General features: G+C 36.7%; 61 protein-coding genes (1 of these 61 running past the window's edge). 7 read left to right on the top strand and 54 right to left on the bottom strand.

The genetic code is table 11. The features are described from left to right. From secY to iscR, 29 genes are all read right to left on the bottom strand, one after another. A protein-coding gene (gene secY / locus GQ594_RS09140; RefSeq protein ID WP_160412368.1) for a preprotein translocase subunit SecY crosses the window boundary here: on the bottom strand, nt 1-293 show its beginning. The gene continues 1,048 nt to the left of window position 1, outside the view; the window shows 293 of its 1,341 coding nt (coding positions 1-293); its start codon is at nt 291-293; its stop codon lies beyond the left edge, outside the window. An 8-nt stretch (nt 294-301) separates the two neighbouring features. Further along, complete coding sequence (gene rplO / locus GQ594_RS09135; protein ID WP_039127711.1) at nt 302-736, bottom strand: 50S ribosomal protein L15; 435 nt, start codon at nt 734-736, stop codon at nt 302-304. 5 nt (nt 737-741) lie between these two features. Next, nucleotides 742-921 (bottom strand): 50S ribosomal protein L30, encoded by a 180-nt coding sequence (rpmD, locus tag GQ594_RS09130; RefSeq protein WP_025314400.1) that lies wholly within the window; start codon nt 919-921, stop codon nt 742-744. Between the two features lie 6 nt (nt 922-927). Continuing rightward, a complete protein-coding gene (gene rpsE / locus GQ594_RS09125; protein WP_025314399.1) occupies nt 928-1,428 on the bottom strand; it encodes a 30S ribosomal protein S5 in 501 nt (166 codons plus the stop codon). Between the two features lie 14 nt (nt 1,429-1,442). Next, nucleotides 1,443-1,796 carry a 50S ribosomal protein L18 gene (rplR, locus tag GQ594_RS09120; RefSeq protein ID WP_025314398.1) on the bottom strand — a complete coding sequence of 118 codons (354 nt, stop codon included), beginning with the start codon at nt 1,794-1,796 and terminating at the stop codon, nt 1,443-1,445. 9 nt (nt 1,797-1,805) lie between these two features. Next, on the bottom strand, nt 1,806-2,339 hold the full coding sequence (gene rplF, locus GQ594_RS09115) for a 50S ribosomal protein L6 (protein ID WP_065638311.1): 534 nt from the start codon (nt 2,337-2,339) through the stop codon (nt 1,806-1,808). An 11-nt stretch (nt 2,340-2,350) separates the two neighbouring features. Continuing rightward, a complete protein-coding gene (gene rpsH, locus GQ594_RS09110; RefSeq protein ID WP_065567155.1) occupies nt 2,351-2,743 on the bottom strand; it encodes a 30S ribosomal protein S8 in 393 nt (130 codons plus the stop codon). A 17-nt stretch (nt 2,744-2,760) separates the two neighbouring features. Further along, complete coding sequence (rpsN, locus tag GQ594_RS09105) at nt 2,761-3,066, bottom strand: 30S ribosomal protein S14 (RefSeq protein ID WP_025314395.1); 306 nt, start codon at nt 3,064-3,066, stop codon at nt 2,761-2,763. An 11-nt stretch (nt 3,067-3,077) separates the two neighbouring features. Further along, entirely contained in the window at nt 3,078-3,617 is a 540-nt protein-coding gene (rplE, locus tag GQ594_RS09100; protein WP_025314394.1) for a 50S ribosomal protein L5, read from the bottom strand. Nucleotides 3,618-3,634: 17 nt separating this feature from the next. Then, the gene (rplX, locus tag GQ594_RS09095) at nt 3,635-3,949 is read right to left on the bottom strand and encodes a 50S ribosomal protein L24 (RefSeq protein ID WP_065558583.1); all 315 of its coding nucleotides are present in this window, start codon (nt 3,947-3,949) and stop codon (nt 3,635-3,637) included. A gap of 10 nt (nt 3,950-3,959) precedes the next feature. Continuing rightward, nucleotides 3,960-4,331, bottom strand: a complete 372-nt coding sequence (gene rplN / locus GQ594_RS09090) for a 50S ribosomal protein L14 (protein WP_025314392.1) — start codon at nt 4,329-4,331, stop codon at nt 3,960-3,962. Between the two features lie 195 nt (nt 4,332-4,526). Continuing rightward, nucleotides 4,527-4,787 carry a 30S ribosomal protein S17 gene (gene rpsQ, locus GQ594_RS09085; protein ID WP_160401456.1) on the bottom strand — a complete coding sequence of 87 codons (261 nt, stop codon included), beginning with the start codon at nt 4,785-4,787 and terminating at the stop codon, nt 4,527-4,529. Between the two features lies 1 nt (nt 4,788). Next, nucleotides 4,789-4,980, bottom strand: coding sequence for a 50S ribosomal protein L29 (gene rpmC / locus GQ594_RS09080; RefSeq protein WP_034902373.1), 192 nt, complete (start codon nt 4,978-4,980; stop codon nt 4,789-4,791). After that, nucleotides 4,981-5,391, bottom strand: coding sequence for a 50S ribosomal protein L16 (rplP, locus tag GQ594_RS09075; protein ID WP_034911153.1), 411 nt, complete (start codon nt 5,389-5,391; stop codon nt 4,981-4,983). A 12-nt stretch (nt 5,392-5,403) separates the two neighbouring features. Continuing rightward, on the bottom strand, nt 5,404-6,141 hold the full coding sequence (gene rpsC / locus GQ594_RS09070; protein WP_025314388.1) for a 30S ribosomal protein S3: 738 nt from the start codon (nt 6,139-6,141) through the stop codon (nt 5,404-5,406). Between the two features lie 14 nt (nt 6,142-6,155). After that, complete coding sequence (gene rplV, locus GQ594_RS09065; RefSeq protein ID WP_160401458.1) at nt 6,156-6,488, bottom strand: 50S ribosomal protein L22; 333 nt, start codon at nt 6,486-6,488, stop codon at nt 6,156-6,158. A 13-nt stretch (nt 6,489-6,501) separates the two neighbouring features. Beyond that, nucleotides 6,502-6,780 (bottom strand): 30S ribosomal protein S19, encoded by a 279-nt coding sequence (gene rpsS / locus GQ594_RS09060; protein WP_024496505.1) that lies wholly within the window; start codon nt 6,778-6,780, stop codon nt 6,502-6,504. A gap of 19 nt (nt 6,781-6,799) precedes the next feature. Next, the gene (gene rplB, locus GQ594_RS09055; RefSeq protein WP_160401459.1) at nt 6,800-7,624 is read right to left on the bottom strand and encodes a 50S ribosomal protein L2; all 825 of its coding nucleotides are present in this window, start codon (nt 7,622-7,624) and stop codon (nt 6,800-6,802) included. Between the two features lie 18 nt (nt 7,625-7,642). After that, nucleotides 7,643-7,945 (bottom strand): 50S ribosomal protein L23, encoded by a 303-nt coding sequence (rplW, locus tag GQ594_RS09050; protein WP_034885052.1) that lies wholly within the window; start codon nt 7,943-7,945, stop codon nt 7,643-7,645. Further along, on the bottom strand, nt 7,942-8,544 hold the full coding sequence (rplD, locus tag GQ594_RS09045; protein ID WP_160401461.1) for a 50S ribosomal protein L4: 603 nt from the start codon (nt 8,542-8,544) through the stop codon (nt 7,942-7,944). Before rplD ends, rplW begins: the two co-directional genes overlap by 4 nt. Before the next feature lie 16 nt (nt 8,545-8,560). Then, nucleotides 8,561-9,187, bottom strand: a complete 627-nt coding sequence (gene rplC / locus GQ594_RS09040; RefSeq protein ID WP_065558577.1) for a 50S ribosomal protein L3 — start codon at nt 9,185-9,187, stop codon at nt 8,561-8,563. Between the two features lie 31 nt (nt 9,188-9,218). Next, on the bottom strand, nt 9,219-9,530 hold the full coding sequence (gene rpsJ, locus GQ594_RS09035) for a 30S ribosomal protein S10 (protein ID WP_006120582.1): 312 nt from the start codon (nt 9,528-9,530) through the stop codon (nt 9,219-9,221). A gap of 370 nt (nt 9,531-9,900) precedes the next feature. Next, complete coding sequence (gene fdx, locus GQ594_RS09030; RefSeq protein WP_160401463.1) at nt 9,901-10,239, bottom strand: ISC system 2Fe-2S type ferredoxin; 339 nt, start codon at nt 10,237-10,239, stop codon at nt 9,901-9,903. 14 nt (nt 10,240-10,253) lie between these two features. Beyond that, on the bottom strand, nt 10,254-12,113 hold the full coding sequence (gene hscA, locus GQ594_RS09025) for a Fe-S protein assembly chaperone HscA (RefSeq protein WP_160412365.1): 1,860 nt from the start codon (nt 12,111-12,113) through the stop codon (nt 10,254-10,256). 36 nt (nt 12,114-12,149) lie between these two features. Beyond that, nucleotides 12,150-12,668 (bottom strand): Fe-S protein assembly co-chaperone HscB, encoded by a 519-nt coding sequence (gene hscB, locus GQ594_RS09020; protein WP_160412364.1) that lies wholly within the window; start codon nt 12,666-12,668, stop codon nt 12,150-12,152. 15 nt (nt 12,669-12,683) lie between these two features. After that, a complete protein-coding gene (gene iscA, locus GQ594_RS09015; protein ID WP_160401468.1) occupies nt 12,684-13,007 on the bottom strand; it encodes an iron-sulfur cluster assembly protein IscA in 324 nt (107 codons plus the stop codon). Then, nucleotides 13,007-13,393 carry a Fe-S cluster assembly scaffold IscU gene (iscU, locus tag GQ594_RS09010; RefSeq protein ID WP_160412362.1) on the bottom strand — a complete coding sequence of 129 codons (387 nt, stop codon included), beginning with the start codon at nt 13,391-13,393 and terminating at the stop codon, nt 13,007-13,009. The genes iscA and iscU overlap by 1 nt, the downstream gene beginning before the upstream one ends. Nucleotides 13,394-13,408: 15 nt before the next feature. Beyond that, nucleotides 13,409-14,623 (bottom strand): IscS subfamily cysteine desulfurase, encoded by a 1,215-nt coding sequence (locus GQ594_RS09005; protein ID WP_160401471.1) that lies wholly within the window; start codon nt 14,621-14,623, stop codon nt 13,409-13,411. Nucleotides 14,624-14,661: 38 nt separating this feature from the next. Next, complete coding sequence (iscR, locus tag GQ594_RS09000) at nt 14,662-15,117, bottom strand: Fe-S cluster assembly transcriptional regulator IscR (protein WP_160401473.1); 456 nt, start codon at nt 15,115-15,117, stop codon at nt 14,662-14,664. A 162-nt stretch (nt 15,118-15,279) separates the two neighbouring features. Between iscR and sltY the strand changes: the two genes are divergently transcribed. Continuing rightward, entirely contained in the window at nt 15,280-17,220 is a 1,941-nt protein-coding gene (gene sltY, locus GQ594_RS08995) for a murein transglycosylase (RefSeq protein ID WP_160412360.1), read from the top strand. 11 nt (nt 17,221-17,231) lie between these two features. Then, nucleotides 17,232-17,522 carry a trp operon repressor gene (trpR, locus tag GQ594_RS08990; RefSeq protein ID WP_160401475.1) on the top strand — a complete coding sequence of 97 codons (291 nt, stop codon included), beginning with the start codon at nt 17,232-17,234 and terminating at the stop codon, nt 17,520-17,522. A gap of 40 nt (nt 17,523-17,562) precedes the next feature. On the opposite strand, the gene robA is transcribed toward trpR, so the two are convergent. The 3 genes from robA to GQ594_RS08975 all read right to left on the bottom strand — a co-directional run bounded on the left by robA (nt 17,563) and on the right by GQ594_RS08975 (nt 19,910). Further along, complete coding sequence (gene robA, locus GQ594_RS08985; protein WP_160401476.1) at nt 17,563-18,486, bottom strand: MDR efflux pump AcrAB transcriptional activator RobA; 924 nt, start codon at nt 18,484-18,486, stop codon at nt 17,563-17,565. Nucleotides 18,487-18,572: 86 nt separating this feature from the next. Further along, entirely contained in the window at nt 18,573-19,148 is a 576-nt protein-coding gene (gene nfuA / locus GQ594_RS08980) for a Fe-S biogenesis protein NfuA (protein WP_160401497.1), read from the bottom strand. Nucleotides 19,149-19,259: 111 nt separating this feature from the next. Beyond that, complete coding sequence (locus GQ594_RS08975; RefSeq protein WP_160412358.1) at nt 19,260-19,910, bottom strand: phosphoribosyltransferase family protein; 651 nt, start codon at nt 19,908-19,910, stop codon at nt 19,260-19,262. A 305-nt stretch (nt 19,911-20,215) separates the two neighbouring features. Between GQ594_RS08975 and GQ594_RS08970 the strand changes: the two genes are divergently transcribed. Continuing rightward, complete coding sequence (locus GQ594_RS08970; RefSeq protein ID WP_160401480.1) at nt 20,216-20,779, top strand: peptidylprolyl isomerase; 564 nt, start codon at nt 20,216-20,218, stop codon at nt 20,777-20,779. A gap of 141 nt (nt 20,780-20,920) precedes the next feature. Here GQ594_RS08970 and pepB read toward each other — a convergent pair whose 3' ends face one another. Continuing rightward, a complete protein-coding gene (pepB, locus tag GQ594_RS08965; protein ID WP_160412356.1) occupies nt 20,921-22,201 on the bottom strand; it encodes an aminopeptidase PepB in 1,281 nt (426 codons plus the stop codon). A 101-nt stretch (nt 22,202-22,302) separates the two neighbouring features. Here pepB and GQ594_RS08960 point away from each other — a divergent pair, with 101 nt between their 5' ends. Further along, nucleotides 22,303-23,076: a tyrosine-protein phosphatase gene (locus GQ594_RS08960; RefSeq protein ID WP_160412354.1), complete on the top strand. Its 774-nt coding sequence runs from the start codon at nt 22,303-22,305 to the stop codon at nt 23,074-23,076. 35 nt (nt 23,077-23,111) lie between these two features. Here the strand turns inward: GQ594_RS08960 and GQ594_RS08955 are convergent, their stop codons facing one another. Further along, the gene (locus GQ594_RS08955) at nt 23,112-23,732 is read right to left on the bottom strand and encodes a 4'-phosphopantetheinyl transferase family protein (RefSeq protein WP_160401485.1); all 621 of its coding nucleotides are present in this window, start codon (nt 23,730-23,732) and stop codon (nt 23,112-23,114) included. A gap of 96 nt (nt 23,733-23,828) precedes the next feature. Here GQ594_RS08955 and metC point away from each other — a divergent pair, with 96 nt between their 5' ends. The 3 genes from metC to GQ594_RS08940 all read left to right on the top strand — a co-directional run bounded on the left by metC (nt 23,829) and on the right by GQ594_RS08940 (nt 27,927). Then, entirely contained in the window at nt 23,829-25,046 is a 1,218-nt protein-coding gene (gene metC / locus GQ594_RS08950; RefSeq protein WP_160401487.1) for a cystathionine beta-lyase, read from the top strand. A gap of 32 nt (nt 25,047-25,078) precedes the next feature. After that, nucleotides 25,079-26,365 carry a tRNA lysidine(34) synthetase TilS gene (gene tilS / locus GQ594_RS08945; RefSeq protein ID WP_442903534.1) on the top strand — a complete coding sequence of 429 codons (1,287 nt, stop codon included), beginning with the start codon at nt 25,079-25,081 and terminating at the stop codon, nt 26,363-26,365. A 155-nt stretch (nt 26,366-26,520) separates the two neighbouring features. Beyond that, nucleotides 26,521-27,927, top strand: a complete 1,407-nt coding sequence (locus GQ594_RS08940; protein ID WP_160412350.1) for an FAD-binding oxidoreductase — start codon at nt 26,521-26,523, stop codon at nt 27,925-27,927. Nucleotides 27,928-28,011: 84 nt separating this feature from the next. Here GQ594_RS08940 and GQ594_RS08935 read toward each other — a convergent pair whose 3' ends face one another. The 20 genes from GQ594_RS08935 to tssB form a co-directional block, all read right to left on the bottom strand. Next, the gene (locus GQ594_RS08935; RefSeq protein ID WP_160412348.1) at nt 28,012-30,198 is read right to left on the bottom strand and encodes a heavy metal translocating P-type ATPase; all 2,187 of its coding nucleotides are present in this window, start codon (nt 30,196-30,198) and stop codon (nt 28,012-28,014) included. Nucleotides 30,199-30,331: 133 nt separating this feature from the next. Then, entirely contained in the window at nt 30,332-31,135 is an 804-nt protein-coding gene (gene suhB / locus GQ594_RS08930; protein ID WP_160401493.1) for an inositol-1-monophosphatase, read from the bottom strand. Nucleotides 31,136-31,281: 146 nt separating this feature from the next. Beyond that, nucleotides 31,282-31,707, bottom strand: coding sequence for a type VI secretion system baseplate subunit TssE (gene tssE, locus GQ594_RS08925; protein WP_160412346.1), 426 nt, complete (start codon nt 31,705-31,707; stop codon nt 31,282-31,284). Further along, complete coding sequence (gene tssJ / locus GQ594_RS08920; RefSeq protein ID WP_160412344.1) at nt 31,704-32,222, bottom strand: type VI secretion system lipoprotein TssJ; 519 nt, start codon at nt 32,220-32,222, stop codon at nt 31,704-31,706. Before tssJ ends, tssE begins: the two co-directional genes overlap by 4 nt. 16 nt (nt 32,223-32,238) lie before the next feature. Beyond that, entirely contained in the window at nt 32,239-33,285 is a 1,047-nt protein-coding gene (gene tssG, locus GQ594_RS08915; RefSeq protein WP_160412343.1) for a type VI secretion system baseplate subunit TssG, read from the bottom strand. Then, the gene (gene tssF / locus GQ594_RS08910; protein WP_160412341.1) at nt 33,249-35,012 is read right to left on the bottom strand and encodes a type VI secretion system baseplate subunit TssF; all 1,764 of its coding nucleotides are present in this window, start codon (nt 35,010-35,012) and stop codon (nt 33,249-33,251) included. The genes tssG and tssF overlap by 37 nt, the downstream gene beginning before the upstream one ends. A gap of 45 nt (nt 35,013-35,057) precedes the next feature. Continuing rightward, entirely contained in the window at nt 35,058-36,668 is a 1,611-nt protein-coding gene (tssA, locus tag GQ594_RS08905; RefSeq protein WP_160412339.1) for a type VI secretion system protein TssA, read from the bottom strand. A 30-nt stretch (nt 36,669-36,698) separates the two neighbouring features. After that, a complete protein-coding gene (locus GQ594_RS08900; RefSeq protein ID WP_160412338.1) occupies nt 36,699-40,037 on the bottom strand; it encodes an ImcF-related family protein in 3,339 nt (1,112 codons plus the stop codon). Between the two features lie 3 nt (nt 40,038-40,040). Further along, nucleotides 40,041-41,171, bottom strand: a complete 1,131-nt coding sequence (locus GQ594_RS08895; protein ID WP_160412337.1) for a hypothetical protein — start codon at nt 41,169-41,171, stop codon at nt 40,041-40,043. 4 nt (nt 41,172-41,175) lie between these two features. Then, nucleotides 41,176-41,442, bottom strand: a complete 267-nt coding sequence (locus GQ594_RS08890; RefSeq protein ID WP_160412335.1) for a PAAR domain-containing protein — start codon at nt 41,440-41,442, stop codon at nt 41,176-41,178. A 501-nt stretch (nt 41,443-41,943) separates the two neighbouring features. Next, a complete protein-coding gene (locus GQ594_RS08885; RefSeq protein WP_160412333.1) occupies nt 41,944-43,200 on the bottom strand; it encodes a type VI immunity family protein in 1,257 nt (418 codons plus the stop codon). Between the two features lie 45 nt (nt 43,201-43,245). Continuing rightward, the gene (locus GQ594_RS08880) at nt 43,246-44,808 is read right to left on the bottom strand and encodes a hypothetical protein (protein WP_160412331.1); all 1,563 of its coding nucleotides are present in this window, start codon (nt 44,806-44,808) and stop codon (nt 43,246-43,248) included. Nucleotides 44,809-44,818: 10 nt separating this feature from the next. Beyond that, nucleotides 44,819-47,548, bottom strand: coding sequence for a type VI secretion system Vgr family protein (locus tag GQ594_RS08875; protein WP_160412330.1), 2,730 nt, complete (start codon nt 47,546-47,548; stop codon nt 44,819-44,821). A 63-nt stretch (nt 47,549-47,611) separates the two neighbouring features. Further along, nucleotides 47,612-50,371, bottom strand: a complete 2,760-nt coding sequence (gene tssH / locus GQ594_RS08870) for a type VI secretion system ATPase TssH (protein ID WP_160412328.1) — start codon at nt 50,369-50,371, stop codon at nt 47,612-47,614. Between the two features lie 78 nt (nt 50,372-50,449). After that, the gene (locus GQ594_RS08865) at nt 50,450-50,938 is read right to left on the bottom strand and encodes an Hcp family type VI secretion system effector (protein WP_065590676.1); all 489 of its coding nucleotides are present in this window, start codon (nt 50,936-50,938) and stop codon (nt 50,450-50,452) included. 32 nt (nt 50,939-50,970) lie between these two features. After that, complete coding sequence (locus GQ594_RS08860) at nt 50,971-52,731, bottom strand: OmpA family protein (RefSeq protein ID WP_160412326.1); 1,761 nt, start codon at nt 52,729-52,731, stop codon at nt 50,971-50,973. Between the two features lie 10 nt (nt 52,732-52,741). Then, complete coding sequence (locus GQ594_RS08855; protein ID WP_160412324.1) at nt 52,742-53,407, bottom strand: DotU/TssL family secretion system protein; 666 nt, start codon at nt 53,405-53,407, stop codon at nt 52,742-52,744. A gap of 10 nt (nt 53,408-53,417) precedes the next feature. After that, nucleotides 53,418-54,770 carry a type VI secretion system baseplate subunit TssK gene (gene tssK / locus GQ594_RS08850; protein WP_160412322.1) on the bottom strand — a complete coding sequence of 451 codons (1,353 nt, stop codon included), beginning with the start codon at nt 54,768-54,770 and terminating at the stop codon, nt 53,418-53,420. Between the two features lie 27 nt (nt 54,771-54,797). Beyond that, nucleotides 54,798-56,330, bottom strand: a complete 1,533-nt coding sequence (gene tssC / locus GQ594_RS08845) for a type VI secretion system contractile sheath large subunit (protein ID WP_160412320.1) — start codon at nt 56,328-56,330, stop codon at nt 54,798-54,800. A gap of 70 nt (nt 56,331-56,400) precedes the next feature. Beyond that, on the bottom strand, nt 56,401-56,901 hold the full coding sequence (gene tssB, locus GQ594_RS08840; protein WP_160412318.1) for a type VI secretion system contractile sheath small subunit: 501 nt from the start codon (nt 56,899-56,901) through the stop codon (nt 56,401-56,403). Nucleotides 56,902-57,671 lie beyond the last annotated feature (770 nt).

Genomic DNA, 57,671 nt, shown 5'->3' with positions numbered 1-57,671 from the left:
GACGTTAATAACTGCACAATAATTGACGCAGAAATATAAGGCATTATTCCCAATGCAAAAATTGAAGCACGGCTCAAAGCACCACCAGAGAACATATTGAACATATCTACAATGCCATTTGATGATGCTTTTGCTAGCATGTCCGATAACGCTTTAGTATCAATACCAGGAACGGGAACATAAGAACCAAGACGAAAAACAATAAGCGCTAAAAGCACAAACATTAAGCGTCTTTTAAGCTCACCACTGCCGCCTCGTGTACTTTGAAAATCTAATCCTGGTTGCTTTGCCATCTTTCTACTTATTCCTCAATTTTTCCGCCAGCAGCTTCAATTGCAGCTTTAGCACCTTTAGTCACACGAATACCGCGAACAGTTACTGGTTTAGTTACTTCGCCAGATAACATGATTTTTGCATATTCAATTTGTGAGTTGATCACATTTGCAACTTTTAAGCTATTTAGGTCAACAATATCGCCTTCAACTTTCATTAAATCAGAAAGACGAACTTGAGCTGTAACTTGAGCTTTACGTGAGGTAAAACCAAATTTTGGCAAACGACGATATAAAGGCATTTGACCACCTTCAAAGCCGCGACGAACGCCACCACCTGAACGAGATTTTTGACCTTTGATACCACGAGTACCAGTTTTACCTAAACCAGAACCGATTCCTCGGCCTACACGTTTTGGTGCATGCTTTGAACCTTCAGCAGGAGATAAAGTATTTAAACGCATTACTATTACTCCTCTACTTTAACCATGTAATAAACTTGGTTTACCATACCGCGAATCGCAGGAGTATCCTCACGCTCAACAGTATGACCAATACGACGTAATCCAAGACCAACTAACGTCGCTTTATGCTTCGGTAGACGACCAATAGAACTACGAGTTTGTGTAATTTTAATTGTTTTTGCCATGGCTAATTACCCCAAAATTTCTTCGACGGTTTTACCACGCTTAGCAGCAACCATTTCAGGTGATTTCATGTTTTCTAAGCCATCAATTGTTGCACGAACCACGTTAATTGGGTTAGTAGAACCATATGCTTTAGCTAGAACGTTACGAACACCTGCAACTTCTAAAACGGCACGCATCGCACCACCGGCGATAATACCAGTACCTTCTGATGCTGGTTGCATATAAACACGAGAACCTGTGTGAGCACCTTTAACCGGATGCTGTAAAGTATCGTTATTTAAAGCAACATTAATCATATTGCGACGTGCTTTTTCCATTGCTTTTTGAATTGCTGCTGGCACTTCACGTGCTTTACCATATCCAAAACCTACACGGCCATTACCGTCACCAACAACTGTTAGTGCAGAAAAACTAAAAATACGACCACCTTTTACGGTTTTAGAAACTCGGTTAACTGCGATTAGTTTTTCCTGCAGTTCACCAGCTTGTTTTTCGATGTTTGACATCTTTAACTCCTACCTTAGAACTGTAGGCCAGCTTCGCGAGCAGCATCTGCTAGCGCCTGAACTCGACCATGATATTGGAAACCTGAACGATCAAATGAAACTTCTTTGATATCTTTCGCTAATGCACGTTCAGCAATTGCTTTACCAACCGCTGCTGCTGCATCTTTGTTTCCGGTGTATTTTAAACTTTCACTGATAGCTTTTTCTAATGTAGAAGCTGCTGCCAGTACTTCTGATCCGTTTGGTGCGATAATCTGCGCATAAATATGACGCGGAGTACGGTGAACCACTAAGCGAGTTGCAAGTAGTTCATGCATCTTGCGACGCGCTTTAGTTGCACGACGGATACGAGCTGATTTCTTATCCATAGTGTTACCTTACTTTTTCTTAGCTTCTTTAGTACGCACAACTTCATCTGCGTAACGAACACCTTTACCTTTATAAGGCTCAGGACGACGATAAGCACGGATATCAGCAGCTACTTGTCCAATTAACTGTTTATCAGCACTTTTTAGTACGATTTCAGTTTGAGAAGGACATTCAGCTGTCACACCTGCAGGTAATTGATGTTCTATTGGATGAGAATATCCAAGAGATAAACCAATTGCATTACCTTTCACTTGTGCACGATAACCGACACCAACTAGCTGAAGTTTTTTAGTAAAACCTTCAGTAACACCAATAACCATTGCATTAATCAACGCACGAGCAGTACCTGCTTGAGCCCAAGCATCAGCAAAACCATCACGAGGAGCAAATTTAATTTGACCTTCTTCTTGATTAATAACAACAGCGTTGTTTATTGTGCGAGATAACTCGCCATTTTTACCTTTAATCGTAATTACCTGACCATTGAGTTTTACCTCTACGCCAGCAGGAACAACGACAGGTGCTTTTGCAACACGAGACATTTTTTTCTCCCTTACGCTACGTAGCAGATAATTTCACCACCAAGACCTGCTTGGCGTGCTGCACGATCAGTCATAACACCTTTAGAAGTAGAAACAACTGCGATACCTAGTCCAGCCATTACTTTTGGCAATTCGTCTTTACGTTTATAAATACGTAGACCTGGACGGCTAACACGTTTGATGCTTTCTACAACAGCTTTACCTTGGAAATATTTTAAAGTAATTTCCAATTCTGGCTTAGTGTCACCAACAACTTTATAGTCCCCAATATAACCTTCTTCTTTTAGCACATTGGCAATTGCCACTTTTAGCTTAGAGGAAGGCATGGTGACTGCAACTTTATTCGCAGATTGACCGTTACGAATACGGGTCAACATATCTGCAATAGGATCTTGCATGCTCATCTATAACACTCCCCTGATTACCAACTTGCCTTTTTAAGACCAGGAATCTCACCACGCATGGCTGATTCACGAACCTTAATACGGCTTAAACCAAACTTACGAAGGACGCCATGAGGACGACCAGTTTGACGACAACGACGACGTTGACGTGATGGACTAGAATCACGAGGAAGCGTTTGCAATTTAAGCACTGCATTCCAACGATCTTCATCTGATGCATTAAGATCAGAGATAATCGCTTTTAATTCTTGACGCTTTGCAAAATATTTTTCTGCTAGCTTTACGCGTTTCTTATCGCGTTCAATCATTGATTGTTTAGCCATTATGCCCTACCTTACTTACGAAATGGGAAGTTAAAGGCAGATAATAAAGCTCGGCCTTCTTCATCTGATTGTGCAGTTGTCGTGATAGTGATATCTAAACCACGAACACGATCAACTTTATCATAATCGATTTCAGGGAAAACGATTTGCTCACGAACACCCATGCTATAGTTACCACGACCATCAAAAGATTTTGCGCTTAAACCACGAAAATCTCGAGTACGAGGAAGAGCAATATAAACTAGACGTTCAAAAAATTCCCACATACGTTCGCCACGTAAAGTCACTTTACAACCAATAGGATACCCTTGACGGATTTTAAAACCAGCAACTGATTTGCGTGCTTTTGTGACAAGTGGTTTTTGACCACTGATTGCAGCTAAATCTGCAACCGCATTATCTAATAATTTCTTATCAGTAATTGCTTCACCCACACCCATATTCAAGGTGATCTTTTCGATCCGAGGGACTTGCATGACAGATTTGTAGCCAAACTGTTCTTGCAGTTTATTTACTACCTGTGCTTTGTAGTAATCATGCAGTTTCGCCATCGTACACTCCAAATTACTTAATTGATTAATTCATTAGTAGACTTATAAAAACGGACTTTTTTACCGTTCTCAATACGAAAGCCTACGCGATCTGCTTTGCCTGTAGCCGGGTTAAAAATTGCGACATTAGAAACATTAATAGCTGCTTCCTTCTCAACAATTCCACCTTCTTGATTTAATGCTGGTACTGGTTTTTGGTGTTTTTTAACCAAATTAATACCTTCAACAATCACTTTGCCTGTAGACAAAACGCTTTTTACTTTACCGCGTTTACCTTTATCTTTACCAGTTAACACGATAACTTCATCTTCTCGACGGATTTTCGCTGCCATTACCCGCTCCTTACAGTACTTCTGGTGCTAATGAAATGATCTTCATAAACTTCTCAGAACGAAGTTCACGAGTGACCGGTCCAAAAATACGCGTACCAATCGGTTGCTCACTGTTATTATTTAAAATAACACAAGCATTACGATCGAAACGAATGACAGATCCATCAGGGCGACGAACACCTTTTCTTGTGCGCACAACAACAGCCTTAAGTACATCACCTTTTTTAACTTTACCACGTGGAATTGCTTCTTTAATGGTAACTTTGATGATATCACCAACCGCTGCATAACGACGGTGTGATCCACCGAGAACTTTGATACACATTACACTACGTGCGCCAGAGTTATCGGCAACATCTAGCCTTGTCTGTTCTTGGATCATTTTAATGCTCCGTATAAATAAATTATTGTCTAATCTACCTTCATCCACCTCAACTACCATGGATAAGAATAGACAACCAAAAACCCACTTACGTGAGGGCGAATAGTATAACACCACTCAAATAAAATGGATAGCATAAAATAAACGGCCGTTGAGCCGTTTATTATATTATGTACAGTTTTTAATCAAAAAAGATTAGATAACTGCTTTTTCAACGATTCGAACAAGAGTCCAAGATTTGGTTTTTGATAATGGACGACACTCTTTAATTTCTACAGTATCACCAATACCACACTCGTTGTTTTCATCATGTACATGCAATTTAGTCGTACGTTTAATGAACTTACCATATAACGGATGCTTCACTTTACGTTCAATAGCAACAGTAACAGATTTATCCATTTTGTCGCTAATAACACGACCTTGCTGAGTACGAATTTTTACTTCAGTAGTCATATTACGCACCCGCCTTTTCAGTTAATAACGTTTTAACACGTGCAATATTACGACGCACTTGTTTTAACATATGAGTTTGTGTTAACTGACCTCCAGCTAATTGCATACGTAAGTTAAATTGCTCACGTAATAAATTAAGAAGTTCAGTATTTAACTCTTCAACGCTTTTTTCGCGTAGCTCTTTTGCTTTCATTTACATCACCGTCTTAATCACAAAGGTGGTTTTAATTGGCAGTTTTGCAGCTGCCAACGCAAATGCTTCACGAGCAACTTCTTCCGGTACACCGTCCATTTCATAAAGGACTTTACCTGGTTGAATCTGTGCAACCCAGTATTCAACGTTACCCTTACCTTTACCCATACGCACTGCAAGCGGTTTTTCAGTAATTGGTTTATCAGGGAAAACTCGAATCCAGATTTTACCTTGACGCTTAACTGCACGAGTCATTGCACGACGTGCCGCTTCGATCTGGCGCGCAGTCAAACGACCACGACCCACAGCCTTAAGACCGAATGTACCGAAACTAACGTCAGTACTTACAGCAAGACCACGATTGCGGCCCTTGTGCACTTTACGGAATTTTGTACGCTTTGGTTGTAACATCAGCGACGCTCCTTATTGTTTTCGGCCTTTGCGCTGCTTTTTCGGTTGAGCAGCAGGTTGTTTTTCTGCTTGTTCAACGGCAGCCATACCACCAAGGATCTCACCTTTGAAGATCCACACTTTAACACCAATAATACCGTAGGTAGTTAATGCTTCAGACAAACCATAGTCGATATCAGCTCGTAATGTATGTAAAGGTACGCGACCTTCACGATACCACTCGCTACGAGCAATTTCAGCGCCGCCTAAACGACCACTTACTTCAACTTTGATACCTTTAGCACCTGCCTTCATTGCATTTTGAACCGCACGTTTCATAGCACGACGGAACATAACGCGGCGTTCTAACTGAGAAGTGATACTATCAGCAACTAATTTAGCATCTAGTTCTGGTTTACGAACTTCAGCAATATTAATTTGTACTGCAACATCACGTTTTTCTCTTTTGTCTTTATATTTATTGACAATAGAAGCTACGGCATTACGTAATTTTTCAACGTCCTCGCCTTTTTTACCAATCACAATACCCGGACGAGCAGTATGAATAGTAATGCGAACGTTAGTTTCTGCTGAACGGTCGATCACAATTTTAGAGATAGACGCTTGAGCTAATTCTTTATTTAAGAATTCACGTACTCTAAAATCACTTTCTAAATTATCAGCGAATGTTTTTGTACCCGAATACCATGTAGATGTCCAAGGCTTGACAATGCCTAATCGGATACCATTTGGATTTACTTTTTGACCCATTGCTATTCTCCAGCCTAGCGATCTGAGACGATCACGGTGATGTGACTCGTACGCTTCAAAATTCGATCTGCACGACCTTTCGCACGAGGCATAATACGCTTCATGGTTGGGCCTTCATCTACGAAAATTTTCGCAACTGTTAGATCATCAATATCAGCACCATCGTTATGCTCTGCATTAGCAATAGCAGACTCTAATACTTTTTTAACAAGTACAGCCGCTTTTTTATTGGTGTACGTTAAAATATCTAGTGCCTGAGACACTTTCTTACCGCGAACAAGATCTGCAACTAAGCGAACTTTTTGTGCAGAAGAACGAGCGTGGCGGTACTTTGCAATTGTTTCCATCTCTTTCTCCTACTTATTTCTTCTTAGCTTTCTTATCAGCTGCGTGACCGCGATAAGTACGAGTCGGCGCGAATTCACCCAATTTATGACCAACCATTTCGTCGGAAACATAAACTGGAACGTGCTGACGACCATTATGGACAGCGATGGTCAAACCGATCATGTTAGGAAAGATCGTTGAACGACGGGACCAAGTACGAATTGGTTTCTTGTCCCCGCTTTCCACCGCTTTCTCTACCTTCTTCAGCAAGTGTAGGTCAATAAAAGGACCCTTCTTGAGAGAACGTGGCATAGCTAATCCTCTATATTAATTATTTCTTATTGCGACGGCGAACAATGTACTTATCAGTACGTTTGTTGCTACGCGTTTTCAATCCTTTGGCTTTTTGACCCCATGGAGACACAGGATGTTTACCAAAGTTACGACCTTCACCACCACCATGTGGATGGTCTACCGGGTTCATTGCTGTACCACGAACAGTAGGACGAATACCACGCCAGCGCGAAGCACCCGCTTTACCTAATACGCGAAGCATATGCTCTGAATTACCCACTTCACCGATAGTAGCTCGGCAATCAGATAATACTTTACGCATTTCACCTGAACGCAAACGTAATGTTACATATGCACCATCACGAGCAACGATTTGAACATAACTACCAGCAGAGCGAGCAAGTTGTCCGCCTTTACCTGGTTTCATTTCAATATTATGTACGGTAGAACCGACTGGAATATTACGCATTGGTAAACAGTTACCTGTTTTAATCGATGCGTCAACACCAGATTGGATCTGATCACCTGCTTTTAAGCCTTTAGGCGCTAAAATATAACGACGTTCACCGTCTTTATATAAAACCAATGCAATATTTGCACTACGGTTTGGATCATATTCCAAACGTTCAACAACTGCTGGAATACCATCTTTATTACGCTTAAAATCGACAATACGATAATGTTGTTTATGACCACCACCAATATGACGGGTAGTGATACGACCATTATTATTGCGACCACCAGTTTTGCTTTTTGAATCAAGCAACGGTGCATAAGGCTTACCTTTATGCAACTCTGGGTTAACCACTTTAACAACGTGGCGACGACCCGGAGATGTAGGTTTACACTTAACAACTGCCATTGTTCTTACTCCTCCGAATTACTCAGCGACGCCAGCAAGGTCTAAATTTTGACCTTCTGCTAAAGTAACGTAAGCTTTTTTCCAGTCGCTACGGCGACCGATTTGTTGACCACGACGTTTTACTTTGCCTTTAACAACAAGTGTATTAACGTCATCTACTTTAACTTCAAATAGTTGTTCAACTGCGGCTTTAATCTCTCTCTTAGTAGCATCTTTAGCAACTTTCAATACTAATGTATTTGTTTTTTCCATTGAAATAGATGCTTTTTCAGAAACATGTGGTGCTCGCAGGACTTTAAGCAGACGCTCTTCACGAATCATGCTAACATCTCCTCTACTTGTTTAACAGCATCAACAGTGATAACTACTTTGTCAAATGCAATCAAACTAACTGGATCAATACCTGCTACATCACGCACATCAACTTTATGTAAGTTGCGTGCTGCTAAGAAAAGATTTTCATCAACTTCAGAAGCGATAATAAGAACATCATTAAGGTTCATATCATTTAATTTCTGAGTTAATAATTTAGTCTTAGGTGCTTCAACAGTAAATGTTTCAACAACAATTAAACGTTCTTGACGCACTAATTCAGAGAAAATACTCTTTAATGCACCACGATACATTTTGCGGTTAACTTTTTGGCTATGATCTTGTGGTTTTGCTGCAAATGTCACACCACCACTACGCCAAATTGGGCTCTTAATAGAACCTGAACGAGCACGACCTGTGCCTTTTTGACGCCATGGTTTTTTGCCTGAACCAGCGATTTCTGCACGAGTTTTTTGTGCACGAGAGCCCTGACGAGCAGCAGATGCATAAGCAACAACCACTTGATGAACTAACGCTTCATTAAACTCACGTCCGAAGGTAGTTTCGGAAACAGAAAGCGCTTTCGCGTCTTTTACTACTAATTCCATCTCTATCTCCTCGACGTTAAGCCTTGATTGCCGGTTTAACAATTACGTCACTATTGATTGCGCCAGGAACCGCACCTTTAATTAATAAAAGATTACGTTCAGCATCAACACGTACAATATCTAAGTTTTGAACAGTTACACGTTCATTACCTAAGTGACCTGCCATTTTACGACCTTTAAACACTTTACCCGGAGTTTGGTTTTGACCGATAGAGCCATGACCACGGTGTGCCAAAGAGTTACCATGAGTAGCATCTTGAGTACGGAAATTCCAACGTTTAGTCACGCCAGCAAAACCTTTACCTTTAGATGTCCCAGTAACATCAACTTTTTTAACGTCAGTAAAAATATCAACGTTAATACTTTGACCTACAGTAAATTCGCCTTCTTCAAAACGGAATTCCCATAGACCACGACCAGCTTCAACGCCAGCCTTAGCGAAATGACCTGCTTCAGGTTTGTTTACACGACTTGCTTTTTTGCTGCCAGTTGTAACCTGAATAGCTTGATAACCGTCATTCTCAAGTGTTTTAACTTGAGTAACTCGGTTGCTTTGAACTTCAACTACGGTGACAGGAATAGAAACACCTTCTTCAGTAAAGATTCGTGTCATTCCTACTTTACGACCGATTAAACCAATCATTGTTTCGACCTCTCAATCATTCAGCTTAGGATTAACCTAAACTGATCTGCACATCAACACCGGCAGCAAGGTCTAGACGCATTAAAGCATCAACTGTTTTTTCAGTTGGCTCAACGATATCAACTAGACGCTTATGAGTACGAATCTCATATTGATCACGTGCATCTTTATTAACATGCGGAGAAATCAATACAGTGAAACGTTCTTTGCGTGTCGGTAATGGAATAGGACCACGAACCTGCGCACCAGTGCGCTTCGCAGTTTCTACAATTTCAGCAGTTGATTGATCAATCAAACGATGATCAAACGCTTTTAACCGAATACGGATTCTTTGGTTCGACATGAGACCAGAGCTCCATTATTTAAAAGTTATAACAAAAGATTACTCCTCTTGCCCTGTTTCGATTGACAGGAGAGTGTAATCCGTTCTTTTTCGTAACCCCCAGATCGGAGGTATTGTTGATATAATTAACTGTTTTTAATTTAGTAATTATATCTTTTGTATCATTTGCTTATCCAAACACAATAAGCAAAGTGCTACTAATTATACGGCATTAGTGAACTAATGCAAGCAGTAATTAACAAATTGGTTTCTTATAATAAAAATCACACTATCATATTAAGGTATTGAATTTTAAACGTCTAATACCAATTTTTTATAATTAATTATTTTTGGCAATCACATTGACCTTAATTAGAATGACAATGGCAAATTAATGATCTTCTTTAGCGTGATTAAGGCTATATCTTGGAATCTCAACTTCTAGATCTTCATTAGTAACACGTGCTTGGCAACTTAAACGACTATGTGGTTCAACTCCCCATGCTTTATCTAGCATGTCATCTTCTTGTTCATCACTTTGTTCAAGTGAATCAAATCCTTTACGAACAATACAATGACATGTGGAACACGCGCACGACATTTCACAAGCATGTTCTATCTCAATATCATTACGCAAAGCAACGTCTAAAATAGATTCACCTTCTTGTGCCTCGACAGTTTTTCCTTCTGGGCAAAGATCGGCGTTCGGTAAAAAGGTAATTTTTGGCATAATAATCTCGTTAGTTAAATCTCGTCAACTTTATGACCTGTTAAAGCGTGGCGAATTGACCTATCCATACGCTTAGCTGCAAAATCTTGTGTCACGTTATCAACAATTTTAATTTGTTCTGCAATTATTTGACTATCGTCTAATTCACTCGCTGCTTGTAATTGATGCTTAGCAACTAAAATTTGTTTAAGTTCTTTTTCATTCAATAAATCAGCATCTTTATCTAAAGCACTTTGTAAACTTTCTAGTACTCTAGCAGCTTCAACTTTTTGTTCGGCAAGCATTCTTACCTGTTTATCCTGCTGAGCATGACTAATTGAATCTTGAATCATGGTTGCAATTTCTTTATCACTCAATCCATAAGATGGTTTAACTTGAATTGAAGCTTCAACACCTGTTGATTTTTCCATTGCCGTAACGCTTAATAACCCATCCGCATCAACTTGAAAAGTTACACGAATATGTGCTCCTCCAGCAGGCATAGGAGGAATCCCTCGTAAAATAAATTTAGCCAGCGAACGACAATCACTAACACTTTCACGCTCACCTTGTAGCACATGAATCATCATGGCTGTTTGACCATCTTTAAAAGTAGTAAATTCTTGAGCCCTTGCACATGGAATAGTACTATTCCTTGGAATAATTCTTTCAACTAATTCCCCCATTGTTTCTATTCCTAGCGATAATGGAATAACATCAAGCAACAACATATCAGAATCAGGCTTATTTCCTACAAGAATATCAGCTTGAATAGCCGCACCAATTGCAACAACTTTGTCTGGATCAATAGAAGTTAACGGATTGGTTTTAAAATAATCACCTACTAATTCTCGTACTAAAGGAACACGAGTAGAACCTCCAACCATAACAACTTCAACTATTTCATCGACATTAATGTCTGCATCTTTTAACGCACGACGACAAACTGCCAAAGTACGTTTGACCAATGGCTCGATTAAGTATTGAAATTGCTGGCGAGTAATAGTCAACGACAGATTATCAAGAGAAAAGACAGCAGAATCTTGATGACTTAGCAAAATTTTTATTTCAGTAGCTTGATTACTAATTTTTTGATTAAGATAAGGATCTATATTATTAACCAATCCTAACTCTCTTTTTATATAGTCAGCAAGTAACCGATCAAAATCATCACCACCAAGTGCAGAATCCCCACCAGTTGACAGAACTTCAAAAACACCTTGATGTAAACGTAAAATAGAGATATCAAATGTTCCACCACCTAAATCATAAACCGCAATAACACCTTCTTTTCCTGAATCTAAGCCATACGCAATTGCAGCAGCAGTCGGCTCATTTAATAATCGAAGAACATGTAAACCCGCTAATTTTGCGGCATCTTTCGTTGCCTGCCTTTGCGCATCATCAAAATAGGCAGGAACAGTAATAACAGCACCATCTACTTCCCCTTGCAAGCTCTGCCTTGCTCGCTCAGCTAAAGCAATCAAAATTTCGGACGAAACTTGTATTGGATTGACTTGACCATTAGGCAAGTTTAATAAAGGTACGCTATTTTCAGTTTGTGAAAAAGTATATGGAAAATGTGATAAATCTATATCAGATAAACTTCGCCCCATTAATCGCTTAATAGAGCTAACGGTATTTTGCGGATCATTAACGGCATTACTTTTAGCGTTTTTTCCCACTGTAATAACAGGGTTTTCATCATGATCAACACCATAATGGACAACTGATGGTAACAACGAATTACCATCTAAATCGGGCAATACTTCTGATTGACCACTGCGCACTGTTGCGACTAATGAATTAGTTGTACCAAGATCAATACCCACAGCAATACGACGTTGATGTGGCAGTGGGGTTTGTCCTGGCTCACTGATTTGTAATAATACCATTTAATCTATCTCTATCAATACGTTACTTATCTTAAATTATAAATCAAATTGTTTTTCTTGTAACTTTTCGATTTGTTCAATCAATCTAGTTAGGTAACGGATTTTATAAATTTGATTAAGTGCAATTTGCCAATCTTGCTTTGAGATAAATTGTAATAGCTCGTTATATATTGTTTTTTCACGTTTAATAATTTCTTCATGGAAACGATCTAAAGCCTCAAAATTAGATTGGTTTTCTATATCGTCAAGCTGTTCACGTAAAGAAAATTGTTCCATTAAAAAATCAGCATCATGAATAATATTTTGCTCAGTTGCCACATCAAAACCTTGCAAAGATAAAAAATACTCCGCCGCTTTGATCGGATTTTTCAAAGTTCGATAACCATCATTAATAGCGGCTGATTTTTGAATAACAGCCACTTTATCACTATCAGCTACAGTAGCAAAATTATCTGGGTGATACTGTCTTTGCAATTGTTGATAATGAGAGGTTAACTGTGCAACATCTACTGGTAATTGAGCTGGTAAACCTAATAATTCAAAATAATTAACCATAACTATGGTACCCAATTACACATTAAAGCTTTCGCCACAACCACATTCATGGTGTGCATTAGGGTTATTAAACTTGAAACCCTCATTTAATCCTTCTTTGACAAAATCAAGTTCAGTGCCATCAATATAGACTAAACTTTTTTTATCAACGATAACTTTAACTTCTTTGTCTTCAAAGACACTATCATCATCGTTAATTACATCGGCAAACTCTAAGACATACGCCATTCCCGAACAACCCGATGTTTTAACTCCTAACCGGAGCCCAACGCCTTTTCCTCGATTTGCTAAAAAAGCCTGAACACGATTGGCTGCATTATTGGTTAACGTGATCGCCATTAACGTTGTCCTTTTTTAGTCTTATAGTCATCGATAGCAGCTTTAATTGCATCTTCAGCTAAAATTGAACAATGGATTTTAACTGGTGGCAATGCAAGCTCTTGTGCAATATCAGTATTTTTAATCGCTTCAGCTTCGTCTAATGATTTACCTTTTATCCATTCCGTCACCAAAGAACTTGATGCAATTGCACTACCGCAACCATACGTTTTAAACTTAGCATCTTCGATAATACCATTATTATTTACTTTAATTTGTAAACGCATCACATCGCCACACGCAGGGGCACCAACCATGCCACTACCGACATTAGGATCATTTTGATCAAACGAACCAACATTACGTGGATTTTCATAATGATCAACAACTTTTTCACTGTACGCCATAATTTACTCCTAATCTTAATGTGCTGACCATTTAATGGTTGACAGATCAATACCGTCTTTAAACATTTCCCAAAGTGGGGACAAATTTCTAAGTTTACCAATTGATTCTTTAACTAGCTTAATCACATAATCAATTTCTTCTTCAGTCGAAAAACGACCAATTGAAAAGCGAATTGAACTATGTGCTAGCTCATCATTAAGACCTAATGCTCTCAAAACATAAGACGGTTCTAAACTAGCAGATGTGCAAGCCGAACCAGATGAAACAGCCAAATCTTTCAAAGCCATCATCAAAGATTCACCTTCAATATAGGCAAAACTAACATTTAAAATATTTGGTACACTGTGCTCTAAAGAACCGTTAAGATAAACTTCTTCAATATCTTTTAAACCGTTCCATAAACGATTTTTAAGTGCCAACAAACGTGGCATTTCAGTTGCCATTACCTCTTTAGCAATATGATATGCTTCACCCATGCCAACAATTTGATGCACAGGTAAAGTACCAGAGCGCATACCCCTCTCGTGTCCACCACCATGCATTTGAGCTTCAATGCGTACACGAGGTTTACGCCTTACATAAAGTCCACCAATCCCTTTAGGACCATAAATTTTATGCCCCGAAAAGGACATCAAATCAACTTTTAACTTAGTTAAATCAATCGGCAATTTACCTACGCTTTGCGTTGCATCAACGTGAAAAACAATACCTCGTTCACGACACATATTGCCAATTTTTTCAATGTCTTGTATGACACCTGTTTCATTATTAACATGCATAATCGACACAACTGTTGTATCACTACGCATTGCGGATGCAAGTTTATCTAGATCAAGTATACCATTAGATTCCGGTGCCAAATAAGTTACCTCATAGCCTTCTCTTTCAAGTTGGCGACAGGTATCAAGCACAGCTTTATGCTCAGTTTTACAAGTAATAATATGCTTACCTTTGGCATGATTAAAATGAGCGGCACCTTTAATTGCTAAATTATCGGCTTCAGTTGCACCTGATGTAAAAACGATTTCGCGCGAATCTGCCCCGATCAAATCAGCAATCTGATTTCTGGCAATGTCAACGGCTTCTTCTGCTTGCCACCCAAACTTATGAGAACGAGACGCTGGATTACCAAAAATACCATCAGGAGTTAAATACTGCATCATTTTTTCAGCGACTCTAGGATCAACAGGCGTTGTGGCTGCATAATCCATATAAATAGGTAGTTTCATTAATTACTCCCAATTACAAATTCTATATTCTATTTTTATTAATTAATTTGGACGTGTTGTATATTACTTTGTCGATTAGCAACAGCTTTGACTTCTTGATTATTCACAAGCTCACTCAGTGTAATGCTCGTTAAAAAATCATCAATACGTTCACTTAATTCATTCCAAAGCGTATGCGTTAAACACCTAACCCCGCCTTGACAACCATCTTGCCCATGGCACTTTGTTGCATGAACTGTTTCATCAACAGCTTTAACAATTGAGCTAATAGCGATTTGATCCATACTACGACTAAGAATATAACCTCCGCCTGGACCTCTAACGCTTTGCACTAAGCCATTTTTGCGTAACCGAGCAAATAATTGTTCAAGGTAAGAAAGCGAGATTTCTTGACGTTCTGAAATATCTGCAAGAGATACCGGTCCAGAATCAGCATGCAATGCGACATCAAGCATTGCTGTTACCGCATATCGTCCTTTTGATGTCAATTTCATTGATCATTCCTCTATATTTGGTAATACTTATTGTATATATCCGCTTAATTTAGTCAAGTATTTAGTTGAGTATTTTAGTAGGAATTACCCCATAGTTCATCGTCGACGAATCATAGCGTAATATGCTAATCTAATAAACTAAATTCATATGGGGGTTAAAGGATGAAATTAGTATTACGTTGTTTTTTGGTAACATGCCTAATATTCACAAGTAGTAGTTATGCAGATAATTCTGAAAAGAAACTGCGAGAACATTACCAAAAATGGCTTAATTCTTATCAAACACTTAATTTTGAAGAACAACAAACATTACTTTCAGCCATAAAAGATTACCCATTATATCCTTATGCCGCTGTACAATTTTTTCAAAACAACATAAGAATTGTTTCACCACAAACAGTCAGTGACTTTGTTAACCAGTATCATGATTTTCCACTAACGGCTTCATTAAGCCAATCTTACTTAACAGAATTAAGCAATCGTCAAGATTGGAACTCAATTATTTCGTTTCCAAAAGACAACTCAATACTTTCTAATTGTCACTACCAATACGCATTATTACAAAAAGGAAACGACAAAACAGCCTTTAGTACAATTGAATCACTTTGGATGACAGGTAAAGAACTTCCTTCGGCTTGCGATCCATTACTCAACGCATGGTCACAAGCAGGTAAACAAACGACTAAATTAATATTATTGCGTATTGAACTGGCTCTTGAAGCAAATAATTTAAAGTTAACCAAACATCTAGTAAACTTACTTGATAACAGTTATAAAACAACAAAAACAAATTTAGTGGCTGTACTAGATAACCCGAGAAAATTAGAAGATTTTTCAAAAAATATTAAAGCTAATACTTTCACTAAAAAAATTGTCTTAGCATCATTTCCTCGCTTAGCAAAAGCAGACATAAACTTAGCTGCATCATTATTACCAAAACTAGTTAAACAACAGGCCTTAAATGAAGCAGAGCAAATTATGTTACAAAAAAGCTTAGCTAACCGCTACTTTAATGATTCGGCAACGAGCGAACAGATAAAATGGCGTGATAGCTACATAGCAAAATATCATGATACAGCATTAGTTGAAAAACGCATCCGACTTGCTATCGATGCTTATAACTTTACTGACATAGCTTATTGGATAGCACAATTACCCCCAGAAGATCAATTAAAAGAGGAATGGCAATATTGGCAAGCTCGAGTACTGCTAAATAAAAATCAAAAAAATGAAGCTAACAGCATTTTGAAAAAGCTCACAACCAACCGTGGATTTTATGGCATGATAAGTGCACAAACGCTTAATCAGCCTTATTCAATCAATAACCAATCAAAAAAAATCACACAATCAGAAATATCAGCATTAAAAAGAAAATATGATAATCAACCCTATGTAAAAAGAATCAACGAATTACGTTATTTAGGCATGGCATCAGAATCAGTCAAAGAATGGCGATATATATTAAATAATCAAACAAATAAAGATGAATATATACCGTTATCTCAATATGCCTTACAAAAGGGATGGGGTGATCTTAGTATTCAAGCAACTATTGCTGGCAAGCTTTGGAATAACTGGACAGAACGTTTACCTATTATGTACAAAGACTTATATAATAATGCATTAAAAGAAAAAACCATTACGTTATCTTATGCTTTAGCTATTTCTCGTCAAGAAAGTGCACTTGATACTAACGCTAAGTCACCTGCTGGCGCTCGAGGGCTAATGCAATTAATGCCAGCAACAGCCAAAGAAACAGCTAAAAAAGTCAATTCAGTCACTTATGTTTCATCAGAGCAATTATTTAACCCGCTAACCAATATACAGTTAGGCACTTCGTATCTAAACACTGTTTATCTACAAAATAATAATAACCGTATATTATCTTCAGCAGCTTATAATGCAGGACCCAATAATGTTAAACGCTGGTTAAAAGCGAGCAACGGGAAACTTGATGCTGTCGCATTTATAGATAGTATACCATTTACAGAAACACGTAATTATGTCAAAAACGTATTAGTATATGATTATATTTATCAAATAATCCTAGGGCAAAAAAATGTCAATATTCTTAATTCAAATGAATTTAATAAACAATATTAACGGTGATTATAATGAAAACTAACGAATGGAAACAAACGGTTGAAATATTACACCAAGCATTTAATGATGGTTACTCACTTGATATATTAAAACTATTAATGACCGCTGATGAACGCGATGCACTAATCACTCGAGTCAAAATTGTACATTCACTCCTCGATGGCTCAATCAATCAACGCCAACTAAAAGAACAACTCAAAATTGGCATTGCAACAGTAACCAGAGGCTCCAATAGCCTTAAAGAATCAACACCTGAATTCAAAAAATGGCTAGAAAACAATTTATTAAAATCAGATAATTAAATATAAATGTCAATATCTATCAATAAATTGACTTATTTTGCTATGACAATAAATTTGATTGGATATTGACGCCACTTTCAGCCACAACTGGCAAACAATAATCACACTCCATATGCTTAATATCTTTAACCGATTCGATACTATCATCGTGAAGGTTATGATGAATTTCAATTATACAACTAGAGTAGCGTAAACGCACTTTTAATGCAGGCATAGCAGCTAAATGAACTCGAGAAATAAAATCGCTAAACTTATCTGGTGAACCAACATATTTAAAACAAAGGTATAATCCCCCCTCACTAACAAACTGCTCAATATGCTCAAGATCATTATTATGATCTAAGGTAATTGTATAAAACAGCTCTTGTTCATTAGCATTATCTTTGCTTTTCAATATACGACTAAAAGCATAAATTTTATCTGGTAGGTTTTCACATTTACTATTACAGCGTGATATATAATTATAAAAAAATTGAGTTCTTAGTTTATTTTCTTCATCTAATAATTGACTAAAATTACAATTATTCTTAAATGTAATACCCCAAAAAGTTTTTTTGGGCATATTAACGAATTTTGGCTCAGGCAATAAAAACTGACTTTTATTTAATTCAATCGCAGGAGTTAAACCGGTAGGATCCCAAAATTCACCTCTGCGATAACTTGCGGGAGTCTCATTAAATTGTTTTTTAAAGGACCGAGTAAAGGTTTGCTGAGAATCAAAACGATATTGCATCGCAATATCTAAAATAGGCTTACTTGTCATACGCAAAGCAAGTGCTGCATAAGTTAAACGACGATGCCTAATATAAGTACCAAGTACCTGACCTGTTACCTCTTTAAACATACGTTGTAAATGCCACTTAGAATAACCTGATTTTTGTGCAACATGATCGATAGATAACGGTTGCTCCAAATTTTTTTCAATCCAAACGATAAGATCTGAAATAATACTAACTTGATTCATAAAACCTCATCATAATATCAAATGGCAAACATCAGTCGATTATGACTCAATCCTAGCAATAAGCAAGGCTTAAATAAAATTTATTTTCAGCAAAACGAGTGCGCTCCGGCTTGATGTTCAGTAATATCTTTTACACCGGCAAGCTCTGGAAATTCTGCCATTAATTGCTTTTCGATACCTTCCTTCAAGGTGTAATCGACCATTGAACATCCATTACATCCACCACCAAATTGCAATATAACATAATTATCTTCAGTTAACTCAACTAAACTAACATGCCCCCCATGGCTAGCTAATTGAGGATTAATCTGCGCTTGGATTGCATAGTTAACACGTTCAATAAGTGGCGCATCGTCAGCGACTTTCTTCATTTTTGAATTTGGCGCTTTTAATGTTAATTGCGAACCTAATTCATCCGTCACGTAATCAATAACGGTTTCTTCTAAAAATGGCGCACTAATTTCATCGATATAAACTGAAAAATCGGTATACTTTTCTTCAATATCACTATCTTCCACCGTATCAGCAGGACAATATGAAACACCACATTCAGCACTTGGTGTACCAGGGTTAATAACAAATACCCGGATTTGTGTTCCATCAGGTTGATTAGCAAGCAATTTTTTAAAGTGTTGTTGAGCTGACTCAGAAATAGTGATAATAGACATAACCCCTCACTTTAATGTCATTAGGTAATTAATAAACCTAATATCATTTATAATATAATAATAGTTGACTAACTTTCTTGGTTATTATAGGGGTTGTTTAATATTTTACAATACTGTACGGCATAAACAAACAACTTGAACACTCGTTGCACCACATTTTTTTAATTGCTGACTAATGACATTAACTGTATTACCCGTTGTAACAATATCATCAATAAGCATTATCGATTTTTTTGACAGATCTTGATGACACATAAAAAGTGTTTCGACATTAGCAATTCGTTCTGTAAGAGACAAACTTTTTTGATCTTGCCTACCTTTATTCCGAGACAACAAATAAGGATAAAAATCCCGATTTAACCATCTAGCAATAGGCTTTGCCAATAATTCTGCTTGATTAAAGCCACGAGACCAATAACGAATATGATGCAATGGCACACAAGTTACCAAATCAGGTTTAACTAAAGCATCTCGTTCTCGTCTTTGATACCAAGCTAAAAACATCAATCTGGCTAATGCTCTATTTAGTTCTACTTTGTTGTAAAACTTAAAATGATGAATTAATTTTTTTAATGGATTAACATAGTCAGAAACCGCAATAAGCTCATCCCAATGGGGTTTCTTGACACGACATCGATAACAGATATCTGTCGGTAAAGAGTGTGGTAAACAACATTGATGACAAATTTTATTGAATTTAGGTAAATTATTAACACATTGACAACAAATGCCATGATGAGACAAAAATAAAGGCATATCGCACAAAATACATCGCATAAAATTCAATAGACTTATTTATAAAATAAATTCAGAAAATATAGCGTTTTAATATAAAAAACATACAACAAAAAAATTAATTTTATTTATAAACGCACTTGTTTTTTTGCATTCCTTTTCAGGAAATATCAATACAATAAACCAATTGGTTTTACTATTTTATACAATTAAATACTTCTACGATCTGCAACACAAAAAATCATCTGGTTTTTCATAATAGTATTCAAAATAATTAAATATCCGGTATAATCAACTACCCTCTTTTTGGAGCAAGGAATAAATATATGAAAAAAATTAAATTGTTATTTATCACAATATTGCTAACTTTATTTTCTAGCATTACTTTAGCTGACACCAAAGTACTATTACAAACCAGCATGGGTGACATTGAAATCGAACTAGACAGCGAACATGCACCAATTACCGCCAAAAACTTTCTTGATTATGTAAATAGTGGATTCTATGAAAATTTAACTTTCCATCGCGTCATTCCAGGATTTATGATTCAAGGTGGTGGTGCTGATGATCAATTAAAATTCAAAGATACTAACCCACCAATTAAAAATGAAGCTGAAAACGGTTTAAAAAACGACCGAGGCACTATTGCCATGGCAAGAACCAGTGAAGTAAACAGTGCAACAAGCCAATTTTTTATCAATGTAGTAAATAATGATTTCCTTAATTATCAATCACCACAACAATATGGTTATGCAGTATTTGGTAAAGTAACTAAAGGGATGGATATCGTTGATAAAATTGTCAGTGTCCCAACTAAACGCGTGGGACCACATAGAGATGTGCCTACCGAACCAATTTACATTAAAAAAGCGAGTGTAGTTCAAGAATAGTACAACGACAAGCAATTAACTGACACCGTCTATTATCCTAATAAAAAACGGCTTAATAAAAAAATACCTCTGCAAATAAATTGATTTACAGAGGTATTTATCCAAATAATCTATCCCAAACTTACAACTATCATTTCCAAGCTATTTTAAAGCTATTAATAAATTGGCTAACGTTCTTACCCCTATCCCAGTTGCACCTGTTGCCCATAAAGCTGTCGCACTTTTGCGGAATGTTGCTGAACAATCAATATGTAGCCAATTGTTTTGATAATTTTTAACAAAATGCGATAAAAAAGCCGCAGCAGTGCTCGCTCCAGCGGTATTAGGTATACCGGAATTTGCCATATCAGCGAATGATGATGGAAATTGCGAACGGTGAAATTCAGCTAATGGTAATCGCCAAAAAGCTTCATGTTCAACATCACTACTAGCTAACAATTGGTTAGCAAAGTTATCATCAAACGAAAGTAATGAGTGATAATCATTCCCTACCGCAATTTTAGCAGCACCAGTCAGTGTTGCGCAGTCAATAATATAATGAGGTTTATCATTATCAGCACAAATTAAACCATCAGCCAAGACAAGACGCCCTTCGGCATCGGTATTATCAACCTCGACCGTTTTACCATTACGATAACGAATAATATCACCTAACTTAAATGCATTACCACTAACCAAATTATCAGCACAACATAAATACAGCTTAATTCGATGATTCACGCCTCGTGCAATGGCTAATGCTAACGCACTGGTCACTAACGCAGCTCCCCCCATATCAGAACGCATTGATTCCATAAAATTACTTGGTTTTAAGCTATATCCTCCAGAATCAAAGGTAATACCTTTACCCACTAAACAAGCAACAATTGGAGCATTAGGATTTTTGGAAGGATTATAATCAAGCTCAAGCAAGGCAGCAGGTCTATCCGAGCCCTTACCCACCGAATAAATCCCCATATAATCATGCTCTTTTAACGCTTCTCCCGAAATAATATTGTAAGAGACACCAGACGAATAGGCACTAATCAACTCCGCACTTTTCGTTGCTAGTGCTAACGGGCTTAACGTTTCGGCTTGCTCATTAACAATATCACGACACCAATCAATAATGGCTAAACGATGTTTTAATTCTTGTTTATCTTGAGTATTGAGTTTTGGCCAAGAAACTTTAGTGCTATTTTTAGCATTCCGATAACCTAACCAAAAATGCCAACAAGCTTCAAGATCCCAATTATCACCACTTAATTTAACGGCACTTATTCCTTGGTTATCTAACTTGCGCCCTGCCCGCTGAATTGCACCTAAACGGTGCTGAGTATCATAATGAATCGTAATAGCATCATCCGAAAAACTCAACAACGCATTCTTGCCCCATTGCGTTGGTGCGGGTTTATCAGATAACAAAATAGATAACGTTGACATAATAAGAACCTTAATCATGAGTTAAGTAAAAACAGTGGCTTAATTCTAATCAGAAACATGCTAATATAGCAAGCAAAGTTAAGCAGAAATAAGGAAGAATAATGGCCGCAATAGTACCAATAAAAAATGGAATTAATTTTCGTGATTTGGGAGGAATCAAAACAACTGATGAACGTCAAATACGATCGGGTATGTTATACCGTTCAGGAGCATTCTCACTTATTACGCAAGAAGAACAATCTTATTTATCTAACGAATTAAATCTACACTATATTTTAGACTATCGTGACCAAGATGAAATTGCACGAAACCCCGACAAACTATGGCATAACGCAAAATATATTAATGTACCGGCAAACCCTTTGAGCGATACAGTCACAGCCAGTTTAACAAGTGACTTGGGAAGTCATACCCAAGCACTGAAAAAAAACTCCCCATTTGATTTTATGATTAAGCTTTACCAATTACTACCATTTAACAACCCTGCATACAAAAAACTTTCCTCGCTATTACTAACTTCGCAAGGCAAACCTTTAGTGCAACATTGTGCAGTAGGAAAAGACCGTACGGGTGTTGGGGTTGCATTAGTGCTATTTGCATTAGGAGTTAGCGAAGACAGCGTAATACAGGATTACTTACAGACAGAACAGCTGTTATCTGATTATCGAGAATATTTACTAAGCCAATATAAAAACAAAGCTACACCTGATGAAATTGAAAAGCGTAAAATCATCTTTGCAACTAAAAAAGAGTACCTAACAGCAGCATTAGATGCGATCAAAGCGCGCTACGGCACCATTAACGAATGGTTATCACAAGAATATCAATTAAACGAACATAATAGACAAATAATACAAGATATCTATTTGATTTAAATTGATTTAAAAAATAATCGCAATCAAATACAGTATCAAGATAATAAAATAAGTTCAGAAATCGGCTCGTTACAGTTTACAGACAAATGAACATCATCAACCTGATGATATTGATAATAAAAATGCTGAGCAAAAGGCGCTGTAATCACTTGCTCAGTTAAATCAACATTAACCGATTTAATTTGCCAGACGCCTTTAGCATATAATTTTAACGCCGATTCTTTCAACGTCCATAATTGCCAAAAAGCCCTTAATGAATCATCTTGTTTGATCAACCATTGATATTCATCATCTGCAAAAAAGTTCTTAGCCACCTTCAAATAATTTTTGCGCGGACGATCCACTTCGACATCAAGTCCGATCATACCCGTTAATGAAATCGCTACCGCCACCCAATTTTGACTATGACTAATATTAAAATCGGGCAAATGACGCTCTAAAAAACAAGGACGACCATTATCACCAACAACGATTGTTGGCAAAATCGAAATATCACAATACTGCTTAAGCAAATTGGCTAATATTGAGCGACATACTAAAAACTGTTTTTTACGCTCATCATTAAATTTATCGGCCTCATCAACAATCTGCTTTGGCAATAACGCAAAATCAATTGTTGAATGATTCAAATTAGCTAGTTGGATTATTAACGTCATTGGTAAACGGGTATTTATAAAAATTATTTTTTACTATTTTAACAGCATGCTATGCTAACTGTTATTAAAATTTATTAAATTGCAAAAGGAATCATCATGTCATTACCAACAAAATTAGTCCATGCAGGACGTAAAAAACGTTATACACAAGGTGCGGTTAATTCGGTGATTCAACGAGCCTCATCACTGGTTTTTGATAGCATTGCCGCCAAAAAAGAAGCCACCAAAAATCGAACAAACGGTGAACTTTTTTATGGACGCCGAGGCACACTAACCCACTTTGCGCTACAAGAAGCCATGGTAGACATTGAAGGAGGAGCCGGTTGTTACCTTTACCCATGTGGTGCAGCGGCCATTGCTAATGCAATTTTAGCCTTTGTAAAAACAGGCGATCATATTTTAGTATCCGAAGCGGCTTACGAACCTACCCAAGAATTTTGCCAACACATCTTAAAAGATCTCGGGGTTGAAACAGATTACTTTTCGCCATTAATAGGCAGCAATATCACCAATTATATAAAACCCAATACCAAAGTCGTATTTCTTGAATCACCAAGTTCCATCACAATGGAAGTGCAAGACATCCCCACTATTGTCAAAGCTATTCGAAGCGCCAACCCTGAAATTGTTATCATGATGGATAACACTTGGGGAGCAGGCATATTATTTAAAGCCTTAGCGCATGATATTGATATCTCAATACAAGCCGGCACCAAATACCTCATTGGCCATTCTGATGCCATGCTAGGCACCGCAGTTGCTAACCAACGTTGTTGGGATAGGCTACGCGAACGCTCCTACCTAATGGGACAAATGTGCGATGCAGACACAGCTTACATGGCAACCCGAGGCTTACGAACACTAGCAATAAGACTTAAACAACATCATGAAAGCGGCATAAAAGTTGCCAAATGGTTAGCACATCACCCAAAAGTTGCCACAGTAAATCACCCTGCATTAGAAAGCTGTAAAGGACATGAATTCTTTAAACGCGATTTTACAGGTGCAAGTGGTTTATTCTCGTTTGTCTTAAAAGATCATTTAACTGATGTTCAATTAGCTGATTTCCTTGATAACTTAACTTACTTTTCAATGGCTTACTCATGGGGTGGATTTGAATCATTAATTTTAGCTAACCAACCTGAAGAACTTACTAACATCAGGCCTGTATCAGGCATCGACTTCAAAGGAACACTAATTAGGTTACATATTGGGCTTGAAGATCCTGATGATTTAATTGCCGATCTTGCTGCTGGTTTAGACAGAATAAAACGACAAAAAAATAAAACCAATGCATTACAGAGTTTAGTATAATTAGGTAGAAAATGAATAACCAACACCAAACCCTGTTTACAAACACCATTGAACAGACTATTTTTGATCATATAAAAAACCACCCATCCCTCCTGATTGCTTATAGTGGAGGGGTTGATTCAAGCGTCTTAATGCATGCGCTAGTACAGCTCAAACGCCAATTGCCAAATTTAAAACTTAGGGCAATTTATATTCATCATGGATTAAGCAACAATGCCGACAATTGGGCGACACATTGCCAAAAACAATGCCAAACGTGGCAAGTACCGCTCATCATAGAAAAAGTTAAGCTAACCCCCCATGCAGGAAATATCGAAGAACAAGCCAGAAACGCACGTTACCACGCGATTTATCATCATCTAAAAAGCAACGAAACATTATGCACTGCTCAACACCTTGATGATCAATGCGAAACCTTTTTTCTAGCGTTAAAACGAGGTAGTGGCCCAGCTGGATTATCGGCAATGCCTATTGAAACTAAACAGCACCTTCGCCCATTATTAACTGTGTCACGAACTCAAATTGAAAATTACGCCAAACACCATCATCTAACGTGGATAGAAGACGAAAGCAACCAAGATGACCGCTACGATCGTAACTTTTTAAGACTCAATGTCTTACCAACAATTAATCAACGCTGGCCTCATTTTTCTCAAATGGTGGCACGCAGTGCCGCATTATGCCAACAACAAGAAGCACTGATTAACGAATTATTATTATCCGAATTTCAACAAATAGTTACTCAACAAGGACAATTGCACCTTGCTCCTTTAATGAACTATTCAGAATATAAACGCAATGCTATTTTGCGAATGTGGTTGCGAACTCAACAAATAGCCATGCCAACACAAAAACAATTAGCATTAATTTGGCCAACCGTTGCCTTAGCCAAAGAAGATGCCAATCCACAATTTATTCTTAACAACAAACAAATACGCCGTTATCAAAACCAGCTCTACCTATTACCGCTATATCAAAATATTGAACAACAAAAACTCCACTGGGACTTAACGTCAGAATTGCTCTTGCCCGATAATGCCGGTAAATTACAGCTCAATCACCAACACCATTTAACGTGTCGTTTACCGAAAAAAGACGAACAAGTGACTGTACAATTCCATGCTCAAGGAAAATTACAAATCGTTAATCGTCATGGTTCACGACCAATAAAAAAACTATGGCAAGAACATAATATTCCACCATGGATGCGAACTCGAATCCCACTGATTTACTACAATGAACAACTGATCTGCGCAGTTGGCGTATTTGTGACAGAACAAGGAAAAGGAACACAAATCGGGTTTACTCTTGCGGAATAACAATACATCGATTTAATTTATTAAACGCTACTGTATTAAACGCTATGGTTTGTTTTTGTTTGTTAGTTCAAAAAATAATAACCTATTGATTTATATACCTAGTACAGGTAAAATTAATTTTTTATCATTAAATATCATATATATAACAATTCACAATGAAAAAATTCACTTTCTTGAGCTGCTGTCTTTTCCTTGCATTACCATTAACAACGCAAGCAGTAGTAGTTAATGACGTTACAGGCATGACACCTGTCGAAGTTACTGCAGTTATGCAGCCAGAATCAACCCAACAAGTTGCCGAACTGATTAAAAATTCTAAGGGACCAATCAGTATCGCCGGTAAAAAATACAGCATGGGTGGACAAACAGCAATAAACAATGGAATTCAAATAGACACACAAAAGCTAAACCATGTAATTGATTTCAACCCCGAACAAAAACTTTTAACCATTGAAACAGGGGCAACTTGGCGTCAAGTACAGGAGCTAATTGATCCCTACAACTTATCAGTAAAAATCATGCAAAGCTATGCCAACTTTAGCATTGGTGGATCATTGAGCGTCAATGTACATGGCCGTTATATTGGCGAAGGTCCAATAATATTATCGGTAGAAAAATTCAAAATTGTATTAGCAGATGGCTCAATCGTCGAGGCGACCCCAAAAGAAAATCAAGATATATTTTATGGCGCTATCGGCGGTTATGGTGGCTTAGGTGTAATTACAGAAGTCACCTTACGACTTGCTGATAATGTTAAAGCAAAACGTATTAGTGACGTTATGCCAATTACACAGTACTACCCATATTTCATGCAACAGATTCGATCTGATAAAAGGGCAATATTTCATAACTCGGTCATTTACCCGCCTGATTTTGAAGAAGTTCGCGCTGTTACTTTTAAAGAAACACAAGAACCATTAACTATTTTAGATAGACTACGCCCAACCGATCAATATTCATATGATCAGGAACAAAAAATCAAAATCGTCGCATCATCAGACGAAGGCAAGCGCTTACGCAAATTGTATGATGATCTAGATTATATACAACAACCCGTAATGTGGCGTAATTATGAAGCTAGTTTTGATGTATCTAATTTACAGCCGATCAAAGATAAAGATAAAAGCTTTGCACTAGAAGAGTATTTTATCCCTGTAGATCGGTTTGAGGATTTTTATCCTGAATTAATTGCTATTTTGAAAAAACATCGGGCTAATGTGATTAATATTTCTATTCGTCATGCAAATGCTGATAGTGGTTCGCTACTAGCATGGGCAAAAACCGAAGTATTTGCTTTTGTGATTTATTATCAACAAGCTACCGATGAACAAAGTAAAAAAGAAGTTGGAGTCTGGACTCGAGAATTAATTGATGCAGTATTAGCAAAAGGCGGTAGTTATTATTTACCTTATCAATTACATGCAACTTCTGAACAGTTTCAACGTGCATATCCACAAGCCGAACGCTTTTTTAAGCTTAAAGCACAATTAGATCCAGAAAACAAATTCAGTAATATGATGTTAAAAAAATACGGCCCTAGCGCTGTACAGCAGGTAAAGTAAAACATACTTAAATATTACTAACAACTAACCCAACAATAAAAGGGCTGCTAGGCAGCCCTTTTTATTTAAAATTAAAACAGCAAATTATTGATTTGCGGATCTTGCTTTCCAACGCTTAAGCAACAAAGCATTAGTCACAACACTAACGCTACTTAACGCCATCGCGGCACCTGCTAGCATTGGATTTAAAAACCCCAGTGCCGCAAGTGGAATGCCAATTAAATTATAAAAAAAAGCCCAAAATAGATTTTGCTTAATTTTATGATAAGTTCGGCGTGAAATATCAATCGCATCAGCAATCAAAAATAAATTACCTCGCATCAACGTAATACTTGCGGCATGCATAGCCACATCGGTCCCCGTACCCATAGCAATACCAATATCTGCAGCCGCCAAAGCTGGGGCATCATTGACACCATCACCAACCATTGCCACTTTATTAACATTAGTTATATTTTCATTTTGTTGCAATTGATAAATATAATTGGCTTTATCTTGTGGCAATACTTCAGCAATAACCTTATCTAGACTTAATTGCTGACCAACCATATTGGCCACTTTCTGACTGTCACCCGTTAACATAACGGTTTTTACATTCAATTGATGTAATGCTTCAATTGCCGTTTTTGCTTCTTGTTTAATAACATCAGCAAAACCAAACAACGCCAATATCACTACACCACCTTCTAATTGTTGTTTAGCTAAAAACGAAATGGTATAACCTTTGCTAGATAATTCACTAACCTTATCGTCCATATTCACAAAATAAGCATTTAATGATTTCATCCAACGCAAGCTACCTAAATAATATTCCGTATTATCAACCGTTGCCATCACACCAAACCCAGCAACAGAAGTAATATTTTGAGCATAACAATGCGTTTTAGCTCTACTTAAAATCGCTTTTGCTAGTGGATGCTCACTACCAGCTTGTAATGATGCAGCGAGCGATAAAATCTGATCGGGCGTCTCGCTACCCATAATATCCATCTCAACTAATTCAGGTTTACCAATTGTTAAAGTACCTGTTTTATCAAAAGCGATGGTATTGATATTATGCAGTGTTTCTAACGCTTCAGCATCTTTAATTAAAATACCATGCCCCGCAGCCACTCCAGTACCCACCATAATTGCTGTTGGTGTTGCTAAACCTAAAGCACATGGGCAAGCAATCACTAACACCGCAACGGCATGGAGCAATGCTTGCTGCCAATCATGCGACATCATCCCCCAAGCCAATAACGTAACCAATGCAATTAACAAAATTACTGGCACAAAAACAGCACTAATACGATCAACTACCCGCTGAATCGGTGCTTTTTTAGCTTGAGCGGATTCAACCATTTCAATGATTTTGGATAAAGTAGAATCCGATTGAATAGCCGTAGTTTTAACAATCAATAACCCTTCACCATTAATCGTACCGCCAGTAACCACATCATTAACGGTTTTATTTACAGGCAGGCTTTCGCCCGTTAACATCGACTCATCACTACTTGATACGCCTTCAATCACAATACCATCAACAGGAATGCGATCGCCTGGTTTAATAATAACAATATCATGCACTTTAACTTGGCTAATAGGCAAACTCACCTCTTGATCACCACGCCTTACTAAAGCAACATCAGGACGCAGTGCTGACAGGGCTTTGATGGCTTGCGTGGTTTGCCGTTTAGCGTTTGACTCTAACCATTTACCTAACAAAATCAAAGTGATAATAATCACTGAAGATTCAAAATAAAGGTGCTCATCATTACCGACGAAAAACTGATACACCGACAACCCATAAGCTGCACTGGTACCAATAGCCACCAACAAATCCATATTGCCTGACAACGCCTTAACCGCATTAAAACCGCTTCGATAAAATTTAGCGCCTAGCCCAAATTGCACAATAGAGGCAATAACCAATTGTAACCAAGCAGGCATCATCAAATGTACACCAAATGGCGCCAACAACATTGGAAACACAAAAGGAATAGCAAAAATAACAGCAACAACAATCGGCCAACTAGATAATTGTGTTTTCAATTGAGAAGACTTTGCTGATTGCGTTATTTTAACGGCATGATAACCCGCATTATCAACCGCAGACATTAACGACTCAAGCGTCACATGCTCATCGGCATCAACCGTTGCCTTTTCGGTCGCAAGATTTACGCTAACATCAACAACGCCATCGACCTTTTTCAGCGCCTTTTCAACACGCCCAACACAAGATGCACAACTCATATCTTCAACAATAAAATGATATTGAACTGTTTTCATTATGCTTTCCTTAATGATTAATGGAATGGAATACAAAGTCGGCCTATGCTTAATATAAAGGTCGAATAAAAATAAAACAGCGCTCACAGGGCTTGACAAACCCTGTGATAAAACAGAAAGGAGGAAGGAGGAATTAGTTGCGTAACTTTTCTGGCCAATCGTTTTGGGTTGAAACCAACAAATCTTTCACAATTCGAGGATTACCCGCCACCACATTGCCCGAAGCCATATAATTATTACCGCCAACAAAATCCGTAATCACACCACCTGCCTCACGCAAAATCAACTCACCACCCGCAATATCCCATGGTTTTAAACCGATTTCAAAAAAGCCATCTAAACGGCCTGCGGCAACATAAGCAAGATCCAAAGCAGCAGAACCACTACGGCGAAAATCGCCACATCTTACAAACAACTTTTGTAGCACAGCAAAATAGCTATCGCTATATTGTTTTTGTTTAAAAGGAAAAGCCATTGCCAGCAGGCTATTATCTAAATCTTTAGCATTACTAACACGAATACGATAACCATTAAGTTGCGCACCTTTACCCCGAGCAGCGGTAAACAGTTCGTTAGTCATTGGGTTATAAACAACAGCAATTTCGGTTTTCCCTTTAACGCGAGCTGCGATAGACACTGCAAAATGAGGGATATTTTTAATAAAATTGGTTGTACCATCAATCGGATCGATAATCCACTGAGTATCGGCATCATTACCTTTAACTAAGCCGCTTTCTTCGGCAATGATAGTATGGTCAGGGTAAGCTTTTTTGATTGTTTCAACAATTAAAGCCTCGGCAGCACGATCCACATTTGTGGCAAAATCATTAGCGCCTTTGCTGTCAATTTCGATTGAACTAGGGTTTTCATAAGCCTTAATGGCCACATTGCCTGCTTTACGAGCAGCGCGAATAGCGATATTAAGCATCGGATGCATAAATTTATTCCAATTGATGATGTTAAAGAACGGATTATATTAGTATGACATTTGTCGTACTAAAAGCTGTTGCATAGTATAAAGGTTTTGTGGCTTTATTGCCAGAGTGTGGAGGGGTTGATAGGTAAAACTTACTCGATTTAATTTTAATAACGACGTTCCTTTCGTATATATTTTAAACGAGCTTTACCATCTGGCATAAAATAAGTCCCATATTTAACCAATCCCCCTTGTTTGAAATGACAAATCAGTTCATAAGCTAATACCATGTCATCATTGTTTTTTTCATCAATATTCAAATCAATAGAAGCAAGCCTTGGTTCATACTTTAATAATGTTTGTTCAATTGCTCTCATTAACACGTAAGCTGATGAGGGTAAGGCTTGGAAAATTGTTGACATGTCAGGTAACCCATAGTCTGGCATGTGCTTTATAGCTCCAGCGCGGCTATTTAAAATACGCTCAATATTATCCATCACGCTAATAATTGTCTGTTCATTTTCAGTTATATCATCAACTGCTATACCTGATTCAAAATAACCATAGATCAAATCATATAGTGAGGCACTCATCTACTTTCATCCACCAATTTTATTGTATATTGACTTGCAGATATTTCACGCGGCTTACTAATATTTAAATCCCCTCGATTCAAAATAAGTCGCCAGCTATTATCTTTTAGGTTTGGTTCTTTATAAAGTGCTGCAATACCTACTGCTTTAGCTTTTTTATTAAATGAGGTATCAATAGAAATAGCAGTATTTGGCTTTAATACTATTTCTTTACTGTCAACCAATGACTCTCTTAAAATATCGCTATCTTGATCAACCAATTCTTGATAAGAAATAGAGTTAAAAATGTCGGCTTCTTTTAATTGATAAATACGAATAACAACTGGTGAAGAACGCCCTTCATCATCCATATTTAATTCAGCTCTTGCCGTAATATCTAAATGTAATGTCCTTATATCCCATGTAAAGAGAGAATTGCTTAAATCAGATACTTCCTCTGTAACACTTTGAGCAATACCACATCCTGTTAGCCATATAGTTAATAGAATAGCAATAAATAAATTAATTATTTTCATGTTTTCTTCCTTTATATTATGCCGCATAAGCAATTCCAGAATAGTATCCTAAATTTACAGCTACTTCATCTTGAATAAAATTACCATTTACTGTTTTTTTAGTAAACGATGCAGTTTGTCCTAGTCGACTATTTTTCGATATCAATTGGCTTCTAGGTAAAAATTGACGCTGAATATAGAGAGTTATTTTAGCATCAACTTGATAACCTAGATAAGCTCTTAATAAAGCTAACAAATCATAATATAATTGTCCATCAGGTAGTAAATCAGCAACCTGACTTTCATATTGCGGTGTAATTGCTATATGAACTGTTTGGTTACACTCCCTAAAACGAGATCCTAATATAGTCTCTCCACCTAAAGAAATGCGTTGTAATCCTTTATCTCCGAACTGTGCAGGATTATTAATTGAATACCAAACGGGATAAAATTCACTTACAACAACTTTTGCATCATTTACTAACACTCGAACTAACCCAGCGATCCCTTCGGCTGTACGTGTTTTTTGTGACATCACCCCTAATAAAGCCAAAAAACGAGATAATGGTGTGCCAACTTGCTTATCTGCACCTTCTATACCAAATCCTGTTAATCCAAGTAAACACTGAGATATAGAATCTCGACCACCGCTTAAAAAGCTAGCCGGATAATGATATTTCAACCAAATTCGATAAAACTGTGTTATTACACGATGGTTAAAGATATCTAAAAAGTCTGTCATAGCTTGATAATTTTCTTCACGACGAATAATATTATCAAGCAAACCAAGGGGTAATACTGCATCAACACCATATAACCCTAAAAAGCGAGTTCGAACTGTAGTCGGACGATTAATATAGGGTTCTCTTTCTATATATTTCAACTCACTAGCAGGAAAAGACATATCGATAGATGGGGCAAAACGCAAAGGATCTGCTGCTGGACTTTCATTTTTACCTAATATATTTCCATTTGCATAAATTTGTTCAATTAACTGACAAAAACGATAAAAATTTATTTTTGGCAACGCTTTTTCAAGCGTCTGCATTAAAGGACTGTTTTCGATGCTTTGCTGTGATGCCATACTATTTTATTTCCTGTAGGTAAAAGAATAATCATTAATTGTGTAAATAAATTAACATCGGCATATAATGCAAAAAATTGGTTCAACAATTCACCAAAAAGCATCACATCACCTTCTCCCGTAAATTGGTAACTATTAATTGTTACTTCAATCTCTATACCACGTTGCAACATCCCTTTTTCGATGCGTTTAATCATTCGATGAGAAACTTCGACTATACCATCTAAACGACGGCGATTTAGTTCATTATCAGTCCAATCATATAAAGCAAGAGTCCCTCGCAAAACCTCAGCGTTCATTAATGACAAATAATTAGGTGCTAAATGCGATAACACTCGCCAATAAAAACGATCCTCTGTTGGTGGATAGCAAGGTAATGTTGGAGAACATAAATTTTGTACTTTTGAAATACTATTGTGAGCATTACACAATTCATTAATTCGGGCATTTCGTAATGCTTTCCTAGGTAACATACCATTAGTACCAGTGACACGTAATGATAATGTTTCTTCTTCAAGAACTTCATTTTTATCCCAAATTTTACCACCTAAAATCAACCAAGTATCATGCAAACCTGAAGCACCTTTACGAACTCGGGTATGATAATACCTTTCTGGAGCATCATGCCGTAACATACCACCTCGATGTTTAAAACTTGTAAAAGGCTCATATTGATAGCGTCCAGTACGAGTAATTGCCTCTACATGCTCAACAGAATAAATCTCAACATGTCCATCTTGCTGTAATAATGGACGAAGTAGGTATTCACTCTCCAACTGATTGACAATAACAGGATCGGCTTCCAGATTAAATAAATTAATTACAGGTACACAATGTAAACGGATATTATTATGATCAAAAGGCATATCATTTGGCCAAGTTTGATTAAGTAATAATTCAATGTCAATATACTCGCTTTTTTCTGGAAAAACTTGAAAGCTTAACCCATGTAAATCAACAAACATAAATTTTTCACGAAATGCAAAATACTCTAATAAGAGTTGGTATCCAGCAAAAGCATTATCAGGTTTTAACCACAAGCGGTCATCTTCGTCAAATCCAACGGGAATTATTTTACCCTGAAAATTTATACGTTCTTCTGGCCGAGTAGCATAACGCAAATACATTGATGTAACTTGCTGAGTTAGCATATAATGCAACATTGAAGCAATCGGTCCATCCGCACTCAAATATAATCTAAGTTTAGACAAATCAAGCTGTTCAAAATCGGTTAATTCTCCAAAACTAAGTCGAAGAGTAATCATACTTCGACCATCATGGTGAACACCAAGTTTCGCCTGACTAATTTTAACAGGCTGTAATGTTACTGATTGTGTCGTACGATATGGGCACTGAGTACCCATTTGCCCTAGTGGTTCTGTCCGTACTTGTAACCCCTTGGGAATTATTTCTGGACGAGATAATGTTTCATAATTTGGTGTTAACTCAATAATAGACAATGACGGAATTAATCGCAAATAGTGAGGCCAAAGTAAACTAACTAAACTTTCAGTAAGTTCAGGTAAATCATCATCAATTTTCTGACGTAATCGACCAGTTAAAAAAGCAAAACCCTCAAATAATCGCTCCACATAAGGATCCCGATCACCAACACTATCTAAATTAAGTTGGCTTGCTCTATCTGGATGAATTTTAGAAAATTCCTTTCCAGCTTCCCGCAAGTAGCGCATTTCAGATTCGTAATAGCGTAAAATCAAATCATCCATTGTTTATCTCTTTATTTTTCACATTATTTTTTATCTTTTATAAAATTACATCACACTTAATGCTTTAGCTGGATCTAGCTGAATTAGCTCTTGTTGTAATAACTCAACTAACTCTAGCAGATGTGGTTTTATCTTCTCTTTAGATTTACTTTTTTGCTTGATTAATCGAAATAAACATCGTTTAACATCAAATAACAATTCTTGCTCCCACTGTAATAGGGTCAATAATTGTTGTTGATTATTCAGACTGATGAACAAGTTTAATGCAACATCTTGTTTTCCAAATTGTTCAGCAACTCTTGCTTGAGTATATTGCAATAAATATCGTTGTTTAGGGGAACGTAGCAATGGCAAGTTTTGTAACCAATAAAACGCTTTTTCTAAATTTTCAGAATGAGCAAGTTCTAGTGCTTGTTTTTCAATTTCATTCCAATCATCCTCGCCAGATATAGCAATAGGTTGCATGCTATCATCTCCATCTAAATGATGTATACGTGCATTATTTGAGATCCAATTTAATGTTTCATCGTCTGCAAATGGCATACCATTTTCAAAAAAGAGAAACTCAACACCATTTAATCGTTCTAACATTAAACCAATATCCGTTAAATAAATATCTGCCCATGATTGATAAGGCTCTCCCATTTTTTGTAATGACATCACCGTTGCTCGCTGTAAATCTAACCAAAAATGGTTAGCACTTTCCATAAAAGCCGTTTCAACGCGTTCAAAAAGCTCTGACCACTGTTGTTGAAGGATTAAACGACTAACATGTTGCTTAAGTTCCGTTCTCGGAGCGGGTAGCCGCGTTTTACCTTGATGATCCGCTGGTGGTAAATCACTAATTGTATCCCACCTAAGTACACGTAAAAATCGACCAGCAGCAAGATATCCATCTGGTTTTTCACGTAAAAAAACAGCCATTTTACGAGCCTGATCCAATAAATCACGTTGAGAATTAATTTTTATTTCTGTGATATTTTTAGGAGATTCTAATTGAGAAGAAGAAATAGGAGCTACTGACGAATTATCTTCTATGTTAACCTTTTTAACAGATTGATTTAGACCATTATTAAAAAAATGGACTAATGCAGACAAATCAGGTGCATGAACAGATTGATTAGGATCATCGCTAACAAATAGCTTCTGACAGCAGAGATCAATTTGATTTAATGCAACAATAATACGTGTCAAACAAAGTTCAGATAGAGGATGTAATAGAGTAAGTTGATCAATAAACTTTGCATTAGTAAGCCACTCTACAGCATTTTTACGAATGTTATGCCGAGAAGGATAAATTGATAAACCAAAGGTATCCAATAACCCAGCTAACAACTCAACACCATCAGCAAATCCATTCGCACCATCTATATGTAAACGAGCTAAACAATAATAAGTTGCAACACGAATATCTTTACTATGTTTTTTTAATATTGTTTCACTTTCGGTAACAATTAGCTGGTAATTAATTCCAGATAATTTCGCAATCTCTTCTTTGATTTCTTGAAATGTATCATGATAAGTGAGATCCTCACCGGTAGGATTTTCAGATGTAATTGGCTTCAACCACTCTTCCCAACGCTGAGTAAACTCCATCTTTACTGAATCATTAGGAGTTTGTTGCCCTAAAAAACGGTTTAATAATTGGCTAAACATAATAATAATCCATCATTTTATTTTTATAAATCACGATTCAAATACTGTTTTTGGTAAAGTAAAATTGCGTAATTTCAATAATGTCAATGGGCCACCACCTAGCTGAGTACGTAAAATAAATTTTAGTTTACGTTGATCTGGTGCGTTCCAAATAAGCTCATAGCGACTTGAATCTAATCGTTTTACATATGCAGATTCAAGTAAACGAATCCATGCCCAATCACCACTATAATATTGATAAAGCTTTAATCCTGCCGCATCACCGCTCCAACTTAATTGCGAATAAGGAGAATAACCATCGCCAGGCCAATTAAAACGTTGCCAAGTAGGAGACTGATTAAAATAATCTATCTTTTGTTTATTTATCACCAATTCAGTTCGTGTGATTTTGTTACCACTACGAGGCATAAGTTCAAATGATAAAGCTGCATCTCCTGTAGTAAGCAACTCTACCGATAGGTCATTAAACAATTTTAATGCATCAAGAAATTTAGGTGAAAAATTAAGACCTTGAGCATTAACAGAATTGACAATCCAACTTCCGCCTTTCTTTTCTAATACCCCATTCAACTCATTAGCAATAAAGTTATCAACGATACCTGTATCAGCACGTAAAAAACGTGCAAGTTCGGCTAGTGATGCTTCGTTATCACTATTTTTAAAAGGATAGCGACCAGCAAAAGATTGTTCCCACTGACTGACAATATAATTTTGCCAAAGCTCATTAAATCTATTTGCTGCTGGTATTAACACTACTTGCCATGACTGTTCAAGTGGCTTTTTAAATAAACTATAACCAAACCCAGACCACTCTTCACCTAAATTTGCCGCAATTAAGTTACCATAGTCTCGTGTTTCAGTTAAATCAACAGAAGTGCCTTTAAAAACACTTTTTGCTAATCCTTGCATCATTGCTTGAGGATCAGCGCTATTTGCTATATTTTGCAATTTTAAGCGCACTTGTGTAATACGTAATAGGTAAGTTTGTAAAGAAAGTCCATTTGTATTATTGTTATTAAGCAAACTCGTGACAGGCGAAAATGTTGCAGTTAACGGTCCTGATGCTTCATTATTTATCGGTAACCCTGTTTTGGATTTATTTCCAATCAATTCTTGTGCAGAACGAATTAAATTATCTGACAAACCATCACCTGAATAAGCAACCTCAGACTGGTATTTCACAACATTGATTAAAGCAATTAAAGGAGACTGACGGGTATCTGCTAGCAATGTAAGTTGTTCAATAACATCTGAAACATTATCAGATGAATGCCATTGAATCGTATTTAAAAAGAGTAACCATGCTGCACCATACTCACTGAAATAACGATCGGTAAGTTGTTTTTTTAACATATCAGAAGAAATTGAAGCGGTCAAATCACTTTCTCCGTCACTCAAAACCCAGTCAATCTGCTCTTTTCTATTTTTTGCGACCTCCTCAATTTCATCTTTAATGGTATCATCCCAAGCTTTGCGGGTATAGACACCTGGAATCTCGGTATCAGTAGAAAACAGCATTTGGCTGTCTAACCCTTCAAGTAGCTGATTTAAATTTTGATTTTCATAATGTTGGCTAGCTCGTTGAATCATCTCTTTATAAAGAGTATTAACAGTATTTTGTACACCAACCTTATTAATTAAAATTTGTCTAACATCTTTAACTAAACGAGTATCACTACTTAATGCCCAATCAGGATGCAAATTAAGCATTTCCCCCCAAAAACGAACCAAATCAGGCATAAGTTTTTGCCAGTCACCATCACTCACACCTTCCGGGGAACGCCATTTTGTTGTGGCAAATTGGCTTAAATAAAACCCATCACTCTTATCAGGATGCCCCATCATTAAATAGGCTTTTAATACATCATATGCAGAATCGACTAATTTTAATCGTCTAGGATCATTTGGTGCTAATTCAGTTAATAAAGTCAAATAGTCTGTCATAATCTTGTGAAATGGCGTAGCAATATTGCGTGAATTTGTTGCCCGATAAGTAAGCCACATTCTTTTGAGCAATTCATCATTATGATTCAAGCCAAACCGATAAAGTAAAGGAGCACCATGCTGTTGACGATAAAGTAGCTGTTCTAAATGTTGTTGTAACTTATGCTGTATTTGTAACTGTGAGATATAATCTTGCTTAATGGAATCATCAGCCAGCTTGACAAGCTCAACGCTATCATCAATGAGCGAGGCGTTTCGGAAATATGACGTACAAAGCGCCATACACATCACGACCATCAGCGAAAGTAGCGCATAACAAGACCAAATATCCCACTGTACTCCCATTCTTTGCCCAAATTGTGAATTAGCATCATTTCGAATTGATTGCCACGTGGGGGTCATTACTAGGGAATGCTCAAAAGTGGGCATTTCTTCATTAATTTTTGATTGATGTGGTAAGAAGAAAAGCCCTCGAACATTAGGAGAATAAGGAAAAGAAATCAGCGATATTAAATAGCATTTAATATTTTTAATATCACCCTTCACTAAATCCTGACTAAGTTTAAGTAAAAACGAATAGTTCGTATTATCTTTGACTTGTCTTACACCACGTTGACAGCAATCTTTTGCTAATTGATTGAGAGAAACAACGACTGATTCCATTGTCTCTTGGTTTAACTCGGTAAAAAGTAAACCAGTGCTTTGTTCAATACGCCCAGTTTGATCCCATTCACTTTGTTGTCCCGCAACTAAATAAAGTGGAGAAGACCATTTTAAAATCTTATTACGAGCTTGTAGCTTTAATACGGCCTTTTCAAGTAATAGTTTTTGCTGACGATTATCATCAAGATAATGTTTAGAAGTAACCCAAATAACAGCATTTAGTGGTTTACTAAAAAATGGTAAAATGCGAGAAAAATGACTTTTTAGGGCTTGTAACCACAATGTATTTGGGTCATCTTGAATATCACCACCATATATCATTAACGTATTATCACTAAATTGCCATTGATCTTTTAATAAATGAGGAAACAAACGCTCAACATCGGAAGGTTGTCCCAGCACTAAACACTTACAAACTTTATAACGCCAAAATATACCTAAACGATATTTACACTGTTTTTCTATCTCCAGAAATTCGGTGAAAGGAACTATTTTGGGTTGCTTTGATTTTTTATTTTTTTCAGGATTAAGTTGCTCATGTTCTGATTTTTCCTTAGTCCATAACTTATATCCCATTGTGACAATAACTGGCAAAAATATAAAACCTAATAGCAATAACATCCCTTGTATCCAAACAGTGATTTTTTCTTTTATTGTGTGATAACCTAATGTGTCACCAAAAAATATAATTGCTAAAATAAAAAAGATAGCACCTAATAATATAAACAAAATAAAACCAATATTTTTCCATTTATTTTTCATGTACTATTCCCCATTTAAAGCTGTCACAACTGAAAGTAACCATCGGTTTTGTTGCATTACAGCAATTAGATTATTTTGTTTTGTTTTAGTTGTTATGTCACATGCCAATGCCAATGTAAGCCAATAAGAAGCCTTTTGTTGATTACCAACATAATTTTCTAATTGGCAAATTAATTCAAGGGATATTTTTTGTTCAGCTAATTGTTTAATAATATTTAATCGTTGATTATTATCTAAATTTGCTAAAAAAAGCTGCTTAACCTGATGAATTTTGGATTGCATTTCAACCATCTGCTGAACACCCAAAGGCATATCCGAGGTTATCATTGGACGTAAAACTTCACTTTTCCCAATATTAATAGCTAAATCTTGATAATATACTTTGTCTATCAATAAAAAAGAACATAAAAATGCCCCTTCCGATGAAGCAGTATTATTAATGATAATTAATTCTATAGATGATTTAGAACTATCAATCAGTTCCATTAATTTATCAATATCCACATCCGCTATAATATGATGAGAAAACACATAAGGTTGTGTTATTTTTGCACTTCTATAAGCATCATTAATATCTTTTTCAATAAGTCCATATGATTCAGGTAAAGAATAAACAGTAACATTGATAGGATCTTTGGTAGGAAGAAGAAGCAACATATCTCTCATTGAAAAAAATAAGTCCTCAATATTTTTACTCAAATCAAATGTAGAATCAAATGCTAACGATTTATTAATCCTTGAAGTAAAAGATTCATTATTTTCCCAAATATCATTTAGGTCTAGCTGATTAGGTAAAACATAAAAACTATCAAGAATAATTAATGATTGCATTGCCCATTCTTGCCAATTTTGTTCAATATGTTTTTGTTCATGTTGCCATATTTCATATTTTTCTTGTGCAAGCCCATAAAGATAAAGACGAACACTAATAGCAATACTTCCTATTGCAACCGAGATAAATACAATACTGAACCAAAATGCCCATTGTGAAAAATAGTTTTTATCAGACCATATTAAAGCAAGAATTACACTAGTTATTAAAGCTAATATGATAAAAAAGCATAACCACCTTCCAGCATGCAACGGCTTAGGCGCTTTTATTGCATCAATAATAGTAGGTTTAGGCCAAGACATTATACTATCCCATTACCGCTGAGCTAATTGTAGAAATTACTTTACAGCCACATTCACATAAACACTGATCAATGACCACAAGCTTACCATCAGAAAAGCCCATTTTAGCTCCTTCAATAATTTTATTTATGCCATGATCTTTTTTAGGACAACTGACTAGATCACCAATCAAAGCGACAGGTTTTCCTTCAATTATTGTCGTTGAGGATGCTGATATGACCGAACCACCATGTGTTGTTGGATCGCCTAATCGAACCACATTTTTACCCATTGTTTTATTCCTTCATTTTTTATATTTATGATTTATTGACTAAATCTAAAGTCTTTATATTTGAATCGATTTTAATTTTCTATAAAACAATACATTCCTAGTTATCATAAACTTATTGTCTAAAATTGATAGAGCCAGCTTGGTTGATTGATTTCCTTTATATTTGCAACTTAGTTTACATTTTCATTTTATATTTACGCGATATCTTATCAATAATTAAAAATTACTCTAATTACCGTTTTTATTAATCAATATATAAAGATATTCTGTAGAAAGAAAATCTTTCACTATAAAATGTTATCTGATTTAGAATTAATTTTAAATAATGGCTACCTTTATTATTTACATTGCTTTCTTTTTATTGCTAACCTCTATTCGCTTTTTTGCCAAGTACGTTGGCTCATAGTAAAAAGATATCATATATTCATCTAATAATTACTACTACTTATCTTTCATTAGACAGTCTATAACGTAAGGTAGATATCGCTTAACGCTATTTGTTTAATTTTTAATATAAACGCTGCCACCGTCATCTCGACGTAATAATGTCCATGTAATATCGGTATAGGTTTGCTTTGTATCGCCATCAATAAAGGGCGCTACTTTATCTCCGTTGATTAATTCACGGTACTCAATTTTGCCGTTAATGGTTGCAGAATAAAGCCCAGTATGGGGGCAAAGTTCACCTGTTTTAATACAAATGGGCACAGCTAACCCCGTTTGGTCGGGTGTTTGCTCTATTTGTTCATCTGTTTTAGGTAAGTCGGTTGCAGTGACATCATCAAAGCGGCATTGCCACTCTTTTGATGTGCGATCATTAAAGCGAATTTCTCCATTGATTGAGCCAAAACCTAATGAACCGATTTCAGGTGCTCGTGCTGGTTTTAATAGTGTATTAACGTTGACATAGTGCTTAGGGTAAGGGTTACGGCTTACATCGCCTAGTTCAGGAACTTCACCAGCCCGAACAACAACCCCATCCTTGTACGGGTAAAAGGTAATTGCTTCGTCTTGATTGCGTTGTTTTAATTCATCAAGGCTGCCTAATTTATCGGTAACCAGCTGATTACTAAGGATAGTGAGCCAGTTAATGCATTTAAATCCACCTCGAAAGCGCAAATCACTTTCAACATTTGAAATATCAAGCCCTAAGTATTTATGTGCTAATTCATACTCTAAATATTGATAATCATAATACTCATGGCTATGTTGAATACCTAAACCAAAAAAGCCATGCATAGGCTGTAAAATTTCGCTGATTTGACCTATTAACTCCACAAGTGAGTCCACGCCAAAACTTTTAAGCTCATTAATTGGTAAATAAAATTGAACATAGCTTATTGATTTATGTACCTTTTCATACCACTCTGGCTTTGAAAATGTTTCGATAAAATATTCAGGAGTAAAATCTAAATTATCAACATTACTCCAATAAAAATTTAATGTATCTAAAGCATATTCGTTAATCAATTCCAGTTTTTGCGCTAAACTAAACGCTTGATAAGGGTATAATTTATTCGGGTTGGCATTAAAAAAACCATGTTTAAGTTTATTGCCCCAATACTTATCATAGAGCGCTAACACTTGACCGATAGCTTGGCGTTTTTCGGGTTTATAGGCTTTATCTAAGTAAAAACAGCCAACTAACCCCGTTTTTATTGCATCTTCAATATTATCAGGATCTAAATAGTGACCATAGGTAAACTTATTATAATTTTGCTGATATTCGTCTAATAATTGCTGTAATTTATCTTTCATCATTTATCCTATTAATTTAGACTAGCTTAACTGCCTATAGTTACATTAATCTGTTGTTGGTTCATCGCCTGGCGTAAAATAGTAGTAAAACTGTTGTCGATAAGGGTAGTAGTGAATTAAATTTTTATTTTTGTCCTCCCTTACTTGCTCTCTATTTTGTTTTGCTGAAGTTGAATCATCTTCAAATTGAAGAAGACTCTCTAACTTATTAAAATGATATTTCTGTTGATAGCAATAGTCAATTTCAATCAGGCGATCATCTTCGTACTTTAGCCTTTCTTGCTCGGTAATTTGGGCGTAATAGGTAAGTTGTTGATTCGGCTCTAATACATAATTGTTTGTTTGGGTTTGCTTAGCGGCCAACGGTAGCGAGGCTGTTGTCGCTGCTGCGGCCACAGTGGTTTTTGTTATAGGTGAAAACTTAATAACTTCAGCCCCATTGCGAACAACTGATGTTGTCGCCCCCATTTCAGGAATCGATGCTACTAAAGGTGCCGTGCTCATTGCACCTATAATGGAAACCCCTACTGCCGCTAATGGGGCGTTAACAATCGCTTCATGCCTTTGTACATAGCGCTGCACAGCATCTACCGCTAGTTCCATATTATAATGATCAGGAGCCAACAATTGTGGGCGGCTGTACTCAAACTCTTGTTGGTTAACCCATTTTATAATGTGTTTTGATATCGCATCATATTCTTGCTTCATCTGTTGTTCAATGGTTAATGCTAGTTTAGTGTTAGTCATTGCCTCTTCGCCTACAATTGCATATAAGGGATCTGCTTTGGCATTGGTGAGCATCTCTTCTTCCTCTTTCCCTTTACGTCGACGAAATTCACACTGCTTTAAGGTCATTAAGCGAAATTTTTTAATATCACCACTTGCAATTTTTAAATAATCTTCACGTTGATCTTTACTAAGAATATCACCAGGAAATTTTATCTCAATGACGGTATCAATATTATCAGGGTGATATCCTGCGGCACCTAATAATCGGTAGTTCTTTTTCTTTATGACATCTGGAATGCGAATCATACCACGCCCATTGGGAAACCGTTCTTTCGCAACATCAGGGTTGATGGTTCGATAAGCTTCAACAATATCATTATCACCACTTCGCTTTAGCGATAATTCGTTTTCGAGTGTGGTTTTATCTACCATAGGATCAACCACGTCAACCTCACGAAAATGAAATAAATAACTTCCTTCAGGATCGCCGTATCTATTCAGTTTACGGTATTCACGGTAGATCATACGAAACTTTGATAAGGGATATCTACTAGGCCTAAATGACTCTTTATTACTAGTAAGTGGTACTGGTGGTTCTTTAGCCATATTGTATCCAACTTCACCACAGTAAGGAAATTTATACTCAGAGTTTTCAGCATCTTGCCTAATCCACATTGTCACTTGCCGTTGATAGCGTGGTGTACCGTTTTTTGCAATGAATGGAAATTTTTTTGCTGCTTCCATTTTTTGGCATAAATAAACAATATCAAACGGATGTGTTACAGGTAGTACGGTTCCTGATGTATTCTTTTCTGTAGTAGCCGACTGACTACGTCTGGATGTTGGTCTTGCCCTTGGTTTATCAATTATTGTTGTCATTTTTATTATCCTAAACATCATTAAAATCAAACTGAACAATTTTACCTGTTGCGATATGTTTTGCCTTGAAAGTATTTTTAGAGCTTTCTTCTCGTGCTGAACCTGTAATGGTTTGCGGTTCATCGGTAAACACACGCTTTGTGCGGCCTTGAGCATCGGTTATACCAGTCAATGTTTGTCCATTTACTTCGATTTCATAGGGATAAAAAGCTAATGGTTCACCCGTTTCATGATCGGTTAATATAAACAATTCACTGTAACCATTAATGCCTGGCAAATTAAAATAAGGAATGGATAATGTCGCCACTCCCATCTTCTGCATCACATTACACTTAAGATAGATATTATCCTGCGTACCAAGTTCAATGCCTTCACTGCTGATTTTGATATAAGAGCCACCGCAGATTAGAGTTAATTCATCGCTCGCTGTGATAGTCACCTTACCATCGACACTATCCACTTTAATATCTTGCTTGGCGGCCATATTAAGGTTGGCATTTTGGGCTTGCACCTCGATATCACCTTGGTTGGCAAATATTTTCATCCCCGATTTTTGGGCAAATAAGCCAATCGCTTCAGCCGATGAAACAGTGATGTTGTTTAAAGCGTTAATATCGGTTTGGTTTTCACTGGTTAAGGTGAGGCTGTTAGCTGTCGATAGTTGAATGTTTTCAGGGCTGGTTAGGGCGATACCTTCTTGCGCATAGGCCAGTAAGCCACTTTGGGTTAGCTGAGTTAAGTTGGCTTTAAGTTGGTCTTGGCTGTCGGTATCGGCGCGGTGTGCTTCAGACTGGGTAGCGGCATTTTGGAGCGCTTTGGCAATCGATAAGGCATTTTCAAGTTGGGCAATCGCCGCTTGCATATCGAGCTGTTTGCCTTGCGCTTTCGGCTGGGTTTGGGTGGTTAAGTATAGGCCTCTATTGGTGGCAATCGCCCCCCATTCGTCGGTGCGCAGCTCAAAGCCTTCACCACGTTGCCTTTTTTTATTATCGACCAAATGCCCCAAATTAAGTTGGGTTTTGCCGTATTCGGTGGCCAGTTTAATATGCTCTTGCCCACGTTTATCATCCATGCGCAGTTTGTTATTAGCTGGGGTACGAATGACATTGCGATGTTTGTTGATGGTGGTGACATGGTCAGGGTGAGCACTATCATGCATTGCATGGGCAATATATGGCCTATCAGGATTGCCTTGCATAAAGGCGATGGCCACTTCAGTGCCGTCAATTAATGGAAAGTGAAAACCATAGGTGTTACCCGCATAAGGTTTGGCTAAACGTAGCCATAAGCTTTCCGTGCCACTTTCCCATTGTTTCAGGTCAACATTAAATTTAACCCGATAGCGTCCTTGCGGGTCGATATAGCCATAGGTGTCATGGTTGGGACTGGTGACACGGGCAGGTAATGTGCCACTAACTTGTGGCCAGCGGATGGGGGCGGGGCGATAGGGTTTTAAGGCTTGATAAGGAATGGCGGTAAAGGTGAGTTCATAGGCATCAGTGCGATTACCTTGCCCCTGCACACTTAAAATAATCACCCCGTCATTGATATCTGCCAGCGGACTGCCATTGATGTTAATCCATTGACCGGGAGCAAGGTTATAGTGGTTACTCTTGCCTTTGAGGATAATTTTCTGGCTAATGGCCTGTTCATGGCGAATACGGGCATACCATTGACCGCTTTCAATTTGATTATCGTCATGTCTGTTATTCTCATTAGGATTATTGCCGTTATCACGATTATCATTATTAATATTGTTATCATCATCACCGTTATTATCATCACTATTTTGCGGGTTTTCTTGTCCGTTGCTATCTAAGCCTTTATAGTGCTCGGCATAACGGTAGTCAGTGCCATAGGTGGTGCTGTCTTTGGGTTGGGTGTTTATTTCGCCCTGTAAATCGGCTAGGGCATCACGGTAGTTATAGTCTTGTACCTTGACTGAGGAGACCACCACTTCGCTATGCAAGCTGATATCCCACACACTTTCAACGCCCGTATCTGCCATGCCACTCGGCGGTTTATAGTCGATATCAGCCACTTGCGCATAGCCTTGCTCATAATCACTTAACACTATTACATCACAGTTGTGCTCAGCGTGCGTTTCAAAGCGAAACCAGATACCGACATCGGCCAATAAGCGTTGAATAAATTCAAGGTCACTTTCTTGCCACTGCGTGATAAACTCCCGCTCAGGGTAGCTATCTTTTAGTTCTAGACGGTAATCAATGCCTGTCAAACCATGACTGCGTAGTACTTCTTCAACCACACTGACCACGCTTTGATTTTGAAATATGGCATTATGTTGCCCCACAGCCAACCGTGCTAAGCACGAGGATAACACCACTTGATAATGGGCTTCATCTTTATTGACCGATAACTGACTAAACTCAGTAATCACCCCATGCAAGGTGCGTTTATTACTCAACGTGGGCAAGTCACTTAATGAGCGGATAGCGGAAGTTAATGGTTTGTTGATAACAGGATTAAAGGAGAAGGTCGATTTTTGATTAAGAAAGGAATCAGGCGATAAGGTTTTATCAGTACAGGTAAAAGTAATCACATAACGCCAAGGCTGGTTTAACGACTCATCATTATCAATATGCAAAACCGAAATCGGCGCCTCCAGCCCGTCAACCGTTAAGGTATAGCGATTATGGCTAACCCCACTCAAACCCCCCATTAAATCGCCAAAACCTTCACCGAGTTGCTCCAGAAGACGATTAAGTTCGTTTGACATGTTGTTCTCCTATTTATTTTTTACTCTGTACGACTAGCTGTTTCTTTTTCTAATTGTTTTTTATTACTGTCTTTTTCCTCTATTTATTTTTGATACTTTTGAGGATACTTTTTTTACCGTTGTTGCCTTTTTAGCTTTTGTTGGCTTAGTTTTACTATTTTTCGTTACCCATTCAAGTACAATGCCATCTGTTTCGCTAAAGTCGAGTTGTAACGTTAGTGATTGATTGTTTTGGCTGTTATCCTGCTGTAGTAACAAGTTAGAAACTACTGGTAAGATTTGTTGATTTAAAATACTATCGATATTACGAGCACCTGTATCTGGCAATAAGCAAGCTGAAACTAAAGTATCGTAAAGTTTTTGACCAACATTAAACTCAATTTTGTAATGTTTTTGTAATCGAGAGGCGACTTTATTTAATTTCATTTCAACAATTTTGCGTAGTGCAACATCATCTAATGGTTTATAAATGACAGTTTGAAAACGAGCTAATAATGCTGGTTGAAAGTGTTCACGTATAATAGGGCGCAATAATTCTTGCTGTGTTGCAATATCAGCATTTGGTATTTCATCAAATAATGCCATTAATTCATCGCTGCCTAGGTTAGAAGTCATTAATATTAAGGTATTACGGAAATCAATTTCACGGCCTTCACCATCACGCATAAAACCACGATCAAATACCTGATAAAATAGATTCAATACATCACGATGTGCTTTTTCAACTTCGTCTAATAGTACAACGCTGTATGGACGCTTGCGAACAGATTCCGTTAAGATTCCACCTTGACCATAACCCACATAGCCAGGAGGAGATCCTTTGAGTTGTGATACTGTATGTGATTCTTGGTATTCTGACATGTTGATCGTAAGCAGTGATTGTTCACCACCAAATAGGGTGTCTGCAAGCGCCAATGCTGTTTCGGTTTTACCCACACCAGAAGGGCCAACTAATAAGAATACGCCCATCGGCGCATCTTCCGAGGTTAAACCTGTTTTTGCTGCGCGAATTCTTTTGGCAATTTCAAAGAGTGCATTATCTTGGCCCACGACACGCTGACGCAAATCATCTTCTAACATAAGCAAATGGTTTTGTTCATCTTTTAATAAACTGTCTAATGGAACGCCAGTCCAATCAGCAATGACAGAAGAGACAATTCGACTATCAACGTCCAGTGATAATAAAGGCGAGTTTTTTTGTAATTCACTTAATTTTTGTTGTGTTTCGATAAGTTGTTTTTGAATTTTCTGATCTGGCTTTGACGTTAATTTTTGGCGTAACTCAATTAATGTTTCAATCAGTTTTTTTTCTTTTTCAAATTGTGTCTGTTGAGTTGTTAATTTTGCTTGTAGCTCATCAAGTTGCAAATTAATTTCTGTTATACGATCTGTTGGTAGGTGTTCCCCCAGTGCTAAATCTGCTTTGATAGCTTCTTTTTCTATAGTTAATGAGTTAATTTTCGCTTCAAGCAGTGTAATGGATTCAGGAATTGTATCAAGCCCCATACGCACACGCGCTGATGCCGTATCAAGTAAATCAACGGCTTTATCGGGTAGTTGACGACCACTAATATAACGTCGAGAAAGTGAAACCGCAGTTTTAACTGCTTCATCTAATATATGTACGCCGTGATGTTCTGCATATCGCAATTTTAAACCACGTAACATCAGACTGGCCTTTTCGTCATCGGGTTCATCGACTTTAACGATTTGAAAACGACGCTCTAAGGCCGCATCTTTTTCAAAATATTGTTTGTATTCAGACCATGTTGTTGCAGCTATAGTGCGTAATTCGCCTCTGGCTAGCGCTGGTTTCAATAAATTTGCTGCATCAGCGCCACCAACTGAATTGCCAGCACCAATAATAGTATGTGCTTCATCAATGAAAAGTAAGATTGGCGTCGGTGATTGTTGAACAGCTTCAATCACATTTTTTAACCGTTGTTCAAATTCACCTTTTACACCAGCGCCAGCTTGTAGTAAGCCAAGATCAAGCATTAATATATTCACTTTTTCAAGATTTTTAGGTACATTGCCTTCTGCAATGCGTAGCGCAAGTCCTTCTACTAATGCTGTTTTACCAACACCGGGATCACCCACTAAAATTGGGTTATTTTTGCGACGACGTGATAAGATATCAATCATTTGCCTTATTTCACTATCGCGACCAAATACAGGATCGATTTTTCCTGTTTTCGCTTTTTCGGTAATATCTTCGGTAAATCGGCTAAGTGCTACTTGATAGTGTTTTTGTTGTGCTACTTGTTGTTGATTATTATTTAACTGTTTTGTCTTGTCGATATCATCATTTAAGTACAAGTGATTTGAGTGATATATGTGTTGATTGGCTGCACTTTCATCCGAGGTCTCATCTAACTGAGCACGCATTTTTTGTAATGAAACAACTGATAAACTAAGTAGTTGCCATGCATCTTGTGCTTTTAGACAATGGGGCATCTCTTGTAGGGCTTGTAAAATATGTATTGAACGAATACTTTCTTCGTGATCTTCAAGCGAAGCCTTTAGCCATGCTGATTGTAATATTGCAATCAACGATGACGATAAACTTGGTTTTGTATTAACTGTGTGAGGTAATATCTCTAGATAATTCAATAATCCTTGCCAGATTTTATCCAAATCTAACTGATAATGCCTTGCAACCAATGAAATATCACCAGATCCTTGTTCTAATAATTTTAATAACCAATGTTCAATTGTGATTTCTGGATGTGTTCTGGTTTGGCATAATTCTGCTGACGCTTCAAGTGCTTTTGCGCAGAATGAATTGAGGCGTCTTAATAAAGCAGAAGGATCTGTAATCATTACTCTTCCTTTCATTATTTTATTGTTAATTAAATAATTGTTGATTCTGTCATTACAACAGAATCAACATAAATCACATTAAGCTCTACTTTCAACCCAGCTGTCTGAGTGAATGATATTGCCATCTTTGTAAGTCCATGTGATTTTTTCGTAACGTAATTCGATACGTTCTAGATGATTATATTGTTCTTTTGTTGGATCTTTAATATTGTGCATCTCTGGTTTTATAGACACAATTTTTACGTTATCCATTAATGTGTTAAAGTACTCAATTTCTTGACCTGCATCATTAATTTTGTACCATTTGATTTCCACAGATTTTAGGTTTTGACCTGTAGTTACGGCTTTGTAAAGATAAGGTGATGAAGCATCAACTTCTTTAACAAATTCGAGTGCTTTATGTACTCGTGTACCAGTTAATTTACCAGTATTACCGTCAGTTGGAATGTAGACTTTGTGATCAAACTCAACTACTTCAACACTCCCTTCTCGTCCGACTACAGTTACAGAACCTTTAATTTCTGCTCCGCCATCATCTTTTAAAAACATATACGCTGGAACTGCCATTGTTTTACTCCTTTTTTGTTTGTTAAAAATATTTAATTTTCATTTGCCAAAACACAATTTGACATTTGAGGAACTAAACTAATTTCTACTCGCCGATTTTTTGCGCGTCCTTCTAAAGTATCATTACTTTCTAACGGTTTTTTTGCTCCATTCCCTTGGATTGCAAAACAGGTTTCAGGGATATCGCTGGTTTTTATGATCCAGTTTCGTACAGCTGTAGCTCGATCAAGTGATAATTGAATATTCTTATTGTCATCTCCTGTTGAGTCAGTATGCCCTGCAATTAGAATGAGCCATCCCGTTCCTTGGTTAGCGTTTATCTGTTTCTTCATTTCAACCAATGCATTGATTAATATTTTGGTTGAATCAGATTTTAAGTTTGATTGCCCACTTTCAAATAGAGACAAACTATCCAAACGAATCACTGGAGGAGGATCTTTCATGATAACTCTTTCTTCTGTAACAATAATTTCTTTTGGTTCCGGTGGTTTAGCAATATAATCACTCATGGATATATTTAATGGTTCAAGTAATTGTTGTCCATGATAAAGTCCCATCCCTAAACGAATAGGCTCTCCTTGAGTTAAATATTGATTCAACATTGCTCTATCTTCTTTGAGCAACTCAAGCGCTTGTCGCTTTTCTTCATAACTGTCCATCGAAATTAAACGGTAATGTTGAATATCATTTTGTATTTGCTCCGAGAGTTTTATATTGTTCCAAAATGATGAACCCAAACATCCAATAATAAATAAAGAAGTAATTGTAATTAAGCCACAGATCAATGTCCCAATAGGTGAAAATGGGTAAGAGAGTGGCATAAATTTAACTAAAGAATCTGGTGGTGTTACGTTTTCTTCAATTTTATAGCTATTTGGTAATGGTAAAGTAGTGATGCTTTCCCATTGTTTTTGCATAATATTGTTATTTATAATGGATTGATTTATAGGATAAATCGCCATTGCTGTGGGGTTGCATTGAGCAATAGGCTGTTTTGTATCAACTAGTGTTGTTAAGACAATGTTTTCGATCCAAGATTGTGTTTCAGTTAAGAATGGTCTTAACCGTAATCGTCTTTCCCGCTCACTTGACGATATTTTTATATCATTAACCCAATTATTTAATGGCGATAAATAACGATCGAGTAGGAACAACTTGTGATCAACTAATTGAAACCAGTAAACAGGCAATGGGTTTTGTTCATCATAAATTAAATTGTTTAAGCCAATATGGATTGATAAGTAAACAGGTAATTTATATTTTGCGATTCTACATGTGTCTACCCATGACTGACGAAACGCCTGTAATTTAGCAATAAAGAATCCTTGTTTATCCTCAAGTTCAGGAGCTAAGGCAAGAAATATACCAATTCGCCCAAGCATATCCGGCCATTTTGCGACTAATGAATCATAAACAATGGATAAATGCGAAAACTCACCAACATATATCCAGACTGCCTCGGACGAAACCACAATATTCGATTCAGCTAACGATAAGTCCTCAGGGAAAAAGTCTTTAGCTGCACTACCTGTTACCAGTAAAATAGGCAAGCGGTAACGTTGTTTTGCCGGTAATAAATCAAGTTTCTGGGTTAAAAATTCAATATTTGTTGTTGATGAAGAAAGTAATTGCTGGTAATGTCGTATTTTCCATAATAACCCACCAGTAATAATTAGAATCAAAAAAGTAGCTATGATTTTCCAGCCAAAGGTTATTGGTAAAAAAACAAATAGTAGCAATATACTTAATATAGCTGCATAAACAATTTGGATTCGCTTAGGGTAATTACTCATAATATTCCATTTAACCAACAATTTTTCTAATCAAAATATCAAGTCGATAATCTAATATAAAGTAAAGAATAATACTCAAAACAACAGATAATGCAGTACAAGATAACAATATTGTTTTACGTCCTAGATAATGATAAGTCTTGGTTTGTTCTACAATAGGATGAGACTGATCTGGTTCATATTCTCGAACAGCTTCACGCAGAGCCAAAATCAAATGCTCTCGTTCCATTTGTGGTTTATCAAGATATCCACCTTGAAATCCGAGTCCAAGCACTCTATCAAAGCCACTTAATACGAATAAATCTTTTTTATCTGCTTTTAAGCGACCACGAATTTTTTCAAATAAATCATAACCAGCATTATGAGTGTTAAAAAATATGACTTGTAGTGGTGCTCCTAACCACTCATCATAGTTTTGGTTTTTGGGATTATCTCGATGGCAAAGCAATACAGTTTCATCTAATAATGCACATAAAGCATAACTAATATCATCAATCACATCTTGACTATATTGAGCGTTATATAGTGTCTCACGAACAGTAGTCACTTGTTGTTTACAAAGTTCATATAATTTATGTCCCGATGGAATATCTGCTTTTGCTTTTAGTTGTACAACAACCAATATTGAATCTCGTAATAATTCATCAATATCTATTGTTTGTGATTCTATACTCATAATCTTGATCCTATGACCGCAAAACAGCGAAAAGTTCTAATGAAATATCGGGCATTGCTCTTGGTACGTAAAATTCACAACATCGAGTAAGCAACATATTTTTTGCCGCGTTGTGTGATAGATCCAGTGCAAAGTACTGGTTTTCTAAACGCATAGGAATTGCAGCTGGAACGTGGCTAAGTGCTTTTATTGGAATACCTGATAATGCTGAATGTATAATTTGCCTTACATCATCTGGAGCCCCTGCTTTACATAATATTGGGAACTGGGATTGTAATTGGTGTCCAGGCATACTTGAACGTACAGAAAGATAAAAATCAGCATCTTCCACAAGACGAGAGTCGTTTAAGCGACCAGTCCAAAATGTATCTTTGTCATGAACTAAATCAATTTTAATTACTCGAGATGGTAAGCTCTCTTCTAATAAATTACGTACTAATCCAAATAGTGGAGGGAAGACTTCATTAAGTTTGTCATGTTGATAGGCTGGGATACTATCCATACCATTTTTTAATGAAAACGTTAACAATGCCCCCGTTAATGCAGTTAATGTTTTATAGAGGTTTTCTGGGTGGATTGTTGGATTATCACGTAAGAATTTAAGTTGAGGTTCAAACGTATTTAATGCATTTAAAAGCCAATATATAGATACATCTGCTATTGCAAATTCAGCCATTTGATCATTGCATTCTCGACGCATTCCCATTAAACGTTGGCGTTTAGCTTGAATTTGTATACATAAAAGTTCTAGTTCTTTTATTAATGTTCCACTTTGAGTAAACAAATTAATTAGCGGCGGAAGATAATCAAAATCAAGCACAAAACGACCGTTTAAGTCTCGCCTAAGATAGGCTATTGGGCATGTTAAATAATCGCTATGATCTTCAAAATCAAATAAAAAAGTTAGCGCATAACGTTCAACAGCAATGGTTTCAGTATTTTGTCCAAACAGATCAGTTACTTCAACCCATTCTTGCCGATAACGAAGGGGTCTTTCAAGCTGTTGGTTTTCTTGTAAACAATTTCCCCCGTTAGCTTGGAGTAACGGTATGCCGATCAATACAGTAACTTCTTCATGCTCAGGTGGAATGTCTGTATTTAATATTCTGGCATTGGGTAACTTATCTGCAGTATCGGTGTCAATTAGTACTCCATCAGGAAAACGAATACTAATTGATTCAGCCTGCAAACGATCGACTGTGAGTGCTTGCGTATCAATGACCGCCTTTTCAACTCCCCAAGGATTGGCTATAGTCATAGAAGCCAGTTTTTGAGAAGAAAACTGTTGCCATAATGCCTGCTGTTGAAATTGTTGAGGTGTCAAAAAGACACCTTCATTCCATAAAGGACGAAAAATTTTCATGAATCCTACCACCCAAATTTTTTGATATTAAGCTTTAGCTTTTGGCATCTGTGACACCATTGATAAATTAATATCCATTCCCTCTATTTGGAAGTGAGGAATTAAAAATGTCTTAACGCGGAAAAACCCTGGGTTATCTTCAATGTCTTCAACAATAACTTTAGCTTCTCGTAATGGATGTGAGGCTTGAACTTCGTCACTTGGATCGGTCATTTCGGTAACAAGATTGCTAATCCATTTGTTTAATTCTAGTTCAAGTATTCGGCGATCTTTTGTTGTTCCAATATTTTCTCGTTGAATTACTTTCAAATAATGAGCAATACGAGATAACAAGAAGATATATGGCAAACGTGCATTAATACGGCTATTTGCGGTTGCTTCTTTTGTATCATATAACGCAGGTTTTTGTGTTGAATTTGCCGAGAAGAAACAAGCATAATCTCTATTTTTATAAAAAGAAAGCGGAATAAAGCCCAAATTAGCAAATTCAAATTCTCGTGTCTCAGGAATAAGCACTTCAGTTGGAATTTTAACTTGATTACCCGTTCCTAAATCGTAAAGATGAATAGGTAAGTCTTCAACAAGCCCACCAGCTTGAGGACCACGAATTTGTACGCACCAACCATTACGAATAAAACTTTGTACCATATTGGCAGCAAAAGCATATGAAGCATTAGCCCATAAATAGCGGTTATGGTCAACACCTTTGACATCTTCAATATAGTTAAAATTACGAACAGGAACAGTATCTGGGCCATAAGGTAAACGTGCCAGCACTCTTGGTAATGTTAATCCAATATAACGTGAATCATCTGTTTCGCGGAAACTGTTCCATTTTGTATATTCTGCGCGATCAAAATAATTTGAAATATCTTTAATTGCAGCAACTTCTTCCATGGTTTCTTTACCAAAGAATTTAGGGCCTACAGCGCCAACAAATGGCATATGCGCTGAAGCAGCAACTTTTGAGATATTACGTAATAAAGCAATATCTTGAGGATTGCGATCGAACTCATAATTTGAGATTGTTACACCAATAGGTTCCCCACCTGGGGTATCATATTCTTGAATATAGGTATGGCGATAAAAACCAGTTTGAATAATTTCTGGTGCATCTTCAAAATCTTGACGAAGCTCTTCTTTTGATACATCTAATAACTCAATTTTTACATTACGTCGAAAATCAGTACGATCTACTAAAAACTTTAAACCACGCCATGTTGCTTCAATTTCTTGGAACGTTTCGTTATGCATAATTGCATCTAATTGGCGGCTTAATTTTCGGTCAATTTGGCTAATATGATAATCTAATAAATGCTTGTCTAATTTTTCAACTTTTTGCGATGAGCTTTGAATCAATTTTAATAAAATATCAACAGCCATTGTAACGCGTTCATCTTGCGAGGTTTCAAATAATACATCATTATCTTCGTATTTTTCGATTTCACCTACTTTTTGGATCGGATTTAGATTTATTTTGTTAAACAGAGATTGGTAAACGCTACCATGATTTTCTAAAACAGTATTGCTTGCATTTTTTTGTTCTTTCTGTCCGCTCATTGTTTTTTCCTTATTGTTATTCAATAATGATATTTAATTTCGAAAGTGACTAGATAGTTTATTAAAATACTTATTTTGTGTTTTCAGATACAATTGATTCTAATTCAGCACGAAGCTCATCAGATAACTGTTCATCTTTTACTATTTTTTCTAGTTCGTAACGAAATGTAGCGTTATCCAGTAAGTTAGATTTCAAATCTCTTAATAAGTTACGCATAGCCAGCAAAGAACGAAGTTGAGGAATATTTCTTGCGACTTGTTCAGGTTTAAAATCATTCATTGATTCAAAAACAAGATCTACGCTGATGTCACTGCCGTCATCAGCAAGTGTATTTGGTACATTAATTTTAGCCGTTGGTCTAAACTCTTTTAGCACAGCATCAAAATTATTTTTATTGATAGAGACTTTTTCTTTTTCTGAAAGAGGACGTTTATCTTTACCTCGCCCATAATCACCAATAGATAAAATTTTTAATGGTAATTCAACTTTCTTCTGAGCCCCTCCAGTATGAAGATCTAACTGAATATTAACACGAGCAGGAGGGACTTCGTTTTGATAGCTATTTGACATACTTGATTCCTTATAGAACTAATAATTTAATAGTGTAATAATTTATGCAATAGAAACTACAAAGCATCTTCTTAATATTAACCTATCTTATTTTCTTTTAAATTACAATAAAATTACATAAAATTACACATTTTATAAAAAATTAACTAATTACACAAGTATAGATAGTTTTCAACACTTAACAAACCAGTAACGTTGTAGATGTAATAATTTAATAACCGTAATTTTAATCACTCAAAAATCGTTCAGGAAAATTATTGATTTTATTGAAGTTTTTATTTTACTGTTTTTTCAGGAAAACATATCCCACTCGTTTGCTTCTGATGCCTAATTAGACAAAGCTTATCATTACGGTCTATAAAGCAAGCTGCCGTCACCTTCCTAGATTGATAAAAATTGATACCCTTATCTTTTTTCTGGCAAATGTGTTTTTCCTGCTATCTAATTAATCAATATAAATTAGTTATATTAATCAAAGGTATTTTAAAAATAAGGGTTAAAATTAATGCCAAAAACGCTTATAATTTGTTTTTTATGTTGTTGCGTGTAAAACCACAGTAGTAGTGTAAGTGGCTAATAAATAATAATATTAAACTGAAAAAGGAAAGGAAAAGGCATGGCAAACAAGTTTGACCCATTGGTTGACAAGTTAGGTGAGGGATTGGTTAATGGGTTAATTGATGGATTGAAAAGTGTGAGCCATAATCGGTATACGCTAACAGTGGAGGGGCTAAGTTCGCCAGTGTCGGTGTTACAGGTTAAAGGCGATG

The sequence above is a fragment of the Gilliamella sp. Pra-s52 genome, assembly GCF_009795805.1.
GTDB lineage: Bacteria > Pseudomonadota > Gammaproteobacteria > Enterobacterales > Orbaceae > Gilliamella.
Note: the sequence above shows the minus strand (reverse complement) of the source record. Positions and strands in the feature narration are given on the sequence as shown.

Coding starts and splice junctions, on each gene's coding strand:
- rplO (WP_039127711.1), bottom strand. CDS start 736: ATGCGTTTAAATACTTTATCTCCTGCTGAAGGTTCAAAGCATGCACCA.
- rpmD (WP_025314400.1), bottom strand. CDS start 921: ATGGCAAAAACAATTAAAATTACACAAACTCGTAGTTCTATTGGTCGT.
- rpsE (WP_025314399.1), bottom strand. CDS start 1,428: ATGTCAAACATCGAAAAACAAGCTGGTGAACTGCAGGAAAAACTAATC.
- rplR (WP_025314398.1), bottom strand. CDS start 1,796: ATGGATAAGAAATCAGCTCGTATCCGTCGTGCAACTAAAGCGCGTCGC.
- rplF (WP_065638311.1), bottom strand. CDS start 2,339: ATGTCTCGTGTTGCAAAAGCACCTGTCGTTGTTCCTGCTGGCGTAGAG.
- rpsH (WP_065567155.1), bottom strand. CDS start 2,743: ATGAGCATGCAAGATCCTATTGCAGATATGTTGACCCGTATTCGTAAC.
- rpsN (WP_025314395.1), bottom strand. CDS start 3,066: ATGGCTAAACAATCAATGATTGAACGCGATAAGAAACGCGTAAAGCTA.
- rplE (WP_025314394.1), bottom strand. CDS start 3,617: ATGGCGAAACTGCATGATTACTACAAAGCACAGGTAGTAAATAAACTG.
- rplX (WP_065558583.1), bottom strand. CDS start 3,949: ATGGCAGCGAAAATCCGTCGAGAAGATGAAGTTATCGTGTTAACTGGT.
- rplN (WP_025314392.1), bottom strand. CDS start 4,331: ATGATCCAAGAACAGACAAGGCTAGATGTTGCCGATAACTCTGGCGCA.
- rpsQ (WP_160401456.1), bottom strand. CDS start 4,787: ATGACTACTGAAGTAAAAATTCGTACTCAGCAAGGTCGTGTTATTAGC.
- rpmC (WP_034902373.1), bottom strand. CDS start 4,980: ATGAAAGCAAAAGAGCTACGCGAAAAAAGCGTTGAAGAGTTAAATACT.
- rplP (WP_034911153.1), bottom strand. CDS start 5,391: ATGTTACAACCAAAGCGTACAAAATTCCGTAAAGTGCACAAGGGCCGC.
- rpsC (WP_025314388.1), bottom strand. CDS start 6,141: ATGGGTCAAAAAGTAAATCCAAATGGTATCCGATTAGGCATTGTCAAG.
- rplV (WP_160401458.1), bottom strand. CDS start 6,488: ATGGAAACAATTGCAAAGTACCGCCACGCTCGTTCTTCTGCACAAAAA.
- rpsS (WP_024496505.1), bottom strand. CDS start 6,780: ATGCCACGTTCTCTCAAGAAGGGTCCTTTTATTGACCTACACTTGCTG.
- rplB (WP_160401459.1), bottom strand. CDS start 7,624: ATGGCAGTTGTTAAGTGTAAACCTACATCTCCGGGTCGTCGCCACGTT.
- rplW (WP_034885052.1), bottom strand. CDS start 7,945: ATGATTCGTGAAGAGCGTCTGCTTAAAGTCCTGCGAGCACCACATGTT.
- rplD (WP_160401461.1), bottom strand. CDS start 8,544: ATGGAATTAGTAGTAAAAGACGCGAAAGCGCTTTCTGTTTCCGAAACT.
- rplC (WP_065558577.1), bottom strand. CDS start 9,187: ATGATTGGTTTAATCGGTCGTAAAGTAGGAATGACACGAATCTTTACT.
- rpsJ (WP_006120582.1), bottom strand. CDS start 9,530: ATGTCGAACCAAAGAATCCGTATTCGGTTAAAAGCGTTTGATCATCGT.
- fdx (WP_160401463.1), bottom strand. CDS start 10,239: ATGCCAAAAATTACCTTTTTACCGAACGCCGATCTTTGCCCAGAAGGA.
- hscA (WP_160412365.1), bottom strand. CDS start 12,113: ATGGTATTATTACAAATCAGTGAGCCAGGACAAACCCCACTGCCACAT.
- hscB (WP_160412364.1), bottom strand. CDS start 12,668: ATGGTTAATTATTTTGAATTATTAGGTTTACCAGCTCAATTACCAGTA.
- iscA (WP_160401468.1), bottom strand. CDS start 13,007: ATGGCGATCACGTTAACCAATAATGCAGCCAATCGTGTTCAGGCTTTT.
- iscU (WP_160412362.1), bottom strand. CDS start 13,393: ATGGCGTACAGTGAAAAAGTTGTTGATCATTATGAAAATCCACGTAAT.
- GQ594_RS09005 (WP_160401471.1), bottom strand. CDS start 14,623: ATGAAACTACCTATTTATATGGATTATGCAGCCACAACGCCTGTTGAT.
- iscR (WP_160401473.1), bottom strand. CDS start 15,117: ATGAAATTGACATCAAAAGGACGATATGCGGTAACAGCAATGCTTGAT.
- sltY (WP_160412360.1), top strand. CDS start 15,280: ATGAAATTAGTATTACGTTGTTTTTTGGTAACATGCCTAATATTCACA.
- trpR (WP_160401475.1), top strand. CDS start 17,232: ATGAAAACTAACGAATGGAAACAAACGGTTGAAATATTACACCAAGCA.
- robA (WP_160401476.1), bottom strand. CDS start 18,486: ATGAATCAAGTTAGTATTATTTCAGATCTTATCGTTTGGATTGAAAAA.
- GQ594_RS08975 (WP_160412358.1), bottom strand. CDS start 19,910: ATGCCTTTATTTTTGTCTCATCATGGCATTTGTTGTCAATGTGTTAAT.
- GQ594_RS08970 (WP_160401480.1), top strand. CDS start 20,216: ATGAAAAAAATTAAATTGTTATTTATCACAATATTGCTAACTTTATTT.
- pepB (WP_160412356.1), bottom strand. CDS start 22,201: ATGTCAACGTTATCTATTTTGTTATCTGATAAACCCGCACCAACGCAA.
- GQ594_RS08960 (WP_160412354.1), top strand. CDS start 22,303: ATGGCCGCAATAGTACCAATAAAAAATGGAATTAATTTTCGTGATTTG.
- GQ594_RS08955 (WP_160401485.1), bottom strand. CDS start 23,732: ATGACGTTAATAATCCAACTAGCTAATTTGAATCATTCAACAATTGAT.
- metC (WP_160401487.1), top strand. CDS start 23,829: ATGTCATTACCAACAAAATTAGTCCATGCAGGACGTAAAAAACGTTAT.
- GQ594_RS08940 (WP_160412350.1), top strand. CDS start 26,521: ATGAAAAAATTCACTTTCTTGAGCTGCTGTCTTTTCCTTGCATTACCA.
- GQ594_RS08935 (WP_160412348.1), bottom strand. CDS start 30,198: ATGAAAACAGTTCAATATCATTTTATTGTTGAAGATATGAGTTGTGCA.
- suhB (WP_160401493.1), bottom strand. CDS start 31,135: ATGCATCCGATGCTTAATATCGCTATTCGCGCTGCTCGTAAAGCAGGC.
- tssE (WP_160412346.1), bottom strand. CDS start 31,707: ATGAGTGCCTCACTATATGATTTGATCTATGGTTATTTTGAATCAGGT.
- tssJ (WP_160412344.1), bottom strand. CDS start 32,222: ATGAAAATAATTAATTTATTTATTGCTATTCTATTAACTATATGGCTA.
- tssG (WP_160412343.1), bottom strand. CDS start 33,285: ATGGCATCACAGCAAAGCATCGAAAACAGTCCTTTAATGCAGACGCTT.
- tssF (WP_160412341.1), bottom strand. CDS start 35,012: ATGGATGATTTGATTTTACGCTATTACGAATCTGAAATGCGCTACTTG.
- tssA (WP_160412339.1), bottom strand. CDS start 36,668: ATGTTTAGCCAATTATTAAACCGTTTTTTAGGGCAACAAACTCCTAAT.
- GQ594_RS08900 (WP_160412338.1), bottom strand. CDS start 40,037: ATGAAAAATAAATGGAAAAATATTGGTTTTATTTTGTTTATATTATTA.
- GQ594_RS08895 (WP_160412337.1), bottom strand. CDS start 41,171: ATGTCTTGGCCTAAACCTACTATTATTGATGCAATAAAAGCGCCTAAG.
- GQ594_RS08890 (WP_160412335.1), bottom strand. CDS start 41,442: ATGGGTAAAAATGTGGTTCGATTAGGCGATCCAACAACACATGGTGGT.
- GQ594_RS08885 (WP_160412333.1), bottom strand. CDS start 43,200: ATGAAAGATAAATTACAGCAATTATTAGACGAATATCAGCAAAATTAT.
- GQ594_RS08880 (WP_160412331.1), bottom strand. CDS start 44,808: ATGACAACAATAATTGATAAACCAAGGGCAAGACCAACATCCAGACGT.
- GQ594_RS08875 (WP_160412330.1), bottom strand. CDS start 47,548: ATGTCAAACGAACTTAATCGTCTTCTGGAGCAACTCGGTGAAGGTTTT.
- tssH (WP_160412328.1), bottom strand. CDS start 50,371: ATGATTACAGATCCTTCTGCTTTATTAAGACGCCTCAATTCATTCTGC.
- GQ594_RS08865 (WP_065590676.1), bottom strand. CDS start 50,938: ATGGCAGTTCCAGCGTATATGTTTTTAAAAGATGATGGCGGAGCAGAA.
- GQ594_RS08860 (WP_160412326.1), bottom strand. CDS start 52,731: ATGAGTAATTACCCTAAGCGAATCCAAATTGTTTATGCAGCTATATTA.
- GQ594_RS08855 (WP_160412324.1), bottom strand. CDS start 53,407: ATGAGTATAGAATCACAAACAATAGATATTGATGAATTATTACGAGAT.
- tssK (WP_160412322.1), bottom strand. CDS start 54,770: ATGAAAATTTTTCGTCCTTTATGGAATGAAGGTGTCTTTTTGACACCT.
- tssC (WP_160412320.1), bottom strand. CDS start 56,330: ATGAGCGGACAGAAAGAACAAAAAAATGCAAGCAATACTGTTTTAGAA.
- tssB (WP_160412318.1), bottom strand. CDS start 56,901: ATGTCAAATAGCTATCAAAACGAAGTCCCTCCTGCTCGTGTTAATATT.